Origin of the sequence: Microcoleus sp. PH2017_12_PCY_D_A (assembly GCF_020738565.1) — a bacterium.
In the GTDB taxonomy this organism is placed as follows: domain Bacteria; phylum Cyanobacteriota; class Cyanobacteriia; order Cyanobacteriales; family Microcoleaceae; genus Microcoleus.
On the sequence record NZ_JAEQCI010000054.1, the window covers coordinates 2,666 to 60,336 of the forward strand.

Sequence of the window (57,671 nt, forward strand, 5' to 3'; positions counted from 1 at the left end):
GTTATTGTTTAGAACCTACCCATTCCCAATTCCTCATTCCCAATTTCCCATTCCCCATTCCCCATTCCCCATTCCCAATTAACAATGAGAATTTTAATTGTTGAAGACGATCCGATGATGCAACTGGGATTAGAGCAAGTTTTAGCCGACTCCCCAGAAATAGAAATAGTAGGACAAGCTGAAGACGGATATTTAGGTGTAGCAGCCGCACTGAAACTGAAACCTGATATTATTGTGATGGATATCGGTTTGCCGCGGCTGGACGGCATAGCAGCGACGCAGCAAATTAAAGCACAACTGCCGGAAGTTCGAGTGGTAATGTTAACTTCTCATACGGCTGAAACTGAAATTATTGCTGCGCTTTCTAGCGGTGCTGATGCTTATTGTATTAAAGGTGCTTCCGTAGACAGGCTGTTAGCGGCGATTGCAGCCGCAGCAGAGGGGGCTACCTACCTCGACCCTCAAATTGCTCGCACTGTCATCGAGCACCTCAAACCGCCTATACCAGCCTCTACAACTACTTATGGCCAGTTGTCACAGCGGGAATTGGAGGTGTTAAAGTTAATGGTGGAAGGTAACAGCAATCCTGAAATTGCAGCGGCGCTTTATTTGAGTCCAAATACTATTAAAACTCACGTTCGCGGTATTATGAATAAGTTGGCTGTGGACGATCGCGTGCAAGCAGCAGTTGTAGCGCTCAGAAGTGGGTTGGTGTAAAGAAGAAGGAAGAAGGAAGAAGGAAGAAGGAAGAAGGAAGAAGGAAGAGGGAAGAGGGAAGAAGGGGAGAAGGGAGAATTGCTCCATTACCAATCACCCTTGACTAATGACTAATGACTAATGACTAATGACTAATGACTAATGACTAATGACTAATTATTAGCAATTTGAGTAAGAGAATTTATGTCTGAGTGGATAGAAATCGGTACAATTGTAGCAGCTCAAGGTTTATACGGGGAAGTGCGAGTCTATCCCGATTCGGATTTCCCGGAAAGGTTTATTGAACCGGGGAGGCGGTGGCTTTTACGCCCTAAGAAAACTGAGCCGGAACCGATCGAGTTTTTGGGCGGTCGCTACATTCCGGGCAAAGGGTTGTATGCTGTAGAGGTGGAGGGTGTGGAAGACCGCGATGGCGCTGAAGCGCTGCGGGGCTGCAAGTTGTTAATCGAAAAGGGCGATCGACCTTACCTCGAACCTGATGAGTTTTACGTGCAAGATTTGATCGGTATGGAAGTGTTCAACCAGTTAACCGGCGAAATCTTAGGTAAGGTAAGCGATATTATTCCCGCAGGTAACGACCTTTTAGAAGTAGAAACAAACCTAAATCCGCCGGAACCTGTCGCCCTAGAACTAGCTAAGCCAAAACGCCCGGAAACTCCCACAGCAAACGCTGACCCCAGAAATACCCGCAAGCCACGGAAAATCCGCGTTAAAGAACCTAAATCAACTAAAATTTTGATTCCTTTTGTGCAAGAGATTGTGCCAATTGTTGACTTGGAACAAGGCAGAATTGAAATTGTCCCTCCTCCTGGTTTGTTGGAATAAATCTATAGCCTTTCTCAGGTAAATTAGGGCATCGGGCAAAGAGGGCATCGGGCATAGGATAATAGGTAATGGATAATAGGTAATAGGTAATAGGTAATAGGTAATAGGTAATAGGTAATAGTTAGTGGTTACTTGTTAGTCATTTTTATAATAACCAATGCCCTATGCCCCATGCCCCATGCCCCATGCCCTATGCCCTATGCCCTATGCCCCATTACCAATTCCCGATATTAATCTTTTCCTTTATTTGCAAACCGCACTATCAAGTAACTGATGGAAAGCGCGAAAATTGCTGCCGATAAACCAATTAAGTCGGCTGCGGTTTTTTTTTCTAGGTCAAGAATGATAATTTTTCGAGATACTGCTATCAAAGAAGTTACAATAACTAGCTCTACTTGAATTACGTGCTTTTTCAGATAAGCTGTAATATTTTCCAAGATTTCCAGGGCAATTAAAACATTTAAAAATAACCCAAATATGACAAACAAGGTCTCTTTTAACAAACTCTCGTGGTCGGTGAGCAATTCTTTTGCTAAATAAATCAGCAAATCGCAAACGCTGACGATAATTACCAAAATCATCGCCAGCGATAAAATTTTGGATATTATGACTTCTACATTTTCTGTAAAATGCAAAAATTGTTCATCGCTGCCAAACTTACAAATTTGCCTAAATAGTTTTTTCAGCATACCCGTGATATCGTGTGCGTTGAATTACCCGCAATCAACTTCTGTCCCTTGGTTGGGGCGGGTTTATGTAGATTGTTTGTCTGAATTATAGATCGTTGGTGGAACGCGCTCCTACAAATATTGCGGTTAATTTACCGGACATACTAGGATTTAGTCAACATTCAAGACAATTTTCCTATAAAAAAACCTCAAACTATTGTCTAGCAATAGTTTGAGGACTTTAAGACGCGGTACGATCGCACAAACAACTATCTATTCTCAACAGAAAATGATTGTTGACTGCTTGTTCGCACCCTCCTACATACGGTCAAGCTAAAAATTTAGCTTGGGTGGGTTTAGTAGCGGCGAGAAGAGCGGTCGTTGTTGCCCCAGTTACCGCTGTTGGAAGAACCGCGCTCTTCGCGGGGTTTTGCCTTGTTGACCTTGAGGTCGCGACCCATCCACTCAGCACCGTCAAGAGCCTCAATGGCTGCGGCTTCTTCTGCTTCTGTAGACATTTCTACGAAAGCAAAGCCCCGCATCCGACCTGTTTCGCGGTCAGCAGGCAATTGAACGCGCTTTACTGTGCCGTACTCTCCAAAAGTTTGGTTGAGGTGCTCCTGCGTTACTTCGTAGGATAAATTGCCGACATAGATAGACATTGAACATTCTCCAGAATCGAGGTTGTAGAGATTTAAATCCGGAGGAACGCCGATCGAACGAACTGTACTGCCGAAAATAAAGCCTTATAAAAATATTATAGCACCTATAGGTGCAAACTGCAATTTTTCAATCTGGGCGATCGACTAAAAATAAGGAGGAAGGAAGAAGGAAGAAGGAAGAAGGAAGAAGGAAGAAGGAAAAAGCCCCAATAAAGCAGGAAAAACTAGAAAAAATAAATTTAATTTTATTGATTCGCGAACTCTGCCGGAGAACGCAGCTTGTCGGATGCGTAATAGCTCAAAATTATTCGATAATCCTGCCCAAAAATTAGGTACAAGCCCCAAACTTATGTCGTGGATATCGGCAAATTTTAGACTCCTGTTCAAACTCCCAGATTGCATCTGTGGAGTAAATCTCAAAGCTCAAATCGACTGACAAAGGTCTTGATTCCTGTAGAGCGCCCTGCGATTGTGCCTCAGCCATAGTTAAGCAACTGGGTTTCTTGACAAAAAAACTGGAATTTTATTTGAGTATGTGGCAAGAAACCAAGGTAGATTTGGACGGCAGCTTAAGAATTGACGGTGACGGTGGATTTTTCCCAATTAAACTCCCCAACTTCTGCGACAACTTCGGCCGGAGTTTCTGCGCCCACGAGTACCAACTGCACCGCACAAGCTTTTAACTCGGGCTGTTTGGAATCTGGACAACTTGCAGGATGAGTCATGGCATTGGCTTCAGCACTTTCTGCCCACAGAGAACCCCAGTGCATCGGTACAAATAGCGTACCAGGGGCGATCGCCTTGGTGACTTTTGCGGGAAACTGAGCCTTACCGCGGCGCGATCGAACTTCTAGCAAATCTCCCTCCTTAATCTGCAATTTAGCAGCATCGCGGGGGTGAATTTCCAAAAACGGATTGGGGTGCAATTGATTAATTTTCTCGGTTCTCCCCGTGCGCGTCATCGTGTGCCAGTGTCCGTAAACTCTCCCCGTTGTCAACACAAACGGATAGTCGGGATCGGGAGGTTCTGCGAGTCCCCGCGAGTGATAGGCCGAAAATCTCGCCCGCGCGTCGGGAGTGTGAAAACGCCTGTCAGTATACAGCCGTTTCGCTTCATTCGCTGGATGCACAGGCTTATTTTCGGGACACGGCCACTGCTGCGGGCCGTGTACGCGCAAATACTCGTGGCTGAGGCCTGTCACGTCGCAAGGCCTTCCCCCTGTCAACTGCACGTACTCTTTGTATACGTCAGCGCTGCTGTCGAAAGCAAAGTGTTGGGTAAAACCCAACCGGCGGCCGACTTCTGCGAAAATCTTCCAGTCGTCGCGCGCTTCCCCGGATGGCGGATCGAAACCGGGACAAAAGGTCACCCGGCGTTCGGAATTCGTCATCACTCCGGTTTTTTCGCTCCACTGGGTTGCAGGCAGGAGGATGTGAGCGTAGGCTGAGGTTTCCGTGGGATAGTAGGCTTCTTGATACACCGTAAAGGGCGATCGCAGCAAAGCAGCTTTTGTCCGTTCCAAATCCGGCATACTCACCACCGGATTGGTGGCTGCAATCCACAGCAACTCCACATCGCCAGTTTCCAAACCCGTAATCATCTCCCAAGCATTGCGCCCAGGATTCGGGGAAATGCTTCCCGGTGCGATTCCCCAAAACTCCTCGACTTGGGTTCTGTGTTCGGCATTTTTCACAAAGCGGTAGCCTGGAAGCAAGTGAGAAAGTCCGCCCGCTTCGCGCCCTCCCATCGCGTTGGGCTGGCCGGTGAGGGAAAACGGGCCGCATCCCGGTTTGCCGATTTGACCGGTCATCAAGTGCAAATTAATCAGCGATCGCACCTTTGCCGTACCTTCGGAGGACTGGTTAATTCCCATTGACCACAGAGACAAAACCCGCTGCGACTGTTCCCAATAGTTAGCGGCCGTTTCTAATTCGCTAACAGTAATGCCGCACCGCGAGGCTACAAAATCCGGCGCGTAGTTGCTGATAACTTCAGTAAAAGCTGAAAAATTCGCCGTGCATTCTTGAATAAACTCAGGATCGATTGCCCGCCTGCGTAACAGCAAATATGCGATTCCGTTCAGCAAATCTATATCCGTCCCCGGTTTAATTGCTAAGTGCAAATCGGCTACTTCAGCAGTCGGAGTCCGCCTCGGATCTACCACAACCATCTTGACATTGGGATGCTTTTTGTGGTACTTTGCTAATCGGTTGAATACAATTGGATGGCACTCCGCTGTATTGCTGCCGATAATAAAAGCGCAATCTGTTAATTCTAAATCGTCGTAACAGCAAGGCGGCCCGTCCGAACCAAAACTTTGAACGTATCCCGAAACCGCTGAAGACATACACAAGCGAGAATTTGCATCAAAATTATTAGTGCCCAGACAACCTTTCATCAGTTTCTGGGCAACATAATAATCTTCTGTAGCGAATTGACCCGAGCCGTAAACGCACATAGCGTCAGGGCCGCTCGTGCTGCGAATTGTCTGGATGCGGTTAACAATGGCATCGAGAGCTTCGTCCCAGCTAGCGCGGCGGAAGGGTTGGTCGAGAGTCTCTCGCATCATCGGATAAAGTAGCCGATCGCTCCGAATAGACTCTGTTACCGTTGCTCCCTTAATACAAACCATGCCCTGGCTCGATGGGTGATTGCGATCGCCCCGGACTTTCCAAGTTTGTTTTTTGTCGGGAACAACTTCTAGACCGCAACCTACACCGCAGTAAGGGCAAAGAGTTTTTATAGTTTCCATCTGGTGATTTTAGATGCTAATTTTTGAAAGCTAATGGATAATTCGTAATTCGTCATTATAGTCGGAACTGAGGGCTCCTGCAAATAATGTATCTAAAATTACTAAATTACCGCAAAAATGCTTTACATAAGCGGAAAATACCCTGATTTAAAATTAACCGCTAATAAGGACTAAAGTCCTCACTACAAACCTGCCATTAGATTGGTTTGTAGTGAGGACTTTAGTCCTCAGAAATAAGGACTAAAGTCCTCACTACAAACCTGCCATCATATTGGTTTGTAGTGAGGACTTTAGTCCTCAGAAATAAGGACTAAAGTCCTCACTACAAACCTGCGAAAATGGTATAAGTCACCTACTTCGCTGTTTTAACTTCTAAGACGCCGCCGCCGCCGCTGGTCGGGCTAAAAGTTACTTGGAAATCAGCAGTTTTTTGAGCGCCTGCGGCGGCACCTGCGGGAGTTTGCAAAACCGGCAGGGGAGTTTCTTTGACGAAATCTTTAGCTGCTTTATTTGTGGGCTCGAACTGTAGGATATCTCCGTTTTGTTTCACTTTGACTCGATAGGTCAAACTTTGGGTAAATGTCGGAGTTGTCTTCCAATTTTCGTCAATTCGTGCATACAACTGATTGCCGATCGCCTCAAGTTCGGCTTTGTCGGAAATCCCTGAAGCTGCACTGGTTGCTGCTGTGGGTGCGGCGGCAGGAGTTGCAGCAGCAATTGGTGCAGGGCTGGCTGCGATCGGTGCAGGACTTGCAGCAGCACTCGGTGCAGGACTTGCAGCAGCACTCGGTGCAGGGCTGGCTGCAATTGGTGCAGGACTTACAGCAGCACTCGGTGCAGGGCTGGCTGCGATCGGTGCAGGACTGGGGGGAGAACTGACAACCGCCGTCGCAGTGGGTGCCGGTGCAGTTGCTGCCAGCTTGGCTTGCTTGAGTTGGCTGGAAACACCAGATGTATTGACAGCAGCTAAAGTCGCCATTGCTACCAACCACGAAACTGCCAGGACAGCACCTTTGATTGGCGAGGCTTCTAGGGGTTGTGCAGCGTGAGGTACAAAAGATACCGGTGGCATCGGCTTGTCAGCAGTAGGCCCAGGCTTTTTGCTAGCTGGTAATGGCAGGACGACGGGTGCTAGATCCGACTCTGTTGTATCCTCTTCGTGGTGCGCGTAGCGAGAGAACAAGAACTCTAAAGCAAAGTTGCGGAGTTCGTAATATTTCGGATCTTCCATGATCCGCGTGCGGTTGCGGGGACGGCTGAAGGGAATCTGCATATCTTCGCCGATCGATGCAGCAGGGCCGTTGGTCATCATTACGATGCGATCGGATAAAAACAAAGCTTCATCGATATCGTGAGTAATCATGACGATCGTAATTTTGTACTCGCTCCAAATTTTCAGCAATTCTTCCTGCAACTCTTCCCTGGTAATCGGATCTAGAGCTCCGAAGGGTTCGTCCAAAATCAACAGTTTGGGGCGAGTTGCCAGGGCTCGGGCGATCGCCACCCGCTGTTTCATACCGCCGGACAACTGTCCCGGTCTTTTTTGGCAAGCTTCGGTGAGACCCACTAATTCCAAGTTATCCTTGACGATCTTGTCGTGTTCCTCTGCGGACTTGTCAGCGTAAACAGTTTCAACGCCGAGGTGGATGTTTTCAGTCGCCGTCAGCCACGGTAGCAGCGAGTAGTTTTGGAATACCACCATGCGATCGGGGCCCGGTTCAGTAATCCGCGCACCTTCGAGAGCAACTTCTCCGCTTGTCGGCCCGTTGAATCCCGCAATCATGTTTAGCAAGGTTGATTTGCCACAGCCCGAGTGACCGATCAAACAAATAAATTCGCCTTCATTAATCGTCAGGTTCACACCGTCGAGAATGACAAAAGGTTTTTCTGGTTCTTTAAGATTTGGGTAGACTTTCGATACATCTTTAATAGTCAAAAAGCCTGGTTTCTTACTTTGAATCTTCGTTGCCTGGGGCGTTTTGAGAGTTTGCATATTTTCAGGATTTGGTTGGGGGTTTGCGGAATTAGACATGAGAATTTAGGATTAAGGGTTGGTAAGAGAGGTAATTAGGAAGCGGGAAATGTGGAGTCTTGTTTCCTGATTCCTTACTCTTCACTCCCTCTTCCTATTTTCCGGTTATGCTGGCAGTCTGATGGAACACTGACTGCCTATTTGTTCAATTAAGATTTCTTCAATGCGGAAGTCGCGCTTGATTTTGACCTTTTCAAGATAGTCGATCGGGTCGTCGAGATTAAAGACAGTACCGTCAAACAAGTTGATGCTGCGGCGAACTTTGGCAATATCCGGCAAACCCAACTCGCGCACTGCTTGACCGAAAACATCGGGTCGCAAAACTCGATCGACCACTTCCACCCAGTTTTTCGGGAACGGAATCAGTCCCCAGCGGGCCATCTGCGCCATCACCCACACCATTTCTAGGCGGTCTGGACAATTGGTTTGGTCAACATAGAACTGGTTGAAATTGTAGAGCATTTCGGGTTGTGCCTCTGTACCGGAGTTGTACGGGTCGAGGAACCCCGGGCGGATATCTTTTGGATCGGCACCGATATATTCTTCTTGGCAAATCAATTCTAGGATTTCTTCGCGGTTGCGGCGATCGTCGCAATATTCGCAGGCTTCCAAAAGTGCTTTGACGAGGGCGACGTGGGTTTGAGGATACTTCTGAGCCCAATCTTCGCTAACGCCGAGAACTTTTTCGATGTGTCCGGGCAGAATATCGAGGGAACGGGCCATGGCAAAACCTGTACCGTCGTTGACCGCTTTGGAGTTCCAGGGGTCGCCCGCGCAGTAGCCGTCAATGTTGCCTGCTTTTAAATTCGATACCATCTGCGCGGGCGGAATGACGGTCAAGGCCACATCCCGATCGGGGTCAATACCGCCGGCAGCCAGCCAGTAGCGAAACAGCAGATTGTGCATGGAGGCGGAGTGTACCATGCCCAAGGTATGACCTCGATCCGGAGTTTTGGCGATCGCAGCTTTGAAATCCTTTAAGGTGCGAATGCCTTGGTCGTAGAGGTGTTTCCCGAAGATAATCGAGTTGCCGTTGCGGGACAGAGTGAGGGCGCTGTTGACGGGAACCGGGGCTGCGCCGTCCAAGCCCAACAGCATGGCGATCGGCATTCCTGCAACCATTTGCGCCGCGTCCAGCCGTCCTTGGCCGATACCTTTAGCAATTTCTTTCCAGCTAGGTTCTCGGCTGAGGGTGACTTCTTCTAAGCCGTGGGCTTGGAAGAATCCTTTTTCTTTGGCTACGACTAAGGGCGCGCAGTCGGTGAGGGGAATAAAGCCGATGTCGAGGTTAATTTTTTCCAAGCCGTTGCCGGCAGTAACCACGGCTGGGGCTTGTTGTTTGGCCCGGCGCTGTTTGACCCGTTTTTGCTGGTTGAGGAAGTAAACCATTTCGTTACGCAGCGCGTAGTAACTCGGATGGTTGACCACTTCCATGCGCTTGCGGGGCCGGGGAATGTCCACTTCAAGGATTTGTCCGATTTGCGCTTCCGGGCCGTTGGTGAGCATGACAATGCGATCGCTCAGCAGCAAAGCCTCATCCACGTCGTGAGTTACCATAACGCTGGTGACTTTGCTTTCTTCGCAAATGTTCATCAATTGGTCTTGCAAACCACCGCGAGTTAAAGCATCGAGGGCGCCGAAGGGTTCGTCTAGCAGGAGCAATTTCGGGCGAATTGCCAGGGCGCGGGCGATCGCAACTCTTTGTTTCATCCCCCCAGAAATTTCGCCGGGGCGTTTGTTCGCTGCTGCCCCCAGTCCCACCAATTTAATGTGGTATTCAATTACCAACTCGCGGTCTTCTTGAGAGTTACCGCTGTAAATTTCATCTACTGCTAGGGCAATATTTTCGCGCACCGTCAGCCAAGGTAGCAGCGAGTAATTTTGAAACACCACCATTCTGTCCGGGCCTGGATCGCGGACTTCGCGCCCTTCTAAAGTAATCCCGCCCTGACTTGCTGTGTCCAGTCCGGCGATGATATTTAACAGTGTAGATTTGCCGCAACCGGAGTGTCCGATTAAGGTGATGAATTCTCCCTTTTTAATTTTAAGTTCGATATTTTTGAGAGCGATGTATTGCTCGCCATTGGGCAAGTTAAATACGCGATCTACGTGGTCTACTTCAATAAGGATTGACATGATTATTTTTTGTTAGTTTGTACTTTAGTAGATGCTGATTTTCAACTGATATCATCTGTAGGGTGCGCACTGCGCACCGAGCCCAAGTAAGATGCTGATTTTTAACTGATATCGTCTGTAGCGCCCTGCGCACCTTACTTTGTAAGATGCTAATTTTTAACTGATATCATCTGTAGGGTGCGCACTGCGCACCTTACTTTGTACTTTCAAATCTCAACCAAATCCTATTTTTGTTCTTCAGGAACAACTTTGGAAGCGATGAAACCAACGAGTCTGTCTAAAACTAAACCGACAATTCCTACATAAAGCACTGCCAGAATCACGGCGCTGAGTCGAGAACTGTTGTAAGCATCCCAGATGAAGAAGCCGATACCGACACCGCCGACTAACATTTCCGCAGCCACGATCGCCAGCCAAGACAAACCGATACCAATTCTCAAGCCTGTGAAAATGTAAGGAACAGAAGACGGTAGCAAGATTTTCCAGAAGTATTTTTGGTTGGGGAGGCGCAAAACCCGGGCGACGTTTCTGTAATCTTGGGGTATTTGTTGAACGCCTACTGTCGTGTTAATCAGAATCGGCCAGATTGCTGTAATTAAGATTACAAAAAGCGCTGAAATTTCGTTAGCTTTCATCCCCAATCCTTCAAAGGGATTGAACTGTTGAAATACGGCCAAAGAAATGGGCAGCCAAGCTAGAGGAGGGATAGTTCTGAATACTTGAAACAGCGGGTCTAAAGCATCGTACATTAAAGAGTTTGTGCCGACCAATATTCCCAAACCAATGCCGAGAATTGCTGCTAGAGTAAAGCCGATCGCCACCCGCTGCAAGCTAGCCGCCAATTGCCAAAATAAACCTTTGTCGGTGCCGCCGTTGTCGAAGAACGGATTGATAATCAGATTCCAGCTTTCTTGAACAGCTTTGATCGGGCCTGGTAAGGCGGATGCGGAGTCGTGGCAGAGGATTTGCCAAATTACTAGCAAAACTGTGATCGCAACTAACGGTCGAATAATTTTTCTGCGATTTTTTTGAACCTGCTCCAGAAAGGAATTTAACGGATTTTTGCTCTTAGAAACAGAGAGGTTGGTTGCCATTTGTCTATTTTCAGTGAGGAATTAGCAGTGAATGGATAATTACTTATAGATGCCGTGACCTGATTAAAAGTTTGAAACTTGCAATTTTGGCAAACAAAATTATGGTTTCAAGGCTTGTCGTCAATTCGAGATGCTAAATGTAAATCTTTAATCGATTTACGAGCTAATGGTTAATCTCAAGCTGTTAACCATTAGCATTTTTGGGTTCCGGATTAGGCTTTCTTGATAGCCAGACCCTTCAGATATTCTTCTGGTTTGTCTGGGTCAAATTTCACGCCGTCAAAGAAGGTTTCGACGCCGCGAGAAGTGGTAGCCGGAATTTGGGCGGCGGGAACGCCAAGTGCTGTCGCTGCTGCTTTCCAAATATCTTCGCGGTTAACTTTATCAACCGTGGCTTTGATGTCGGTAGTTGCCGGCATATAACCCCAGCGAATATTTTCAGTGATGAACCAAGCATCGTGGCTCTTGTAGGGATAGGAAGCATTGTCAGCCCAGAATTTCATTGCGACTAAACTAGCTGCTTCCTTGCGATCGGTTCCGTAGTCAATTTCACCTTTAGCGCGACCGATAATATCTGCAACTGGTACTTTCAACCACTTATCAGCAGAGATGATTGTACACATCTCTTCTTTGTTTTCTGGCTTGTCGCACCACTGTTGGGCTTCCAGTACAGCCATGGTAATTGCTTTGGTAGCTTTCGGATTTTTCTCAACCCAATCGGCTCTCAAAGTTAAGGCTTTTTCTGGGTGATCTTTCCAAAGTTCTCCCGTTACTAAGGCGGTGTATCCGACCTTTTGAGCAACTAGCTGGGCATTCCAAGGTTCGCCGACGCAAAAGGCTTCCATGCTGCCGGATTTCATGTTAGCTACCATTTGAGGCGGCGGTACGGGAATAACAGAAACTTCTGTATTTGGATCGATGCCACCGGCTGCTAACCAATAGCGCATCCACAAATCGTGGGTGCCGCCGGGAAAGGTAATCGCCACTTTCTGATTGGCGAGGGCTGCTTTGAGAGCTTTGCTGTCTGTACCTACTTTTAAATCTAGGTATTTTTTGCTGAGGGAAATTGCCTGACCGTTGGTATTTAACCGGGCGACAATGTTCATCGGCACTGGTTGATTGCCTTTGGTAATTGTGCCTAGGGTCATTTGGTAAGGCATGGGGGAGAGGATGTGGGCTCCGTCAATGCCACCTTTTTCAGAACCGAGTTCTAGGTTGTCGCGAGTAACTGGCCAAGATGCTTGTTTGAGGATTTGTACGTCTTTCATGCCGTACTTGGCAAATAACCCTTTTTCTTGGGCGATGATTATGGGTGCGGAGTCGGTGAGGGCGATGAATCCGAGTTTGGCGGTGGTAACTTCGGGGGCGTCGGCGGGGTTGACGTTGACTGCTGGGGCGGCGGTGGGTGAGGCACCACCGGCTGCGGGGGTGGGGCTGCCGCTAGTAGTGCTGGAACCGGAACTGCAACCGTGGGCGAGGAGGGTGCCGGCTGCTGTTGCTCCGGCGGTGATGATGAATTTTCTTCTGGAAAGGTTGCTCATTTGTCTTGAATTGTTGTTGTACTTTGAAATGCGAGAAAGGTGAGATGCCTGATGTGAGATTGGTTGATGACCTTGGCAATGACAGAATTTCGATCGCAATGAGAGAATATCATTCCCGATGACATAATTCTGTTCGCAATGAGATAATTCTTTGGGTCTCTCGAATCTCACACTGTGATACTAGGCGTCGATCGACACTTTGCCGATCGCCCGCGCGCTGCAAGCTAAGATGAACCCTGGTTCTAAATCTGCCGCCGCATCGGGTTGGCTGTCGTAGACGGTTTTGCCTTCTAGGAGTTGCTGCTTGCAAGTGCCGCAGGTTCCCGATCGACAACTGCTGTCGAGTTCGACTCCGGCGCGATCGGCAACGTCGAGAATGAACTCATCTTCGCTGCAAGCAACTGTTTTGCCCGATCGAGCGAAAATGACAGTAGATGTCTGAGGTTTCGCCACCAGAGCCGTTTCGTCCCTATCTACCGTCAGTTGCAGTTGCCTGTTGAGGGCAGCGACATCCCCGGAAGCTTGATTGGGAACGGCCCCAAACTGCTCGACTAACAGTTGGTGCAGCACCGGTTTGAGGTCTTCGCAAGGAATGCTTTTTTGGACGCAAGTACCCAAATGAGCGTCTTTGCCCACTGTGCCTCCCATGTAGATGTCCACACCTTCGAGGGTTTTGCCGTTCTTGCGAACTTTTGTGCCCATCAAACCGATGTCGGCAACCTGGGGTTGACCGCAGGAATTCGGGCAACCAGTCCAGTGAATTCTGACCGGTTTGGGAACCGAGAGTTCGGCTTCCAGTTCCCGAATCATTGCCACGGATCGGGCTTTGGTTTCGATGAGGGCGAAGTTGCAAAACTTTGAGCCGGTGCAGGAAACCAAGGCGCGCATCAATGGTGCGGGGTCGATCGAGAAACGTTGCAATAACGGTTCTTTTACGAGGGATTCGAGGCGCGAGTCCGGAACGTTGGGAACAATTACATTTTCTTCGACGGTGAGCCTGAGCTCGCCGCTGCCGTAAACCTCAGCGATTCTGGCCAAATCGTACAAATCCGCTGCTTGCAAGCGTCCGACGGGAACGTGCAACCCTACATAGTTGAGCCCTGATTGTTTTTGCGCGTAGATGCCGATGTGATCGCGTTTGTCCCAGATGATTTCATCTTTGGGCGAGGCGGGGGGCAAAGTGCGACCTACTTCTTGTTCGACTGCGGCGCGGAATTGTTCGATGCCGAGTTCGTCAATCAGCCACATCAAGCGGGATTTTTGGCGGTTTGCTCTCGGGCCTCGATCGCGATACACAGTTAAGATTGCTCTGCACAAATCTACAACATCGCTAGGACTTGCCCAGACGTTGAGGGGAATTGCAGCTTCGCAGCGTTTGGCGGAGAAGAAGCCGCCGACTAAAACGTTGAAGCCGATGTTGCCGTCAGAGTAAGCGGGTACGAAGGCGATGTCATTGATTTCGGCGTGGACTGAGTTATCGCGGCAACCTGCGATCGCAATATTAAACTTTCTCGGCAGATTGGAAAACTCTGGATTGCCTTCACCGCTGTTGGTAATCATGTCTTGGACTTGGTTCGCCAATTCCCACGTATCTATCAGTTCGTCGGCGTCCAAGCCTGCGACTGGGGAACCCGTAATGTTACGTACATTGTCCATGCCAGACTGAATGCTGGTCATCCCCGCTTCCTTGAGGCGGCGGAAGATGTCGGGCACGTCTTCGATCCGAACTCCGCGCAGTTGCAGGTTTTGTCTGGTGGTGATGTCAGCGCTGCCATCGGAGCCGTAGCGCTGTAATATGTCTGCTAGCGTTCTAGTTTGATTGCTGGTAATGACGCCGTTGGGCAAGCGCAGGCGCATCATGAATTTGCCCGGAGTTACTGGCCGAAAGAAGATGCCGAGCCATTTGAGGCGGTGCTCGCGATCGATTTCGTCCATTGCTTCCCAGCCGATTTGGGCGAAGTGGTCTAGTTCGGCTTTGACTGCTAAGCCATCTTTTTCGGCTTTGAGTTTTTCAAACTTGTTCAAGCTGGCTTTGGGTTCTACTGTTTGGGTCATCGATTTACCCTCGCTGCTGGTTTATTCCCTGAGGTATTGACTTGGAGCATAAAGTGTGTTTCCTGCTAACCTTAATGAGCCTATGGATTTAAAACTGTATATTTAGTTACTAGATCGAATTTCTTTTAAGCATGGTTGGTGTTCTGTATACTTGAGCTTTCCTGCTGCCTCGAATGCCGCCAAACTATGTATGGTTATAGTTCCTACCGATGGTTCGATCGATCGCTGCGTTTCGATGCACCTTTGTTATTAACTAATGTAAAGCGCATCACCCTAAATATTCGTAGCTATTTTTACAAAATATTAAGTTTTATGATATTTTTGCATAGACCTGATGCGTTTAATACATGAGTAATGGGTAAAGACACACACAGAGCCGAAAAAGCTCTATAAATCTTTAGATTTTGGAGCCGAGAGAGGGAAATTGGCAGATTTAAAATAAGATTGTGACGGCGATCGCAGACTTCAAACGCCGCTCGTCACAAAATAAGCTCCGTGGTTATCACACAGTTAGCCTCAAAACATCACGTTCTCTGCTATGCCACCGTCACTCTTAATTTTTGGAGAACGAGAGATGATACTTCTATCCAATGAGAGGGAACGTTTCATGTTTTTGGTTCAACTTATCCCCGGTGCTATTTCCGAAATACTTGCCTCTGTTACCGATACGGGCAGTTTGACTGTAGCCGATCGCTACGGTTTGATGGCGGCTGTATTGGATGACTCTCTCCCCGAGGAAGACAGACATTCGCTCAACCGCCTGCTGCGCTCGGCGATCAAGGGAAAAGTCAAAATTGTCAGCGAACTCTCGGCGATATGTTAAGAGTCGGGAAAAATTCGATCGATTTATGCAGCACTTCAATTACAGAAACTACCGCCCGAGTTAGAAGCAACCCGCGATGCCTGCTGTGATATTATTGCAGGAAGATTTTTGACTGTTCTTAAAACACGCGATCGCCCCAACCCCGGAGCGTCGATTTGAGATTTTCTATTTTTCGATTTGAGATTTACTCTCTAGCGATCGGCCCCTCAGTCCTAGGGTGTAGTGAAGAGCGATCGATGGCTAACTGCCCTATCGACAATCAAACTATCGGCACACCTGTAACTCAAGGCTTGAGGAAACAACCCTGCTTTTGAGTCGTTCCCAACACTTCATTTGTAGCAATGGTTGAGAGAAGTGATAGAATTTTGGGCGATCGGCATTTGAAGACTTGGAGGACTGAAGTCCTCACTACAAACGTAATTATAATTATTCAACCGGGCGGGAGATGAAAGGCAAGTTATGAAAATCCTCAATCAAACAATCGAAATCCTCACAGAATCAGGCATCAACATTTACAACATCACGCCGCAAATTGTCCAGCTTCTGGACGCAAGTGCAGTAAAAAATGGACAAGTCCTAGTATTTTCCAGACACACGACGACAGCTTTAGCAATCAATGAAAACGAAGAAAGATTGCTAGCAGATATTAAAGTATACCTGCAAAAATTAGCGCCCCCAGGCGACAAATACCTGCACAACGACCTGCATTTAAGAATAGTTCCACCAGACGAACCGATCAACGCGCACTCTCACCTGATGGCCATGACACTCAGTACCAGCGAAGTCATTCCAGTTGCTGAAGGTAAATTAGCACTCGGGACTTGGCAATCAGTTTTGTTTTTTGACTTAGACGGGCCGCGAAATAGAACTGTAAGTATTCAAATTATGGGCGAATAAGTTGTTGTGTATTTAAATTGCTGCATATTTCGATCGCCGATCGCAAATCTTCAAACCCTCAGACAATTTAGATTCAGTACAACTTACCGAAAAATAAGGTTTAAAGTCCCTGGACTCTGCTGTGCTGGTTGTGGCGGGAGTTGATTCTTGAGTTACGGGTATTGGTTGTTTTTTTTGACAAATCTCAGTGATATTACGTAATTACCGACAAAATCTTTACCAAAACTTTAATAAAGTCTACCGGAATGTGTGATTTACTGAAAATCAAAATAGTCGATCGACAGAATAAATACTTTAACACACATTCATCAGAGAGTTTTTTATGAATTCCATTACAAAAAACAGCATTCGCTGGACTTACTCGGTGGCTGTCTTCCTTGCAATTATTGGATTACAGCCACAAAAGGCTACAGCAGCAACCCTATCTAACGGCTGGAATTATGCGATCGACTCCTTCAACGACGGCGTAACAGGGCCCCAAATCGGCGGCGGCGAATTTGAATTTTATGGCATCGCCGTCAAAGAAACATCAGATACAGCTTTCATCGCCATCAACTCCAATCTCAGTTTAGCCGGATATGCAGACAGCGCCGCTCAGTCCGGCAACATCAACTACGGCGATTTGTTCTTCAATTTTTCCGGCCAAAACTTCGATACAGCTAACGCAAATCGCAGCTTATTTGCCGTTCGCTTTGCCGAGGGAAATGACTCAGGCGTGGCGACAACAGGCGTTTACAGCAATGTTACCGCTAAAAACGTCACCAAAACTAACTCCGGCTTTATCAATTTAAATCAATACAATACCACAGTTGCATCTGGAGGCGGCACCCCATCAATGGGTGATTTAGCCGCCACCGACCCCTATTTTCAACAAACAGGAAACTGGACAGTTCTCAACTCAATTGCTTCTGGTACAAAAGTTGCAGAAATCTCTTCTTTAACGCCAGCAACTTTGAGCGCCATGGGTCTAGATTTCTCGCAGTTTAATGCAGTAGGTTCTCAAACAATCGGATTCAGTTTCAATAAATCTGCAATACCTTCTGGCAGTTATGTTGCTAATTTGTTTGCTGAGTGCGCTAATGATGCGATCGCCATTAAAGGAGAATTTGAGGCTGTACCCGAACCTTCTACATGGTTCGGTACTTTAGCCGGATTGAGCTTTTTAGGTATGGGTGCGGCGAAAGGCAAAATGAAGCGCAAGATTGCTTCAGGCGATCGCAGAATTCTGAAGAACCGGCAAGATGTCGGTTCCACAAAAACTACATTTTCTGGTGGAGCTGGCATCTTGCGTATCCTGAGGAACCGGCAAGATGCCGGTTCCACAAAAACTCAATATTCTGGTGGAATGGGCATCTTGCCCGTTCCTAAAAACCTTATCGCGAGATAAAATGCGCCCAAACATTCCCATCTGGCCCCGCAACTTGATTGATGTAGCCGTAGGGATAAATCAACTTTCTCCCCTCAGTATCGCTGTAACCGGTGAGTGCATCTCCCCAAGGATCTTGCACGATATAACCGTCAGAATTGTAGCCAATTAAAGTGATAATGTGACCCGCAGCAGTAAAATCTCCCGCTAAAACTACGGGCCGCCGATTCAGCAATTGCGATCGCACATCAGCCCACTGGCGAGTCGTACTAAAACTCGTCTTAAACCCGTAAGCTTGAATCAGCGCCGAAAGCACGTTGTGATCGGTTTGAGAACCCTGGCCGGCATAGTCGAAACACCACTGCAACAACTCATCCTCCAACTGTCCGCCGAACTTAGAACGAAGGCCGTAATAATACATCACCATCGCGATCGCAGTTACATTGCAAGTAGACCAATCAAAACGCGGATTGTCCCGCTGCGAAAAATACGGCACGTTCAACTCCACATTGTTCGGAACCGGATCGAAAATTTTATCTCCCCGCTTGAACTGAACAAAACTCGGAAAAACATAACCTGTATTGCCAAAATTCGGCAGTTCTTCAGTCAGGGAAACTTTCAGGTGATCCGCTTCCAAACCGTAGCTTTCCACGCCGTAAACTCTACCTAAAGGCAGCGTAGTTCTTTCTGTAGCGGTCAGCTTGGCAGCATCTACGGGGCGTTTTTTAAACACAGTTGGTTGCAGCATTGTCATCGTCAAAGCAGCGGGATCAAAGGGAACTTCTTTGCCATTTTTCTTGATTTGAACAGACTGCCAATAGATAAATCCCACATTGCCAAAACCGGGAATAGCTTCGGCGAAAGTTACTCGAAAATGCCCCAAAATGCAGGCATAACCAGTAATGGCGTAGGTGCTGCCTAAAATTAGTTGAGAAATTTGGTTTGCAGGCAGTTTTGATGAATCTTGTGGTTTACCTTTAATCAGAGTTGTTTGAGTTACTAACAGTTGAGCGTTCCCGTTGCTATTTGGTACGTCTGCTAGGTCAAATTTCAGGACTTTTGTACCTTTGGCAAGCTGAACGTCGGGTTCGTACAAATAGCCAAAAGTGCCGATCGGCGAAATTGCTGAATCCAGAACTACCTTGAGATGCCCGTCAATAAATCCGTACTTGCTAAGCGCCAAAGTCTGGCCTGCTTTGACAAGAACTTTTTGCTGGTTGTTGAGGCGGGAACCATCAACTGGGGCTACCTTAAACCAAGTGTCGGAAACTATCTTTAAAGTCAAATCTTTTCCGACAGTCAGCGGATCTGAACTTACGGTAATATAAATTATTTGGCTGCCGGTAATGTTGCCTTTGCTGTCAGTTGCCCGCAATCTCAGCCAGCGAGCTCCGGGTATGCTAAATCCTTTGGGCAAATTCACTTGCCAAGTGCCTGCTTTTTGGTTTAGTGTTACGGTTAGCGGCAGTTTGTCCTCAGCTATTACTTCAACTTTTGCTGCTTCTTGCTTGTCAAAAGTACCTGAAAGTGCGATCGCCTGATTGACCAAAACCTCCGTCGGGCCTTGATAAGTTAAATTGGGCGCTGGATTGAAAGATTTGCCTCCTCTGGCAAATTGCACGAAATCGGGAAAAACAAAACCCGTATTGCCAAAGGGCGGCAAATTTTCAGTCAGCGAAACTTTAATATGACCTTGTTCGATCGAGAATCCAGAAATTCCGTAAATCATTCCCGCCGGCAAAGTGATTTTTTCTGGCAGTTGCAGCTTGACAGCATCCACCAGCAGCTTTTTAAACGCAGTAGTTTTGACAACAGTCATGGTAACTGCATTTCTGTCAAAGGCAATCCCCTTGCCGTCTTGCAAAATCTGGACGTGTTGCGAGTACATAAATCCCGAATTGCCGAAGTTGGGAATCGGGCGATCGAGAGTGACTCGAAAATGATTTTCCACGCAAGCGTAGCCGAAGATATTGAAAGTTTCCCCCTGGTTAAATCGGACTTTCTGAGTCGGGCTTAAAATAGTCGAATCTGCGGGGTTGCGCTTTAACCAGGTTTTTTTGTTCACCCACAGCAACTGCATTCCAGGGGGCGGGGTAGGTAGATCCGCGCGATCGAATATCAGGATTTTTGCGCCTTTGGTTACGAGTACGTGTTTTTCGTAAAAAAAGCCGGATTTTCCCACCGGAGAAATTGGATTATTTAGTTGAACATTCAGGTGTCCGTCTTCTAACTCATAGTCGCTAATTTGATAACTTTTACCTGCTGGTATTTCCGCTTTTTGCTGAGAGTTGAGACTGGCTGCCGGCACTGTTCCGGCTTTTAATAGAGTATCTTGGAGCGTAATTAACGTGAAGAGTTGTTGCGAGGAGTTAGACGCGGGATTAACTTTGATGTTAATTGTTTGTTCGCCGATAACTTGGCCTGTTTTATCAGTGGCCTTCACCTGCACCGTGCGAGTACCGGCGCTATCGAATCCTTTCTCTAAACTAATGTTCCAAATGCCTGTCGATAAATTTATCCCCGCCTTCAGGGCATTTGAGCCTTCGGCTGCCGAGATTGCCGCCACTTGATTTTTGTCAAAAGTGCCAACTAAGACAGAGGCTCGATTGGCCTCAATTTCTTGTGGGCCTAAGTAACTCAAAATAGTCTTGGTGCTTGTCATTATCTATCCGCCTACCTACTTAATTATTCAGCTACAGCAAGGATAACTTCTCATTTTATCAAACACAACGATCCGATCCCGGACACCATCGCCCCTAGACTGAATTTAGGGGCGGTTGATGCGTTTTCCAGCATGAATTTTTAATTGTGGGCGGGATATTTGCCGCAAATCTAACTGTAGGGTGCAACCTAAGCACCTTACCCAAATATACGGGCGATCGAGCGGATTTGTGGTGCAATTTTTGGGGGAATAAATTTAGTGGGAGGAGGCTATTACCCCCTGTACCTTTGACCCCTCACTTTAGATGGTTTTAGATTTTAGATTTTAGATTTTAGATTTTAGATTTTAGATGGTGGGCGATCGATTAACTGCAATCAAATTCCTTCGTAGTGCGGACTTCAGTCCGCTCTCATCGTTCGTAGTGCGGACTTTAGTCCGCTCTCATGCTGCGGACTGAAGTCCGCGCTACAAACTGGCGAGCATAAGAGCGGACTGAAGTCCGCACTACAAACCGTTTTTGTTATAGTAATTGACCGGAGATGATATTATATGGGGGATGATTTACTGGATAAGTTTTAAGCTTGCCGGTAGTTGGATTATTTTGCAAAAATGGTATTAATCCGGAATTACAAAAAAACCCGGTTTCTACGAGAATATTGCCTGTAGCAACGAGATATCTCGAAAGAAACCGGGTTTTTAGTCACTTGCTTAGCGCGACTAAACTATGGTGACAAGAATATCTTGAGCGTGAGTGTCAACTTTCATCGTTTCCCCTTCATAAACTTGAATGATTTTGCCGGTACCGTCGATGACAAAAGTCACGCGCTTGGCATAATCGCCTTTCTCAACATCGTAAGCTTTGGTAATTGCGCCATCAACATCTGCTAATAGCTGGAAAGGCAAACCGTACTTTTCTGTAAACTTTTGGTGCGATTCTTCGTTGTCGCGGCTGACGCCGAGAACAACTATATCTTTGCCCTTGTATTCTTCATGGGCTGCTTTGAAGCTTTGAGCTTGTCTGGTGCAGCCCGGGGTGTCATCTTTGGGGTAGAAATACAAGATTACGGTTTTACCCGTGAAGTCAGAGAGGGAGACGGTTTTGCCGTTTGTGTCTTTGGCGGTGAATTGAGGAGCCGCGCACCCAACTGGTAATGTCATAGTTTTGTTGACCTTGCGATTGATAAACATATTTTAGTTGATTTTGGGCTTCGGCGATTGAAATCGCTTCTACACATACGAAGTCCGCCTACGCGGACTGAAGAAAAGACTACGGTGTCTCACAATTGAGTAGACACCTGCAAATTATTTAAACTTCAGCCGGGTGTTTTTGGGATTCTAGCCAACGATCGTAAGCTGTTCGATCGCCTCCGAATGAGTCAAGGGTGACAGGCGATCGCTCGTATTGCTTCAGTGGAGGATTTTCTATGGGTTTGTAGGCGCAATAGCAAATACAAATTGAGTCAAATTCTGCGCCATAGGGAGCGGGAATTTCAGGGGTGTATTCGTGAACTTTCACAACCTCCCAGCCGCTGTCTCTGAAATGAGTTGATGCACTTGGAAACATTGGATCGATCGCACTGGGGACAATAACGCTTTCGGTTAAACGATCGCCCGGTGCTGGGGATGGCTTGCCACTAGAGTCATAATGCTCGGCTAATGTCCAAATCAATGACTTAACCGAGCCTGCATTGGCTACTCGGTAAAAGCTTTCTCCTACTTTTGTTTCGGTGAGCGATCGGTATTTTTCCAGTTCACCTTTTTCTGCTCTGAAAATAATGTATTTACGCATCTTCTTTTCTCTCATTGAAGTAATCACCTTGACTCAAGTCCATTGGCGACGGAGGAAACTCGCAATTTCCATCAAAAATGCAATCAACGCTCAAGATAGAATTACCAGTTTCTTCTACATTTTTAAGCTGCCAGCCGTATTTTTCTTCCATATTAATGCAAGCCTCTTCGGTTGTAGCTGCATGGCGCGTCTCATTTTTTTCATCATCATACCGAGGTTGTGACATAATTAATATGCTCCCTTGTTGGCTGTTTCAACATTTGGAGTAGTCGTCTTGTCCGGGTGTTGCCGCAATCGGACAGGACGCTTATCCTTAGTTTATAGTATACAGCAGGCGCTCTGTATAATGTCTATCTTTAATTTGTTAAATAAAATATGATTAATTTCTCAACTGCGATCGTCAGAAAAAGTTCTGATTATTGGGTTTACAGAGCCAGAGATTGAGGGGATGATTAGTTAAGTCCGCATTAATATGCTCCTGGTTGGCTGTTTCAACATTTGGAGTAGTCGTCTTTGCAACTCAGAAATGCGATCGCACAAAATCACTTTTACAGCCAAACTCCTCTCACCCGTTCTAAAATAGAAGAGACAACCTATATTAATTCGCTACCATGTCGATCGCAGTAATTCAAGAACATATCGAAATCACCCCTGGAGTGTGCGGGGGAAAACCCCGTATCGCCGGACATCGCATCCGAGTTCAGGATATAGTTGTTTGGCACGAACAAATGGGAATGTCACCAGACGAAATTCTGTATCACTATCCCAGCATTACTTTATCTGATATCTATGCAGAAGAGAGCCTATTATCACGATCGCCCAGATGAAATTCGCTCTGCGATCGAAGCAGATGCAGAATTTGCCCGCCAATTGAAAGCTCAAACCCCATCGCTATTGCAACAAAAATTAAAAAATCGCCAGCATGGGTAAGATAAAATTTCATCTCGACGAAAATATAACTCTTGCTATAGCGAATGGATTGCGAAGACGCGGAATTGATATCACTTCGAGTATTTGTAAAATTGAGTGCCGGCAGCAGAAACTTGGTACTGGGGAATAGTTCTATCGGCTTGTTTTCTGCCTTGACTTGCGGGCGCTCGTGTGTTAATTTATTAATGTGCAATCATAATTGTTTTGCACAATAATTTATTTAACGCTCCAAATATGATTGATTTCTACAGTGTTATCATCCGCAAAAGTGCCGATTATTGGGTAGCTTTGTGTTTGGAAAATGGATTAGTAGGACAAGGAAACACTCCCGAACAATCCATCGATAAACTCAAACAGGCGATCGAATCTTTTTATGAAGTCTATGAATCTGAATCGAATATTTATCTCAGTCCTCTTGCCATTAATGAATTGCACGAGTTTCTGACCTTAGAAGATGCCGAAGCCTCAGATACTTATGAACTAAGAAAAGTTTATGCCTAAAAATCTCCCATCTTTAAAACCTAAAGCATTAATTAAAATTTTAGAGAAAAATGGCTGTCAATTTTACCGAGAGGGCAAAGGGGATCATCGTTTGTATGTGCGTGAAATTGAAGGTCAAAAAAGAGTGGTTCCGATTGATATAGGTGCTGGGGAAATGTCACCAGCTTATGTGTTGCGGATTTTTAGGCAATTTGGGTTTACAGATTCAGAGATTGAGGGGATGATTAATTAAGTAAGTTGAACTAATATTAATCTTGACAACAAGTTCTAACATATTCTCGAACAACAATAGATAAATCAAACAATACTTGATTTCCTTCTATTCTTGTGAGTAAATAACGTTGACCCAACGATCGCAACCCATTCATTAAGTCCATTGATGACATAGATAAACTTTGCCTTAAATCTTCTCTTGACACAGGTACATCCAATTTACTTAATTGTGAAAGAATCTCTTGCTCTGTGGGTGATAGCCGTTTGAATAATTCAGTCAACCGAGATTTCATATCTTTAGTGACAATTAAACTGTCTTCTTTTAAGAAATCAGCAACTTTGCCACCAAAAATACTTTTAATTAAACTGGCAATATCTTTTAAATCAAGGAAATTTCCTCCGTACATATCGCTAAACTCCGCCCAGGCTTCATCATCTTTTAAACCCCATTTTTTCAAGATTTCTGTATGGTCTAATCCTTGTAAATCTAAGCACTTAATAGGATATAAATCCTCATCCAGGCTAATCATTTCTTGACATTGTTCCTGACTTATTAAAATGAAGCTGCTTTGATGTTCTAGATTTGTCATCATTTTCAATAAATTTTGGAAATTTTTAAATTCCGTTTTGAACTCTCCTGCCAATTCTCCCTTAATAAATAATTCTTGGAAATCATCAAGGATGATTAAACATCTTTGTTGACGCAAAAGATTGAAAAACTGAGTTAACTTATTATCAGTTTGAGTAGAATCGCGATCGACACCTGTGATGATTTCATTAATAATGTTATCTAAAGATTGAGATAGTTGGATATTTTTCCATATTACTACATCAAAATGTTGTAAATTGAGGTCAACAAACTGTTTGACTAGGGTGGTTTTGCCAATTCCACTTAATCCTAAAACAGAAACTAGATGAAGATTTTGGTCGATCAACCAGTGGGAGAGGGTTTGAAGTTCGGTTGTGCGATCGTAAAAGCTGGTGATTATCGGTGCTAGAGTTAAATCGCGATACAGAGATTTAGATTGATTCTCAGTTATATTCTGTTGAGTGTCTTTGTTTGTATTATATAAAATTTCTCGATTAAAATTAAAATTATAATTGCTACCGTTTACATGACAAATATTTTGATTTTGAGATGATTGTATATGTAGTCTTTGGAAGGTAGAGCGAAAATTGCTTTTGTTAATATCTTCGCCTAACTGTTTAGATAAAATTTGCCATAACTGACGCCCTACATTTCTAACACGACTTTCACTACGCTTGCAATCATCAGCAATTTCATCATAGGTCTTTCCCTGGTAAACCCCTGTAATTACAGCCTTTTGAACATCATCTAAGTGTTTGCCAGTCTTAGTGAATACCAACTGATCGGCACATTGTAAAACCTCTGTAACATTCATAAAATGTATCCACAGTAAATTTCTGACAAAATTATAGTATATTTTAAGACATTATATTAAAATTTGTTAAAACAGTTTTAATTTTTGGAAAAAACACGAGATAAAATAAGACATTTCAAGCTTGTGTTCGCTTACATAACTATGTATAGTGATTTTTATGATTTTGTTTCAAAGAAGGCACTTCAGTATGTCAATGCCCCAAAGAATGACTGATGCTAATCTTAGAGATATTCCATCCGGTCTATCTGGCATTTATGCAATATACCATGATTTTGATGGAGAAATTGATACTGCTTATGTAGGAAGAGCTAAAGGGACACCCGGAAGTTGTATTAAGACAAGACTGCAAAAACATTTTAGTGGTAAAGATAAGCAGCGCATTGGAACTGTGATATCCAGCCACCAAGATGACTTTTTCTTTTCTTATGAAGTGATTGAAAGTTATGAAAAATTGAAAAGAATTGAAAAATCCGAAATTTTCAATATCCTACCAGCGGGGAACGTCCAACGTAATTTCAAGATTGAAGATTTAGGTATAGAGTGAGTGAATTATAAAATTTTAAAAAATTCATCTTGCTCAGACCAAGTTCAACATAAGTGAGTGACAAGAGAGGTAAAAGTTTATGAGTGATGGTCAAAGTGTTAAGTATGCAGTGGATTTGGTAATGTGTATTGACGGCACAGGTTCTATGGGTCATTTGATTGAAGAAGTGAAGTCACTCGCTCTCAAATTTTACGATGAGTTAGAAGCTGAGATGAAAGTACAAAGTAAAAAAGTAGAGCAATTGAGAGCTAGGGTAATTGTCTTTCGGGATTATTGGGCAGATTCAGCCGATAAAGTGATGCAATGTTCTGAGTTTTTTGACTTGCGATCGCAGTCCTCCGATTTTGCTAATTTTGTCTCTCCAATTGAAGCTGATGGTGGTGGGGATGAACCGGAAAATGGGTTAGAAGCGGTTGGTTTAGCACTTAAATCTAACTGGGAAAAAGGAGACTTTAGTAAGCAACGATATGTCGTAGTTCTTTTTACTGATGCTAGCGCTCATAGCTTAGATAAAGGCCCTAAACCCAGTCACTATCCCAATGATATACCAAAAACTTTTAATGATTTGACAGATTACTGGCATGAAATGCCAACACCAGTCAAGCGTTTATTATTGTTTGCACCTGATGCTGAACCTTGGACAATGATGGGTAGTTGGGAAAATACGATTCATTATGTTTCGGAAGCAGGTAGGGGATTAGAAAAAACAGAGATGAAAGAAATTTTAAATGCCATCGCCAAGAGTATATAAGTAGTAATTAGTAGGGTGCGTCAGTTCTAGGGTGCGTCAGATTTTTAAGTTACTGTTTAAACAAATAGCTTGGCTTTTCGGACGCACCCTACACCTCATTTTTTTTGACAAACATATAACCTTATCACAAATTAATTTATGACTATGACTAAGTTTAATTTAGTAGTCAACATAGAAGTTATCGAAGACAAAGGTGAAGATGCTAATCTATTTGATGCAGATTTTAGAGAAAATCTTTTGATAGGCGTGTTTGACGGTTTAGGAGGTCGATCTGCTGGTTATGATCGCAAAACAGGGGGGCGTATTGCCTCAGAAGTCGCATCTCAAATCAGCAAAAAGTTCTTTAAACAATGGAATGGTAAAATAACGCCTGAAAATGTCATTTTACTGCAACAAGAAATTTGCAGCTCACTGAAAATTCTAGCCGATACTAATATGCCGAAAACTTCATCTCGGCTAAAAGGTTCTTTAATGGAACATAGACTCTGTACGACGATCGCGCTGGCTAGCATTCCCAAGCAACAAGGACAAGAAAAAATAAAAATTTTTGAAGCTGACTTAGCTTGGATGGGAGATTCAAGAATTTATTTTCTCAGTCCAACTAAAGGTTTACAACAACTGACCAAAGATGACTTAAAAAGTCCCAAAGATGCCTTAGAAATGTTGAGACAAGATCCACCCATGTCTCAATTTTTAACTGCCGATCTAAATCCGAGATGGCAAATTCATTATCAGCGTCATAGAATAGAAGAACCGGGCTGTTTTTTAGCTTGTACTGACGGCTGTTTTCAGTATTTTTCTGCTCCTTGGGAATTTGAAAAGTTGTTGCTAGAGATGCTCTATAAGTCAGAAGGGGATACAATGGAGAAAAATACTTGGCAACAATTAATTAAACAAAGATACACAGAGATTAAGCAAGATGATGTTTCTTTAATTCTCTATCCAGGAGGATTTAATGGGATAAAGCACTTAAAGAGTTCTTATCAAGAACGTTTGCAGTATCTCCAAGAAAACTTTATGCCTCCTACGGCTAATGCTCGCTATGAGGATGTACAAACTCTGTGGGAAAAGTATAGAATTGATTATGAATATTATTTCCAATTTATTCAATATACTGAGCCACCAGCTAATTTTAAACCGTCATTTTCAGAAGATAAATCCTCCCTAGTCATTTCAACCACCTCAAATTTGAGTAGAACTGACCAATTCAAAGAAATTAGTGACTCATCCAGACAGAAAGCAGCATCTAAGGCTGAAGAAATTCAAAGTTTGTTGGATCGGGCTAACTCTTGTTATGAAAATAATCAGTTAAAAGAAGCTGAAAATTTCTGCCATCACATTTTAAAGATTGATGCTCATCACAGTGAATGTAAATATCTTTTAGGATTGATTTACACTCAATCAGCTTTTATGGAAATAGATTGTTATCGAAAACAACAATTATTCCAAAATGCCGCTTTATATTGGAAGAATGAAGTTCTAAAAAATCCTGGGGAAAAACTCATACACTCATACCGACACTTAGGTTTTATTTACTATAAATTGAGTCAATGGCAGAAGGCCGTTGACTCTTATCAATCATCTTTTAAACCTGAAGCTGCCGAACAACTCAACGATTGGGAAGAACACTTAGAAGCATTCGTTATCTCTCTGAACTTAATAAGTAATAAATACGAGACAGCCAATTTAGCGATTCAGTTATGTCAGAAAATAGCTAACAGTTTTTCCTCCGAAAATAAAGCATATGCTTATTACTTTATGGCGGTTTTACAAGAAATAAAAGGAGAATTATACCCCGCATTAATAAGTATTCAAGAAGCCGTGAAAATATATAATTCATCTTACTCTTCTGGAGTTAAGTATGAAAAGTTGCAAAAAGCACGACAAAAACATCAAGAGATTCAAAATAAATACTACTACCACAGGTCATATTAATAACCTATGTCTTACAAAAAAGGTGATGTTATTGCTGGAAAATATCTAGTAACCCGTGAATTTGATAGCGCCAACGGTGGTCAATGTCAATGGGGTTTTGCGGTGTGCGATGGAAACGAATACTTTGTCAAAAAATTCCTCAGTCCAGTCTATCCAGGCGAAAATGCACCAGGGAGCGAAAAAGGAAAACAAAAACGGCGCGATCAGTGTGAGAAATTTGCTATAAAACAACTAGCAATTCAAAATGCACTATCGGCTTGTGGTGCGGGGGGTTCAGTCGTAGTCATGGTGGACTTTTTTAAATATGGCGATGACTATGGCGAACATTTCTTCAAAGTCTGTCAAAAAGTCGATACTAGCTCTTTATCAAATGAAATACATACACTAGAGACAAAAAAGCGTTTATTTGTGATGCTAACCGCAGCAGGGGCGCTGAAAATTTTGCACTCAAATGGTATTGTCCATCTTGATTTGAAACCTGACAATGTGTTGATTAAAGAATGGGAAGGAAGACAAGTAGCCAAAATTATTGATTTTGATAGCAGTATTCTTGAAGGAGAATCAATTGCGGCAGAATTTTTAGTAGGCGATCCGGTATATTATTCCCCTGAATTTGCTAAACATATTGCCACAGGTGGAGAAACGCCAGCGCCTACTAAAAAATCCGATATTTTTTCTCTAGGTTTGATTTTCTGTCAATACTGGACAGGTAGTCGTCCGATTTTATCAGGAAGCTATACTTATGCTCACGAAGCTGTTTTGGATGGAAAAAAACTTGAATTGCCGTCTATTACAACTAAAACTAAATTGCGCGGAACTATGATTAATAACGAAAATCCCCTCAATGCAGAAGTGGGTAAGCTAATAAAGAGATGTTAGGTTTAAGCCCTAAAGAAAGACCTGATATCAATCAAGTCCATCAACAAATCAAAAAGCTTTATAATAATGGTGTTCCACCGAAGGATGGGAAAAATAAGCTAAGCATCAATATGAAACCTAAATTATAGATTTTTTGAACCAATGAAAAAAACCTACCGTTGTAAAAGTTGTGGGCATCAAGTTGTTTCACTGATGAAGCCTTCTGAGTGCGAGGTTTGTACAGGTCGAGAATGGACAATATTAGCTACGAGTAAACCGATTAATTCAGGAGATGAACCTATGGCTATTGATAAAGATATATTCTCTTCGTTTAAATTCCGCTCAACGATCGAGGGTTACTGCCAAACTATTGGTTGGAATATTTCTAGTATTGACAATAGAATAGCGACAATTAAGTTTAATATGGACTCTGGCAGCACGCAAACTTTATTTATTGTCAAGTACGATTCAACCCTAGAGTTTTCTTGCCCGAGTGGTTTAAAATTCGACGATGAAGATGATATACCCCATCGTTTATCTACGTTACTTCTCACGCAAAATGCTACTTATAAACTGGGATTTTGGGGGATAGAAACTATCGGTGGAAAACAAACTTTTTCAATTATTCATAACGCGGAGATTAGTTTAATAGATGTCACTTATTTTGCCAGGGTCGTCACTAAGTTAGTAGAAGAATGTGATAAATTTGAACAGACCATAGAAGAATTAATCAACAGCTAATAGTTAGAAGACCTAGGAATTGCTTTTTGGGATTTGGGAGTTTTGGGGATGGGCGATCGCCCATTTCCAACACCCATAACTTCAACCGCTCAGTTGTGGGTATATTTTTCAGAACTCTGCTTGGCTGACTCTAAATAGGTAACAATCAAAAATATAGTACCTATTCAGAGCCAAATCAATGACTTTTATTCCATCCGAAGCGTTTAAATCAATTAACTATCCCAGCCGCACTGTCAAAAGAGCCGATCGCGCGATCCGGTGCGCCCCTTTTCAATTACACTTCTTCCAGACCATCCGCAACAACAGCGTTTTCCTAAGCGCGATCGCCTCAAATGCGGGTGTCGAAAGCGGCTACACGCGATCGCCCGTATCCGAACTCGCAGCCGAAAACTCGCTGCTGTGGCTGATTCAAGTCGGCGTTTTGCGGCGCGAAGTAGACGGACAAGGAATTACCGACAGTTTTCGCCTCACCCCGCTGGGCCGCCAACTCGTGGAAAAATGGGAACAGCAAGGAAATAGCTTACCGACTGCTTCATTGTGCGATCGCATTGGAAATGCCCTTAGCCGAGGGTTCGGACTATTTTCATAACGCAATACAGTTCAGATAAGAGCGTTAAGGCGGTAAGGTGTGCGCTGCACACCTGCATAATTGGATTTTAATGAGGACTGAAGTCCTCACTACTAACGCCCATTTCTCACCCCGAATTTTCCGGCAATTAGCGCTGATTTAAAAAGCGGCTAGCCATCGACATGGCGTCAGTAATATCTACGTCGCCGTCTCCATCTCCATCTAAAAACGCATTCAAAACGGGATTTCCGCCCTGGGCTGGATTTTGGGCGTTGCCGCCGGTTTGCAGCAAATTGAGTACCAAGGGCACTAAAACAGGGATCATCGCTTGCACTGTCTCGTTATTCAACCCGGTTCTTTGGGCGATATCGGTCACTATTTGCGTCAGTTGACCACCCCCGAACAAACTCTGTACCGCTTGTGCATTGGGATTTGTGCCGCTAAATTGGTTGACAACTTCTTGAGCTTGTGCGTCTCCAGATTGCGATCGCACGTCTTGCAAAGCCGATCGCACGTATCCGCCCAAAACCGACATTGCTAGCTGAGTCGTGCCCGCATCGACGCCCTGGTTGCCGCTCAACTGTTCTACCGCACCCAGAATGTTGCCCAACTGATTGGGGCTTGCTTGTTGGTTGGGATTGTCGATCGCGCTCAAAATTTGGTCAAAGAGTCCCATAATTTTCGCTCCTAGCTGTAATTGCTCCACTCTAGATTAACCGATCGCCCATTACCAATTGCCAATTACCTTTTTCCCCATTACCAATTACCTTTTTCCCCATTACCAACTCCCATAATATATTCTAATGTTCGATCGGCAGGGCGATCGCAAATTCCGTCCCCATTCCCACCTCAGACCAACAATTAATCGTCCCCCCGTGTTTCTTGACGATAATATCGCGGCCGATTGCCAATCCCAAACCAGTACCTACACCTCTCGGTTTAGTCGTAAAGAACGTTTCAAACATTTTTTCTAGACTTGCCGCAGGTATTCCCGTACCGTTATCAGAAATTCGCACCACCACTGAGTCGTCGTCCAAGTATTCTGTAGCGATCGCAATCCTCGGCGAAAAACTCGGTGCTTCCTGTTTAATTAACTCCGAACCCGATTGTTTTCTCGCCTCCTCATAGCTCGCTTTCTCAATTTTTGCTTTCTCTTCCACAGCATCGAGTGCATTGTTCAGAAGGTTGACAAACACCTGGTAAAGCAAACCCATGTAGCCTTCCACGGTCGGAATATCCCCGTAATTTCGCACCACTTCAACGCCCTGTTTGAAGCGGCTGTTGAGAATCAGCAAACTGCTATCTATGCAGGCGTGCAAATCGACCGCATGAGGTGCCGCATCGTCCAGGCGAGAAAAGTCTTTCAAACTTAAGATAATAGCTTTGGCTCTTTCTGCACCCACTTGCATTGAGTCAAATATTTTCATCAAATCTTCTTTGAGAAAGTCAAGGTCTATTGCTTCAGCTTTTTCGTAGACTGCGATCGGTGGATTGGGGATTTGTGTTTCGTAAGTTTTGAGCAAATCCAAAACATCTTCAACGTAATTTCTCGCCGGATCGATATTGGCATAGATAAAATTGATTGGGTTGTTAACTTCGTGAGCAACACCTGCCAACATCCGCCCCAAAGTTGCCATTTTCTCATTTTGAAGTATCTGACTTTCTTGTTCTGATTTCAATTCTTGTAGCAAGTGATTTACTTTCTGAATCAGTTGGTTCAGCGAAGCTGCTAATGCTCCCACTTCATCGCTGCTGGTAACTGGTACTTGCAACTGAAAATTAGATTCTTGGGTGACTCTCTGAGCGATTTTAGTGACAGCGGCGAGGGGTTTGGCGATCGCCCGACTGGTGTAGCTCGCTAGCAGTGCTGCAACTACGATCGACAGTACCATGCTACCAAAAATTATTTGTACCCGCAGCGTCTGGGCTCGCAGCAGGGCTGAGCGCGCTGCATCTTCTTGCAATGCGGCGCGATCGATAATTTCTGCTAAATCATTGACCGCGTTATCTAGTTGCAAGCCTATTTTATCTCTGTTTAAATTCGACAGCAACTTAAGTCTGACATTTTTTTGATCGCGATTTGCTGGCAAATTACTAATTGTTTTATTAACTTTTTCTAACTGGGTAATGTAATTCGACAGCAGCGAATCGTAACTCTTTATAAAATCTTGTAAGCCTTCTACCTGCTCTTGGTCAGTCTGACTTTTAACTTCAGATAGCAACTCTTTCAAACTGTAAATATTGTTTTGTATTTGTTGGTATTTTTGATTAAATATTTCTGGCTGTTCGAGCCAGTAAATCAGCCGCAGTTGGCTGTTTTGCGTCCGCAGTAAAGCCACCTGCAACTTATTTAAAAGCTGACTTTCTCGATCGATGTGTACTTGATTGTTAGTTCTGCGATAGTAATGATTCCCCGCCAGCATCCCGACAGTCGTTCCCCCAATCGCAACACAAAGAGCCAGTGCGTAGCCGCCGCAGATTTTGTCGCTAATACTGAGGTTGCCGAAGTAACGGGCTATTTGACTCAAATAATTTGGCTTTGGTGGCTGACTCTCTTCGACGTTATCCTCGCAAGAGGTAGGGAGTTCTTGTGAAGGCTGATTTAGATGTTTGAGCTGCATAGATGCGAACCTGTGAATAATTCACGCACTGACAATTCAGTTTAACTTAACTCGCGGATGATTAGAGAGTACCGCATCGATCGTTAATCTAATAATTTTTGTTAATCGGGACGCTCTTAAGCTGCCGTATCAACTGGGTTTCTCCTTTCCGCGCTCGCGAGCTTCCCGGATGTATTTATACCATTTTTGATTTGAGATTTTAGATGAAAATGACTTATTCCGTAAGGGTTTGAAGCACGGCGACCGACCGTTGCATTCTTTTGGCAAACTGGTATTGTGTTAAGAAACCGGGTTTCTACTTACTTAATAAAATATTTAGTTTTATGAATAAAAATTGTCGGCGCGCGATCGCATAAATCACCGAATAAATAATTAGGTGTAAATAGACCGGCAAAGGCTTTCGGGCGGGTGAGTGCAGCTATAAACTGTCTGAAGTAGCTACAATTGCAGCCGGAGGGCCGATCCTCTTCGAGGGCTTCGCTAACGCACTTGTCCGTCCAGATCGCACCCTACCGACAAGCAGAATCGGGATTTGCAGGCGTTTGAGTGCGATCGGGCGCTTCAACAGTTCCGACTTCTCGTGAAAATGTAAAAATCAAAGCATAACCCTTTTATTTGCCCCAGCCCTCATGCCTTTGCCGCGCCTGTTAACATTAATTGCCGCTTTCTGCCTCACCCTGGGGTTGATTATTGGGCTGCTGAGTTCCTTAACGGGGCTTTACAGCCAAGTTGCGTGGTATGCTTCACCGCTGCTGGCTAATTTGCTAATTTTGCTGATAATTGTACTTTTAGCAACGCTAATTTTTGCGCTGTTTTATTATTTTAGACTTCTACAACGCCCTCAGAAAGTTAAGGGAAAACGGGCGATTAATCCCAAGGTTCCTGTTGTCAAAAGTGAAGCAGCTTCCGAAAATCTCAAAGCAATCAGGCAGCAAGTCGATCGCATTCAAGACGAAGTAGCACGGCAAGCTTTGCTGTTGAGAGCCCGGGAAATAGAAGCTAGCATGGCCCGCGGCAATGTTCGGATCGTTGTTTTCGGTACCGGTTCTGCGGGCAAAACTTCGGCTGTGAATGCCCTGGTGGGGCGGATGGCGGGACAGGTAGGGGCGCCGATGGGAACTACCGAAGTTGGAGAAACTTACACTCTTTCATTGAAAGGGATCGATCGAGAATTAGCAATTACTGATACCCCAGGCATCTTGGAAGCGGGAGTAGCGGGGACTTATAGAGAGGAATTGGCGCGGCAGTTGGCGGCCCGGGCTGATTTGATCTTATTTGTGTTGGACGGCGATTTGCGCAAATCTGAGTACGAACCGCTGCGGACTTTGGCCGAAATTGGCAAAAGGTCGATCGTGGTTTTTAATAAAGTAGACCTTTATCCCGACAGCGACAGAGACGAAATTCTCGATCGGCTGCGACAGCGAGTTAAAGGTTTAGTATCAGCAATGGATGTAGTCGCCATTAGCGCCAACCCGCAAAAAGTTGTACTAGAAAGCGGGACAATATTTCAGCCAGACCCCGATATGATGCCATTAATTCGGCGAATCGCAGCAATTTTGCGAGCCGAAGGCGAAGACTTAATTGCCGACAACATTTTGCTACAATCTCAGCATTTAGGAGACCAAGCACGCAAGTTAATTGACGCTCAAAGACGGCGCGCCGCTGATAAAGTAGTAGAGCGCTTTCAGTGGATCGGAGCCGGAGTAATTGCCGTAACGCCTTTACCAGTTGTAGATTTGTTAGCGACAGCAGCAGTTAACGCTCAAATGGTAGTAGAAATTGCCAAGATTTACGGCTGCGAATTAAATATCGATCGCGCGAAAGAATTGGCATTGTCTCTCGCCAAAACCCTAGCCAGCTTGGGAATAGTTGAAGGAGTAATTCAAGTAGTGTCGAGGGCGCTGCAATTAAGTGTAGCCGGATTTGTACTTGGCAAAGCAATTCAAGCAGTCAGCGCCGCTTATTTAACCAGAATTGCCGGGAAAAGTTTTATTGAATATTTTCGCCACGATCAAGATTGGGGCGACGGCGGCATCGCCGAAGTCGTGCAGAGGCAGTTTCAGTTAAATCGGAAAGACGAGTTTGTCAAAGCATTTGTCAAAGATGCGATCGCCCGCGTTGTCGAGCCTCTGAACATTTATCAGCAAGAAGAATCGGAACCCGAATTAGAAATGGCAGCAGAAGTGGAACCAGAACCATTGTATCAGCACCCGGGCGACGATTGGGAAACCCACAGCAACAAGCGCAACGATGAATGGTAATATTATGTCCCCTCAATGACAGTAATAAAAAACGGTTCGGTTCGTAGTGAGGACTTTAGTCCGCATCCGGTTCGTAGTGAGGACTTTAGTCCGCATCCGGTTCGTAGTAAGGACTTTAGTCCGCATCCGGTTCGTACGTAGTGAGGACTTTAGTCCGCATCCGGTTCGTAGTAAGGACTTTAGTCCGCATCCGGTTCGTAGTGAGGACTTTAGTCCGCATCCGGTTCCTAGTGAGGACTTTAGTCCGCATCCGGTTCCTAGTAAGGACTTTAGTCCGCATCCGGTTCGTAGTGAGGACTTTAGTCCGCATCAACTACGCTTGACTTGCATTCCGAACGCTCAAACCCATCTTATTGTGGTCATTCTCTTCGGATATGTGAAGTCAGACAGGAGTTTTAGCCCCTGTCTGACTACTAATTTGAGAGCTGGAAACAGCCTTATTTGAAATTATATCATGTCCGGTCGATTGACCGCGCTCCGATTCGTTTGTAGTGAGGACTTTAGTCCTTGCAATTGAAGGACTAAAGTCCTCACTACGAACCTTTTTTATTATGGTAATCGACCGGAAATGAAATTAGTCCATCGCATCTGCGGCTCTTTCTGCTGCTCGTTGAGTTCTGTCAATATCTCGATTCACTTTTTAGCGAACATTGTCCGAAGCATCTTCAGCGTTTATTTTGCATTTCGCGCTGCATCATTGATATTTTCTTGGCCGCCGCTGGTATTATATCTCAGCGACTCAGTACCCTCAGCAGCTCTTTCTTTTGCTCCCTCGGTGGCTTCTTTAACAATCCCTTTTGCTCGCTTCAAGCCTTCGCGAGTGTTTTCCTTAAGATTAGCAAAGCCTTGTTTGGTTTTGTCGCCAAACTCATCAGCTTTCTGCTGAGCGGTGCGAACATTGTCATTCACCTTTGCGCCAATTTGATCGAGTTTGTTCGGCGCGTCGTCTGCTACCCGCCGCACATTTTCGCGCACATTGCTACTAGATTTGGTTTCGATTCGGCGCTGGGCTTCCTCTTTGAGAAGCTTAGCTTTTGCTTCAACTCCTGTAGCGGTTGGGTTTCTGGGATCGTCATCGCTGTATTGATTCTGCCCGCCTTTGTATACCGAAGTTACAGCCCCGGTCGGCACTTCTTCTCTAATTTGGTCGGCAGTTTTGCCGACTATCACATCAGAACCCTTGCAGGCCGTGCTCACAAATACTAAAATGCCGACAAGAAAGACTGTTAAAATTTGTACAGCTCGAATTTTTTTCAGAAAAGCAGTTAGTCTGTTCATAAAAATGCTCCTTTCTATTGTGACTTTGTTTTCTTTGGTGATATGCTTAAATGCCTGGTGGTTCTGTAGATGGCGACCATTTCAAACATTAAGCACTCAAACACTTTTTTAAATATACGAAGACAAACAGAAGTTTTTCATCTATCTGAAGTTACATTCCTTAAGTCATACTAGAAGCAATAACAAAAGCTTTAGTTCTAGTCGCGAGAGCAAGAATGAGAGCGGCTAATTGATAGTAAAAAGCCTTTTTTATGAGTGCTGTCCTTGCTCGCGATTCATGTATACATATAGCGAGGTTCGGACAAAACTACTGTAATTAAACTGTTTTGCGCCTTGGAAGCTAAAAAAAACCTTCCGGTCAGGAACCAGAAGGAAGTCGGTGTACGATCTCAAGTACAACAAGGTCTTTAATGGCAATTGTCGCCACACGGGGCGATCGCCCACATCTGTCTAACGGCTGAAAGTATCTGTACAGTTGCTAATCATTTTGAATAGCTGTTTTTAGACTCTTGCAGAATTCGCCGAGCTCCTCTAAACCCTGTTCTGGAGTTCCATTTGCCAAGCGTTTCACACAAGCACTGCCAACAATCGCAGCATCTGCACCCCATTCTTTCACTTGGCGAGCGTGTTCTGGTTTCGAGATACCAAAGCCGACGCCGATGGGTTTGTCGGTGATGCTGCGGATTTCTTGCAACAACTCTTTTGCTCGCGTTTCTAAGCCTTCGCGCACTCCCGTCACCCCCGTCACGCTGACTAAGTAAATAAATCCTTGAGACTGGCGGGCGATCGCTTCTATGCGACTTTTGGGACTTGTGGGAGCAACTAATAAGGTGAGTTCAATGCCTAATTTGTTGGCAGGTTGGATGAGGCTGTCAGCTTCTTCTAAGGGCAAATCCGGTACAACCAATCCCTGAACTCCAGCACTTTTGATTTGCTGCAAAAAGGTTTCGATACCTCGGTACAAAATTGGGTTGTAGTAGGTGAAGAGAATTATGGGCGATCGCAAATTCGGACTCACTTTCGCCACCATTTCCAGTACCGCATCCAGCCGCGTTCCCCGCTGTAGCGCCCTCGTAGCGGCAGCTTGAATCACCGGCCCGTCGGCTAGCGGATCGGAATAAGGTACGCCAAGCTCGATCGCATCTGCACCGCTATCATCCAAAACTTGTAGCGCTTTAGCCGTTGTCTCCAAATCTGGGTCGCCAGCAGTAATAAAAGGGATTAATGCACACTGGTTGCTTTTTCGCAACGTTTCAAAACAATTAGAAATAGTCATTAGTTATTAGTCATCAGTCATTGGTCATCAGTCATTGTTCATCAGTCATTGGTCATTATATAATGTCCGAGCGATCGCAATAAAATAGGATCGAGCGTGAGGACTTCAGTCCTCATAAAAGTCTGAGGACTGAAGTCCGAACGATCGAACCGATCGCGCTTATTTTCTGGGACGCCATATCAGCCATCACTCATCAGTCCCCAGCCATTAGAAAGAGAGTTTATTGCTAATGACTATTGACTGTTGACTAATGACTGTTGACTAATGACTATTGACTAACTATCTTTTTCCTGCTCAATTTCGGCTTGAAGTTTTGCTAACTCTTCAGGAGTGAGTTCATCGAGCTGCTTCTGCAAGACAGCATCTTTGTACTCTTTCAGTTGCTGACTGTAGGTCATACCTTGAGTCAGGGCTCGAAACAAATAAGTCACCAGCCAGCCAACCAAGCCGACAACCAAAAACAACTGACTCCAAATCCCAGCATTCATGCTGTCGAGTCCGGCGAATTGCAGCACCAAGTAGGCCAACCCACCCGCTACAAAAAAGCCGAGACTGATTCCAATTACGTCAATACGTCGCATTTAGGCTTCTATCTGCCGCCGTTTGGGGCGAAAATTCAAAAAAGGAGCTAGGAGAAACATACCGGGGAAAAAGAAGAACATCAAGAAGTACATGAAGCCGCGCTCAAAAGAGGTAGCCACGTACCAGCGACTGTTCAGGTAAGCGTAGGTGGCCACCGGTACTACCAGGAGGTAGGCTCCGGCCAACACGGCGTAAAGCAGCAAGGTAATATACATAGATTTGCTTTAATGGAATAATAACAGGGTAAGTCGGTTGACACGCTCAGCTAGCTGGTTAACTATTGTACCGCTTGGGGAGATCCAGCGCGACTTTTGAGAATTTTTCAATTAGGGGTTGCGTAAATTAGGGTTTTGCGTGTAGAATAAAAGGCTGTTGTTGTCAGTGGCTCAAACCCACAGCAGCAGCTTCACGAAAGGGGGTGTGGCGGAATGGTAGACGCTACGGACTTAAAATCCGTTGACCCGAAACGGTCGTGTGGGTTCAAGTCCCTCCACCCCCATCAAATTTAAGTTGAGAAAGCGCGATCGACCTCTCATTTGGGGTAAAAAGACCGCGATGTCTGTAGGGGCGGGTTAACCGATATCTATGACATAAGTTATGGATCCTGTAAACCCGCCCCGATCGAGACTTCGTGCGCTACGGACAAACAAAAACGAAGCCGCCCCGCGCGATATTACGCAGCAACTGGTAAAGTAATCACAAATTCCGTCCCCTGTCCAATTTGAGAATTCATCTCAATTTTGCCTTGATGCTTGGCAACGATTTGATAGGAAATAGCCAATCCCAATCCAGTGCCTTTGCCGATCGACTTTGTAGTAAAAAACGGGTCAAATATCTGTTGGGCACTGGCTGCGGCAATTCCCGGCCCGTTATCCCGAATCTTGACAGTGACAGCTTTGTCTGCCGCAACTTCCGTGCATATCCAAATCGTTGGTGAAAACGCTTTATCTGCCTTTTTTACCTCCTCCAGCGCATCAATTGCATTGCCGAGTACGTTCATAAATACTTGATTCAGTTGCGCTCCATAGCACTCAACCAGAGGCAAATTAGCGTATTCTTTAATAACTTCGATACCTTGTTTGAGTCGGTGATTGAGAATTACCAGGGTGCTGTCTATTCCTTCGTGAATGTCCGCAGGTTTCATGTAACCGTCGTCTAAACGAGAAAAGTTCCGCATGGATATGACAATTTCGCGAATGCGATCTGCTCCCATTTTCATCGAAGCAAGTGTTTTTGGCAAATCTTCTCTGAGAAATTCGAGTTCAATGTCTTCGATACAGTCTATAATTTCATCTGGTGGGTTTGGATAGTATTTCTGATAGAGAGTTACCAAGTCTGCCAAATCTTGGATGTATTGGTTAGCATGGTCAATGTTGCCGCCGATGAAGTTGACGGGATTGTTGATTTCGTGGGCGATCCCTGCCACCATTTGACCGAGAGACGACATTTTTTCGGTTTGAATTAATTGAGATTGAGTTTGTTTTAGTTCTTGTGTATAGTCGCTAACTCGCTGAATCAATTGATTGAAAGAAGCTGCTAAAACTCCGATTTCGTCTTCGGTTGTGACTGGTACTTGCAGGTTAAAATTCGATTCGCGGGCGACTTGCTGGGCGACGCTAGTGACGCTTTCGAGGGGTTGGGCGATCGCGCGGCTGGTTTTGTCCGCCAGTAACACGGCGATGAGTGCTGAAATTATCATACTCCCCAGAATAATTCGGTTTCGCAAGCCTTCAGCTTCTTCTAATGCTTCTGCCCCTTGCAGTTTTTGAAGTTCTATTTCTGCAATTTGCTCAGTCAAATTTGCAGCAAGTTGATCTAATACGATCGCCTCTTCCCCACTGCTACTCCTCAACATTTGTAACTGTGCGGACTCGATGCGGTTAGCCGGTAAATCCCAAACTTCCGCTTCTTTTAATTGCAGTTTAGTTAGCTGAGCGTAGTAATCAATGACGATGGCATACCTTTGCAATCTAGATTGCAAATTTTTTTCTTGTATTGCTAGCCTGTCGGGATTTTTGATGGCAAAAAGTTGTATTTCGGAAATCAGGCTTTTTGCTTGATTGATTTGCTGGACAAACCGATCGCGTTCGTATTGCAGCCACACCCTGTTTCCCAAAACAGCCGGCAATCTCGCTGCGTGCGATCGGGCTTCAAATACGGTATTTTGCAAATTTTGCAGCAGTTGCTGCTGTTGCCCAGCAACATTTACCTGAATTAAAGCTTGCTTGCGAAAGTAGTCTCCGACTTTCAGTCCCGCACCCGTTCCCAAAATCGCTATACCGATCGCTAAAGCATAGCCGTAGCTAATTTTTTGACCGATCCGCAAATGGTTGAATCGTTCCCTTAGCCAATTTAAATTAATAGATGTAGGCTGTGACAATTTTTTGTTAGCAGAGTGATCTTGCTCTACTTTGCTATCTTGGGGCTGAGTGTCGGTAAATAATAACATTGAAAGTTCCTCCCAAACAAATCAGGAGTAGTTGACATCCTGCACAATTTATTGCAATATCGAGAAACAGCATAAACCTGCATTTCTCAGTTAATCATTTAACTTAGTTAAAAACCGTGAATTTTAGGAGATTACTCCTAAAAAAACGCGATCGGGAGATACGATAGTTTTTCTGGTTTTTAACTTTTGAGTTTTTTGGGCTGACAATCTGTTGCGTACAAAATGTCAAACTAATCTTTCTATTGAATTTGCCAGATCAATTGCTATTTGAGCTGCCAGCCGAGGCGATTTAGCCCATAACGCCTTAATTATCTCTGTTCTCAGACAAAAGTGTTTGTGATCTGTATCAACAATTTATGTGATTGTACGCAACTTTACAAAACTTATACAAAATCAACCAGTATTTTCACTTACTTAGTTAGTTAAGGACACAGAGTTTAACTAGGGTTCTCCCAATTTTTTTGCCAGTTATACGTTTGATTTCAGCGGTTTTGCTAAAATATCGTCGCTGTCAGTAAATCCATAAGCTTGCATTACTTTGCGATCGAGCGCTTCGTGCAGTTTATAAAGTTGGCTGGTTGTTTCTTCAAAAAACTTATTATAAAATTGAGTAATTCCCCACTGTTTTGCTGACATCTGTTGAGTGCGGCACAGTAAAATAGTAAGATCGAAACCCCATCGCATTTCTCATTTCTAAACATTTTCCGTTTTAATACTGTAGCAGGTGCAATTATGGTAAAGTCTCAGTATGAGGGATATTCCGCCGGGAAACAACACACTTTCGCAGTCCGGGAAAACTTCGGAAGTGCCAAAGTGTATGCACAAAATGCACAGTCAGTGCTTAACAAAGCTACTGGATTTATCAGTGCTTACGATTTCACGCTCAATCCTTATCGCGGCTGTCAGTACGGATGCAGCTATTGTTATGCTGCTGCTTTTAGCCCTAATTCACAGATGCGGGAGGATTGGGGAAATTGGGTAATCATCAAGCAAAATGCAGCAGAAATTCTCAAGAAAGAGTTGGAACGCTGGCACAAGAAAAACCCCGAGCGCCCACCGACAATTTATATGAGTAGTGTCACAGATCCGTATCAGCCAATTGAATCTAAAGAACAACTAACTAGGCACTTGCTAGAAGTGATGGTTCCCTATCAGCCGACGCTGGTTATCCAAACTCGCAGTCCTATGATAACTAGAGATGTCGATATTTTACAGCAATTTCAGCGATTGCGAATTAACATGAGCATTCCCACTGGTAGCGAAAAAGTGAGGAAAGATTTTGAACCAAAATCCCCGAGTATTCCTGCGAGACTCAAAGCTATTGCCAAACTGAAATACAGCTTTCCTTACCAAATAAATTGCGAAGTAAAATTTTCTATAACTGTGACACCACTACTCCCTACCTTACCGGAAGATGAAGCTAATTTTATTAGGAAGCTGGAAGTTGTAGATCGGGTGGTGATTCAGGATTTTCATGCCAGCAACGATCGATCGCTAATTGCGTCAACGCGCTCAGAAGCATTAGCTCTTAAACACAAGTACGCTTGGTGGTACAATAGCGAACAGCAGAGTTATCGCAAGTTTAAAAATAAACTCAAGGCGATGCTCCCGGATGTAGAAATTATGGAAGGTAAAGAAGGATTTGGCTATGAATAATCCGCTAGCTAACTGGTGGCGTTCTCAAAAGTTTAACCAAGCCGTCAAGAGTCAAAATAATCGACTTGCCCAAAAACAGTTAAAAGAAATACAAAATTCAGGGGCAAAACTATCGTGGCAGGAGAAACTATTTAAAGAGCGGCTACAGCTTGAAAAATTATTGCAACAAAAAAATGACCGCATCCAAGAAGGCGATCGGCGTTTAGCAGAATTAGAACTGCAAGTGGGCTTCGGAAAAATTGATGCTTTTCCCGGAGATATTGATGAGTTAAACTTCTTGATTCCCGAGCCCAAATTTATTGAAGTTATTTCACAAAGTTTTAAACTTAAAGAATGCGATGCCAGCATGATTCAATGCACAGGAATTTATGAAAAAGTATTTGATAAGTTTGAACAACATTTGGCTGGTTTTATCAAGAATGAGTTTAATAACTTGATCCGCCAAAAAACAAATTTTGATTTTTTACTTCAACAAGCTATTGACGACATACAAAAACTCAAAGAAGGACAAGATCCTCAATACAGTTTTGAGCTAAGTCCTCACATCTATTTAATGAGGTATTTCCTAGATAACGTCTATTGTACATATCTAGCTTGGTTTCTCATTTACAAGGCTGGGTTATTACCAACTAAAGTCAATATCCTTGATATTGCGGCGGGGCCGGGGACAGTTGCCTGCGGACTAGGTTTGTTGCTGCAAAGTATTAACGACTTTTGTTCAGTGCCGCCAATGCACATATCCTATTACTCTTTGGAACAGCAAAAAGCTTTTCAATATCGCGGACTCCAGTTTTGGCGGCAATATATGGAACCCCAGGCGATCAATGCTTACTTTCGGTTTGACACTTCTAGTATCTTTGATGGTGAAAATCAATCTCGAAAAATTCCTCAAAACTTTTTTGATTTTATTGTAATTTCTCACTGTTTTTTTAACGATGAGGATAGCAGAGAAAAATCCCAGCGCATTTATAAGGATATATTTACCAACAGCCTGACCGATTCTGGTTATGTTTTGCTAATTATTCAAGAAAAAAAGTTGCTTATACCCTACAATATTCGTCAAATTGAAAGTTGCGAACAGGAGCTAAGTGTAGTCAAACAATTTGTTGACGATCTGGGGTTAAACTTGGTTTGGTATAAATATTTAAGTGCAACTGGTAGCAGGAAATCCCATCCTAACTTTGCAAAGTTTGCTAGAGAAAATCTGTCGGTTCAGAAATTCATCAGTCCACTTTTCCGCCAGCACTTTAAGTTACATTATGACTTAAATTATAAACTTGATGACTATGTGATATTAGCCAGAAAAGGAAGATTTAAAATGAGTAAGTAAAATAAATCAGCTAGGAATTGCTAAATATTAAATTTAAATGCAAAAAGTGACCCAAAAATTGACTTACAAACCTACAAATAACGTTCAAAATAATTGGCACGGCAGGCTGAATTTAGCCTACGCGAACCGTGACGGCGCAACTCAAATTATTCACAATCAAATGCAAGCGCCCCTGAAGGTGCAGCGTCCGTTTTATCCTGAAGGAAAAGAGGTTTGTCACAGCGTAGTTTTGCACACGGCTGGGGGAGTTGTTGGGGGCGATCGCCTTTCGCTCAATTTCCACCTCCAACCAAACGCCAAAGCCTTAATCACCACCGCCGCCGCTGGTAAAATTTATCGCAGCAGCGGACAGTTAGCACAACAAAATATTGACATTCAAGTAGATGCTGGCGCTAATTTGGAATGGCTGCCGCAGGAAACAATCGTTTTCGACGGCGCAATTTACCGACAAGATTTGCGGGTAGAATTAGCGCCGCAAGCCCGTATTCTGCTGTGGGAGATTACGCGGTTCGGACGCAGTGCTAGGGGCGAAAAGTTCTTGTCGGGAGAATGGCGATCGCACACCGAAATCTGGCAGGAAAACAGCCCTCTGTGGATTGACAGACAATGGCTTAAAGGTGGGAGCCAAATGCTCGAAAGTCCTCACGGATTAGCAGGAAAACCCGTAGTCGCTACCCTCGCTTGGATCGGCGAACCAGTCACAGCGGAGATGGTGGAAAAAGTGCGAGGTTTGCGCTGCGAAGAAACAATTTATCCAGGATCTGTGGCAGTTAATTCTACTGTCGGGGTTACTCGCATTCCCAACGGTTTGCTGTGCCGGTATCGCGGTTCGTCCACCGCTGCCGCCAGAGACTGGTTTGTCGCCATTTGGCAATTGCTGCGCTTGTCTTTTTCAGAACGCCCTTGCTGTTTGCCCAGAGTTTGGATAAAATAGCATTCTCTTTTAGTTTCACCTAGTTTCTGTTTCCGCTGCAACACATCAAATGCAATACCCGCCCCCAGTACCAGACATACAACTTCCGATTGACATTGCTCGTGACAAATATAGCCGGGTTTTGTCAGAAATATGCGATCGGCAAACAGTCGTTTCCGGTTCTTTGCTAAAGTCCAAAAACAAAAGGATAAACCACCTTGACACGAACCGGATATTAACACTATCTTGAATCATGGGAGGTAATTACCGATGATTTGCTGCCGCTCATAGTTGAACTTGAATAAATAATGCGATCGCCCTCACCATAATAAAAATGCAACTCACCCCCCAAGAAAAAGACAAGCTGCTGATTTTCACCGCCGCCCTGCTAGCAGAGCGCCGCAAACAAAGAGGCTTAAAGTTAAACTATCCAGAAGCACTAGCCTACATTTCCGCCGCCATTTTAGAAGGAGCAAGAGATGGCCTCACCGTCGCAGATTTAATGAGTTACGGGACAACTCTTCTGACGCGGGAAGATGTGATGGAAGGCATACCCGAAATGGTGCATGAAGTGCAAGTTGAGGCGACTTTTCCCGACGGAACTAAGTTGGTGACAGTGCACGATCCGATTCGTTAAATATTTAAACGCAGAGACTCGCAGGAGACAGATATGATTCCGGGAGAAATGATTGTTTCAGACGGTGAAATTGAGCTCAATGCCGATCGCCCAACAGTGCGGTTGCTGGTAGCAAATACGGGCGATCGACCCATTCAAGTCGGTTCCCACTATCACTTTTATGAAGCGAACGAAGCCTTAGAATTTGAACGAGAACAAGCAAAAGGAATGCGGTTGGATATCCCCGCAGGTACAGCAGTTAGATTTGAGCCGGGAGATCGAAGGGAAATTCAATTAGTGCCGTTTGTTGGTAGCCGTCAAGTCTACGGCTTTAATGGAAAAGTGAACGGTCATTTGGAAGGTTAAGTATGAAAGCAGAAAATAGTTTGCAAGTGTTGATTGTTGAATTGGAAAATTTTTAACTTAAAACTTATCCAAGTTAAAATAATGCAACTGTAACCTCGCAATCCCAACCAGGATCGCGATCGTCATCCCATGGAAAATCGAAAAGAGAAAATCGTATCACTTCCAGCGCTACCCCTGGAGAGTGACAAAGCAATGTCAAGAAAAATTCTCTGCATAAGTGTATAAGTGCCTTTCTTTTGTTAGTGAAACCTCAGACTTTTGAGTGAGTTAAAATCGGCAGTTTGCGATCGATATTGGTTATCAAAACCGCAAACATATACAGCAAAAGCGCATGATGAATCCAAAATTAGTTGACCAGATCAAACAGATGTTGAAGCAGAGTTTGCTGGAAACATCGAGGCGTGTCTGGAGAACCCCGTTAGATCGGCGCACCAGCATCAAATTATTAGATAACAGCATCGTTTACAAACAGCAGCACGAACCTGTCAACATACCTGCGTTAGCCTCAGTAAATGGAGTACCTTCTCGGTTTTTTACCACAGAAACAACCGTGTCTTTTGACCCGGATTATGTTTGGAAAGTTTCCGTGAATAAACAAATAGAGGCTCTAACTATTTGTACGTCTGGAAACACGCTGCTAAATCACAAGTTGCTGTTAGACCTAGATTTTCGGATTAGCGGTGCGGGCATTCTGGAATGGCCTTATAAACCCCAGCAAATTACCTATCCGTTAATAGTTGCTCCTTGGTCGCATTTGTGGTGCAGTTATTACGATTATGTGATTTTTGTACTGGCTAAACTTTGTCGGATTGAGGAGGCTTTAGGTAAGGAAATTTGGCAAGAAGCCAAAATTTGTTATCCTTTGCGCCATACAGCTTTTGAGTTGGATTTTCTGACAAAACTCGGTATTCCTGAAAGTTCGCTAATCGACACTCGCGCTAGAGATACGGGATATCATGCAGAAAGTGTCGTGTTAGGAAACAATCAAGATTGGTATTTTCCCAGTCCTTACGATATAGAGCTTTTGCGGAACAAATTCTGTCTTAAGGAAAATGTCAAGCCTTACAGAAAATTATATCTTTCTAGAAGCGGGCGGCGCCAGGTTAAAAATGAGGTAGAAGTACGAGAGGTGTTGAAAGAGTTTGATTTTGAAATTTTGGAAGATGTCTCGCGCAGTGTGGATGAACAAATTCGGCTGTTTGCAGAAGCGCAGGTGGTTGTGGGCCCTCACGGCGCTGGTTTTACAAATTTGTTGTGGTGTCAGCCGGGAACGAAAGTATTGGAATGCTTTTATGGAGGGTACACTCCGCCGTTTTTCTATTACATTTCCCAGATATTGGGATTAGAATATTCTCGTATGGTTGATGACAGCGATGATTTGGAAGATTGGAGTTTAATTGGCATGGATATGACGGTGGATGTGGAGGTTTTGAGAAGGGAAATTAAGAAAATGCTGGAATGAATTTACAAATCGACAAATGGGCGATCGCAGAAATATTGTAAATATTTGCTAAGGAATGAGAATTAAATAACTTACAATTTATTGTTCTTGTGGGATGGGCGTCCCGCCCGTCCAGAAAGAACGGGCGGGACGCCCATCCCACAAATATGTGTAAATTATTTACAGGAGCGATCCTAACTCAGATTGAGTAACTCGGCACATAGTACAATTAAAGTTGACCTCAACTGCCAACTAAAAAATTTATTAATATTAGGAGAAAACATGAGTTACAGAATGGATCGCCGCGCTTACGCGGAAACCTTCGGGCCCACAACGGGCGATCGCGTGCGGCTAGCCGATACAGAGTTATTCATTGAAGTTGAGCAAGATTTCACAACCTACGGGGATGAAGTTAAGTTTGGCGGCGGTAAGGTCATTCGCGATGGCATGGGACAGTCGCCTATTTCTAATGCTGACGGTGCTGTTGATACGGTAATTACTAATGCTTTAATATTGGATTGGTGGGGAATTGTTAAAGCCGATGTTGGCATTAAAGATGGCAAGATTTTCAAAATTGGTAAAGCAGGAAATCCTTACATTCAAGATAGGGTAGATATTATTATCGGGCCGGGTACGGAAGTAATTGCTGGTGAGGGAATGATTCTGACGGCGGGGGGAGTTGATACTCACATTCATTTTATTTGCCCGCAACAAATCGAAGTGGCGATCGCCTCTGGAGTCACTACCATGATCGGCGGCGGCACTGGCCCAGCAACGGGTACAAACGCTACAACTTGCACTCCGGGGCCTTGGCATATGTACAGAATGCTGCAAGCAGCCGATGCTTTCCCGGTGAATCTGGGTTTTTTAGGTAAGGGAAATAGCAGTCAACCTCAAGGATTAGTCGAGCAAGTTTTGGCCGGTGCAATGGGTTTGAAACTCCATGAAGATTGGGGAACTACGCCAGCGGCGATCGACAATTGTTTGAGTGTAGCTGACGAGTACGACGTGCAAGTGGCAATTCACACCGACACTCTCAACGAAGCGGGATTTGTGGAAGCTACAATTGCTGCCTTTAAAAATCGCGCTATTCACACTTACCACACAGAAGGTGCTGGCGGCGGACACGCACCGGATATTATTAAAGTCTGCGGGCAAGCTAATGTTTTGCCTTCGTCTACTAACCCGACTCGCCCTTACACTGTCAACACATTGGAAGAACATTTAGATATGTTGATGGTTTGTCACCATTTGGATCGGGGGATTCCTGAGGATGTGGCTTTTGCTGAGTCGAGAATTAGAAGGGAAACTATTGCTGCTGAGGATATTTTGCACGATTTGGGTGCGTTTAGTATGATTTCTTCGGACTCGCAGGCGATGGGAAGGGTTGGAGAGGTGATTATTCGGACTTGGCAAACGGCACATAAAATGAAGGTACAAAGGGGGATTTTGGACGGGCAAGATGCCCGTTCCACAAGTGGTTTGGACGGGCAAGATGCCCGTTCCACAAGAGGGGAAAATGATAATTTTCGGGCGAAGCGGTACATTGCGAAATATACGATTAATCCGGCGATTACTCACGGAATTAGTCGGTATGTGGGTTCGGTGGAGGAGGGTAAGTTGGCGGATTTGTGTTTGTGGCGGCCGGCGTTTTTTGGGGTGAAACCGGAGTTGGTAATTAAGGGTGGGGCGATCGCCTACGGGCAGATGGGAGATGCTAATGCTAGCATTCCGACGCCGCAGCCGGTGCATATGCGGCCGATGTTTGGCAGTTTTGGCGGTGCAATTGGGGCGACTTGTTTGACGTTTGTAAGTCAGGCGGCGCGCGATCGAGATATTGCAGCACAGCTCGGTTTACAAAAGCCAACTGTAGCAGTTTCCGGCACGCGGCAGATTAGTAAAAGAGATATGAAACTGAACGATTATTTGCCGCACATGGAAGTCGATCCAGAAACCTATGAAGTGAGGGCGGATGGGCAATTGTTGACTTGCGAACCGGCAACTGTTTTGCCAATGGCGCAGCGATATTTTCTGTTTTGATATAAGTTCGTAGTGAGGACTTCAGTCCTTTTTCCGCAGGTTTTGAGGCAAGCAGGACTAAAGTCCTTACTACAAACTTATGGTTTTATTGTATGCTGGTTTTGATAGAATATCCTTTAGTTACCTGGAAGTTGGTTGCGATTGCGATCGCAAGTTGTCTTTAAGCAACCCGGTATTGGGCAACGTTACCCAAGGCATCGACGGCACTTTCTCTGACTTGCGCGTTTGAGTCTTCTAGCAAGCGAATTAAGACTGGAATCAAGGCTTCGTTACCGAGTTTTCCCAGGGCGATCGCGCTTACTTGACGAATTTCGGGTTCTGGATGTTCAAGAAGTTTGAGTAAAGCGGGAATTGCCAGATCGGAACCAATTTTGCCTAACGCATATGCTGCACTTTTACGCACATCACAGTTTACATCTTCAATGAGTTTGAGTAAAGCGGGAATTGCCACCTCGGAACCGATTTCGCCTAATGCTTCAGCCACACTTTGACGTACAAAGTTATCTGCATCTTTGCCTGCTACTAGCAGGTGAGGAATAGATGCTTCATTTTTCAGTTTTCCGATGGCTTGAATGGCGCTGCGACGGACTTCTGGGGCGGTGTCTTTGAGGCTTTTTATTATTAATAGGGGTTCCATCGCCATATCTCCCATTTTTCCCAATGCTTCTGCTGCTTTTGCCCTGATAACGGGGCTGGCATCCTCTAACGCAGTGCAAAAGGTGTCTAATATCATCTGATAGTTGGCGGGATCTTGAATCATCCTGTTAGCCTTTGGTTGGGATAGCGCTTAGTTTTCTATCAAATTTTCGTCACGACTTACGCACTCCGCCAAAGAAACCGGGTTTTTACCGAATCTTTAGATAACAACCCGTATCTTCGTAAAAAACCCGGTTTCTGAACCCCCGTGCGTAATTCCTATGGCTAATTCACGTCTTCGGATACGCCTTCAATGAAGGCAACAAGTCCTTTGCCCCAGGGGTTTGATTCGGTGAAGTGTTCGCCAACTTTTAGCGCTGCTTTTTTGCCACCGTTGTAAAGCCGTTTGAGGCTAATTAGGTTTTGCCACTCGATGGGTTTTTGCTCTTTGATTTCCTTAAATTTTACATTAATAATATTGCGTGCTTCTTGTTCGTCTTGCACATCGGTATGCTTTTTTTCTAATGCCTGAATGATTTGCACTACTGCATTGAGTGCGGCTTCAGGGGAGGATTGCTGGGCGGTGACGGTGATATTTTGGGCTTGATTGCCGTGGTTATCTCCGAAGTTGAAAGGGGCGTTGAAGGTTGAATTGGAGAAGTCTTGGGTGGGTTTGTCAGCCATTTGTTTTGTTCTGTTGTGGATTTGCTGGGTGGTTTCGTCAATTTTAGCAAGGAGCTCGTTTGGTTGGGGTGGTTTGGCTGGGTGCGGTGTTAGGGACAACTGACGTATCGGGTAGTTGTAGTATTTGCAGGCGGCTTGGATGGCGAGGATGAGGTGGTGAACTTCTTTGCCGGATTTGGAGGGAATTAAGGTGAGGAGGTGGGAGAGATGGGGGACGACTGCTTTTGTGTGCTGCTTAGCAATTTTCCCTAAGGCATCTGCCACCCTCGATCTCACATATGAGTCTGAATTTTTAAGGAGTTTAAGCAATCCCTCAATTGCTGAATTATCACCGATTTCTCCTAAAGCACCTACCGCATTTCTACGCACAGAATCGTCTGAATGTTCAAGGAGTTTAAGCAATCCCTCAATTGCTGACTTGTCACCGATTTCTCCTAAAGCATCTGCCGCATTTCTACGCACAGAATCGTCTGAATGTTGAAGGAGTTTAAGCAATCCCTCAATTGCCGACTTGTCACCGATTTCTCCTAAAGCACCTACCGCATTTCTACGCACATAAGAGTCTGAATGTTCAAGAAGTTTAAGCAATCCTTCAATTGCTGACTTGTCACCGACTTTTCCTAAAACATATGCCGCGTTCCTACGCATATCAGAGTCTGAATGTTCAAGGAGTTTAAGCAATCCTTCAATTGCTAAATTGTCACCGATTTCTCCTAAGGCATCTGTCGCATTCCTACGCACAGAATCGTCTGAATGTTGAAGGAGTTTAAGCAATCCCTCAATTGCTGCCTTGTCACCGATTTCTCCTAAAACATATGCCGCATTTCTACGCACATCAGAGTCTGAATGCTCAAGGAGTTTAAGCAATCCCTCAATTGCTGACTTGTTACCGACTTTTCCTAAAACATATGCCGCATTCCTACGTACATCAGAGTCTGAATGCTCAAGGAGTTTAAGCAATCCCTCAATTGCTGCCTTGTCACCGATTTCTCCTAAAGCATATGCCGCATTCTTACGAACATAAGAGTCTGAATGTTCAAGAAGTTTAAGCAATCTCTCAATTGCTGAATTGTCACCGATTTTCCCTAAAACATATGCCGCATACAAACGCACATCAGAGTCTGAATCTTCAAAGAGTTTAAGCAATGCCTCGATTGCTGCCTTATCACCGACTTTTGCGACTTTTCCTAAAACATATGCTGCATACCAACGCACATCAGAGTCTGAATGTTCAAGGAATTTAAGCAATTCTTCAATTGCTGAATTGTCACCAAGTTCTCCTAAAGCATATGCCGCATTCTTACGCACATAAGAGTCTGAATATTCAAGGAGTTTAAGCAATCCCTCAATTGCTGACTTGTCACCAATTTTTCCTAAAATATATGCTGCATACCAACGCACATCAGAGTCTGAATGTTCAAAGAGTTTAAGAAATCCCTCAATTGCTGCCGTGTCACCAATTTTTCCTAAAGCATCTGTCGCAGTCTTACGCACATAAGAGTCTGAATGTTCAAGGAGTTTAAGAAATCCCTCAATTGCTGCCGTGTCACCAATTTTTCCTAAAGCACCTACCGAAGTCCTACGCACATCACAGTCTGAATGTTCAAGGAGTTTAAGAAATCCCTCAATTACTGACTTGTCACCGATCGCACCTAACGCATCTGCCGCACTTCTACGCACATTAGAGTTTGAATCTTCAATGAGTTCAAGTAAGTCAGAAATCGCAGCCTCCGAACCGATCGCGCCTAACGCATCTGCCACTCTCCTACGCACATCAGAGTCTGAATGTTCAACGAATTTAAGTAATCCCGGAATCGCCACATCCGATCGCACTTCCCCCAAAAGCTCAACCTTCAACCACCCCGGCACATCCAAGCCATCCACCAACCCAACCGTGCGCTTCTGAAACTGCCGCTGCACCTCCCCCGCCAGCCGCGCCCCCAACATCAAATCCACATCCAAAGCCAGCCGCACCACCCGCACCGCCTGCACCGCGTGCACCTCATCCTCCAACAGCGACAGCATGAACGCCAGAGGCTCCGTCCATTTAAAATAATTCAAATAGAAATGCTGTAACCTTTGATCATCCGTCACATCAGAATGCTTATCATCAAAAAGTTTCTGCAACGCCAGCCCCGCATAATACTCCTGAAATAATTGGTGATGAAACTCAATTTCCTCCGGCTTTGCCGCCACCTGCAACAGATGATGTTTTAGCAGATCTTTTAGCCATTTTCTTGCCTTTATTGGCGCATCCATTACCCCCCGATCGCGCAACCAGCCCTCCAAAATTATCCCAGCCCGATCGCGACGAATCACCAAGCTTTTCGTAGGCTGCTGCAACATCACAAAAGCCAACTGCTGCAACAGATCCGACTTGAAGCGCCGAAAATCCTCCGAAACCGACTGAGCGCCCTTAAACTCGTCATACTGGCGATCGAACTTCTGAAACAATTCGCCCTTACTTTGGGGAATTTCCCCGGTATTTTCAAACACCTCACATATCATCTTCAACAATAACGGCGTTTCTGCAATTTCTCGCAGGCGATCGCGCAATTGTCGCAGCAGCAAATCCCCATGTTGTGGCAAATGTTTGCTCACAAACTCCCGCATTTGTGGTTCCGTTAGCGTGCACATTTCCAGTTGTTTCTCAATCCCCAAAGATCCGCCCAGCGCCAAATCCCGCGTCGTGAAAATCATCGGCGTATCGCGATTGTCGTCGCGAAATAGCTGCAAATCCTGCCGCCGTTGTGACGATGGCATCTCATTCACGCCATCCAGCAACAGCAGCAACTTGCCATCCAGCAGCAAATCATCCACCTCTTCCGGGCTAATTCTGAGTTTTGCTTGGCGAAATTCGGCGCAGATTGCTTGTACGATCGAGCGATCGCTCCTCAACTGCACTAATATCGGAATCGGGCGATCGGCCTCTTTGAGCGCTTCCAGTGCCAATTCCCACCGAAAACGCTGCAAAACCGTCGATTTTCCCGAACCGGGCTTTCCCAGCAGCAGCACATTTCCCTGCTGCACGTATTTGCGGATTCCCGCTAGCACTTGCAGGCGATCGATTTTCGTTTCTGGTTTCTTTTCTGCTGGAAAAGGCGATTTTTCCTGCGGTGAAATTTCCACCCGCACCTCCACCTGTAAATCCGTCAGCGTGTAAAGATGCTGTTTTTCTTGATAAGACTCAACCAGGAATTGCAGATATTTAGGAAAATCAACTGGTGTCGCCATTTGATTATAGATTTTAGAATATCGATTGATTATAGAATTTTTTCTAGATACGAGAGAAACGGTGAAAAATCCGGGGAAAAATCTGATCTTCAACCTGCGGAGGCAGGTTTTGCTCGTGTAGACGCGGTTTCAACCGCCGTCTTATCTTCAACCTGGGGAGGCAGGTTTTGTTCGTGTAGACGCGGTTTCAACCACCGTCTTATATACAATGCCCCATTCCCCATTCCCCATTCCCCATTCCCCATTCCCCATTCCCAATTCCCCATTCCCCATTCCTAACCGTGCAATTCCCCATTAGGCATAATCGTGCCGCGGAATTGAGCGCCCGCTAAATTAGCCGTACTCAAATCAGCCCTAATCAAACTTGTGCGGTGCAAAATAGCATCCCGCACATCAGTTCGAGCCAGATAAGCATCAGTCAAATCTGCCTCACTCAAATTCGCCTGATTAAAATTAGCACGACTCAAATCAGCCCGCACCAAATTAGCACGACTCAAATCAGCCATCACCAAATTAGCATTACTCAACTTAGCATCAGGAAGAAACGCACCGCGCAAATTAGCACCCGCCAAATCAGCATCAATTAACACAGCTCTTTCCAACTTAGCATTTGTCATCACAGCCCAAGAAAAATTTGTTTCTACCAAAGTTGCTTCAGTAAAAAATGTGCCATCTAAAATAGCTTGGTTCAAATTTGCCTGAGTCAAATTTGCTTCCCGCAGAGATGCTTCAGTCAAATTCGCTTGACTGAGATTAGCTTTAGTCAAATCTGCACCCAGCAAATTGACACCGCGCAAATCGGCACCTTGCAAATTGGCACCCCGCAAATTTGCACCCTCAAAAATTCGCTGCTCCTTGCGGAAATTCGCGCCGCGCAAGCAAGCGCCACGAAAATCTGCACCTTGCAAATTGACGCCTCGCATATCTGCATCAGTCAAATTTGCATCGATAAAAACTGCCAAAGAAATGTTAGCTTTGCGAAAATCTACACTTTGCAAACTAGCTCCATGGAAGTCGGCATCAGACAAATTTGCTCCGCTTAAGTTTGCCTGATTTAAGTTAGCACCCGAAAACTTGGCATTAGTTAAATTTGCACGCTGAAGGTTAATTCTGTTCAGGTATGACATCGTTAAGTTGGCACCCCAAAGGTCAGCACTGCTTAAATTGACGCCAATTAAATCTGCACCGCTCAGGTGAACCCCTCTCAGATTCATGCCTTGAAAATCAAGTTCTCCTGATGTATATCGCCTTAATATTTCGCTAGCATTCATGTTGTTTTGTTGTTGATTATTTGTAAACTCTATTTTCTATTGAGAGAGAGAGATGAAAGTTTTTGCGAACCAAATTTTAATCTTGGCATTTAATTAGTTTTATTCACAAATTCTTGAGTCCAAGCGACTGTTTTGTTACCTAACTGCCGCCCGTGAATTTTCACATGAGTCAGAGACTGTGATTTTAAGGTACCCAGTTTTTTGTGAATGTATGTAGCTGTATCCTGTTGGCTTGGGACTTCGGCAGACTCCAGAATGACGTGGAGCCAACCCTCTTTAAATCCCGCTGTGGCAGTAATTCCCTTGGGCTGTAGCAATTGATTGATCAAAATGGCGATCGCCTTTGGTTTGCCTTGTTTTGCCATTTCCACAAGCTGATACTGATTTGGTTTATGGCTAGAGTTTTGCGGCTCTGTTACTGAACTATTTTCAGCAATATTCTCCTCGATTTCAGCAGGAGGACGCCCGCTTTCTTTTGACTCAAATTCGCTCAGCATTTCCCTTAATTTGTCAGTAAATCCCTGAACTTTTGCTACATAATTTCTAAGACTTTTATATTTCCAATACAAACGCTCCTCGGCACTTTCTGTAGAAAATTTTCCGTTCATAGCAGCTTCTAACTCGCTGAATATTTGTTCTATTTGCGCCGTTGCGGAGTTAGCACTTTGACTGACTAAGGCTTTCATTTCCTCTTCCAATCCCAACTTGCGTTTGATGGAATCGGTAATATTGATAGTAACAGGAGCGACTGGTTCTACACTTTCGACAATTGTCGGCATTTCTGAAACTTCGACTGTTTCTACCAATTCCTGTCTCAAATCCGCAGTGGAATTATTGCTGCTGGTTTTTGGTTCTTTGAACTGTATATTTTCTACCGGAGCCGGCACTAAGTAACTCTTCTGGGGATCGTAATGATAGTGAGCCGGAGTAGCTTGAATAATTTGAGTAATATCTCCAGGTTCAAAATATTCGTTGCGCCTGTCAACCGGGACAATATCTTCATAAAAACTGTTGTTTAAATGCGTCTGATCGTAATCTTCGGTAGATGAATCTTCGCTAACCGAATCTTCAGCTATATCGCGTTCTTCCTGTTGCAATTTTGCGTAACAAGGATTCATCGCTTTGATAATCACGCTAGCTGCTTGGTCGCATTCGTCCGTGTTATCGAGTTTGCCCGAAGTTCCGTACAAATTAGATTCGAGTTCGGCCAGGCTACCACAGACATTAAATAGTTGTCGCAGCAGCTTGTCAAGTTCTTGGGTTTTCAGCAGCAGCCAATCGCGCTCGCTAAAAGTGAAATCGTGATAAAGAGTAGAAAAAATCAGGATTTTTGCCCTCAGCGGATTGGTTTGCTGTAAAATTTTTTGTCGGACATCAAACAGATTTCCGGCGTCTCTTTCTAGCGAATCTCCTGCGGGCAGTTGCGAATTGAAGTGGTCATCAAATGCAGGTGCTTCGTGACCGCCAAAATTAGATATGTTTGTTTCTAATTTGGTGAAATCTTGGTACTCGTAAAGCCTGCTCAGTTGGCAGACGATTTGATCTGCCACTAAGGCGTACTCGGTTTTTTTGTTAACCTTGGCAACGATGTTGTTTAAAACTGTTTCAATATCTTCTAACCTGCTGTATTTAGCACAGAGTTCTTCGATCAACTTTCCTACATCTGCGCTGGCGAGTTTTGCCGGATCGTTTTCCCAACTCTCTTTACAAGCAAAAAATATAATTTTTTTAATGCGCGAAAGATTTAGATCTTGTTCAAATTCGCGAACAACTTCATCTAAAATAGATAAAGATTGCATAGTTTTATTCCCCCAAAAATACCCTATTAGTCGATTTGAGATTTGAGATTTGAGATTTGAGATTTGAGATTTGAGATTTACTCTCACATTAAATCCAAGGAACTCGAACAGGAGTGTAAAATCTTAGTATCTCCACGACTTAAGTCGGGGACTTGTACCCGTTTTTGGGCGAGTCAAGAGTCAGCGATAAATAATAAAATCATACCACATTTGAGAAATGCAAGACTTTGATGCGATCGTAATTGGCAGCGGTATTGGCGGCTTAGTGGCGGGTGCGATGCTGGCTCGCTACGGCAAGCGGGTACTCGTCTGCGAGAGCCACACCATAGCGGGCGGGGCTGCTCACAGTTTTTCGCGCCGGGGATTTCACTTTGATTCGGGGCCTTCTTTTTATTGCGGCTTGAGCGATCCGCAGTCGCTGAATCCTTTGCGGCAAGTTTTGAATATTTTGGAGGAATCGATCGCAGCTATTGCCTACGATCCCCTGGGGCATTACCATTTTCCTGAGGGAAGTTTGCCAGTTTATGCTGATGCGAGAAATTACTTAGATGCTGTAGCTAAATTCGCACCGCAAGGCGCCATAGAATTGCAGAGATTTCAACAAAATTTATTGGTTTTGTATGAAGGTTTGCGGGGAATTCCGGCGTTAGCACTGAGATCCGACTGGCAGTTGATACCTGTGTTGCTGTCTCGCTACTCGCCTGCTTTGCTGAAGCTGTTACCGTCATTAGGTGCGATCGCCAGTTCGGCTGGT

49 protein-coding genes, 1 tRNA gene and 1 pseudogene (1 of these 51 cut by a window edge) are annotated in these 57,671 nt (G+C 44.7%); 25 read left to right on the forward strand and 26 right to left on the reverse strand.

Annotated features, from left to right (window positions below):
- Positions 1–84: 84 nt before the first annotated feature.
- Together JGK39_RS16875 and rimM are read left to right on the forward strand one after the other, a co-directional pair.
- Positions 85–717, forward strand: a complete 633-nt coding sequence (locus JGK39_RS16875; protein WP_293258841.1) for a response regulator transcription factor — start codon at positions 85–87, stop codon at positions 715–717.
- A 183-nt stretch (positions 718–900) separates the two neighbouring features.
- The gene (rimM, locus tag JGK39_RS16880; RefSeq protein WP_293258843.1) at positions 901–1,542 is read left to right on the forward strand and encodes a ribosome maturation factor RimM; all 642 of its coding nucleotides are present in this window, start codon (positions 901–903) and stop codon (positions 1,540–1,542) included.
- A 230-nt stretch (positions 1,543–1,772) separates the two neighbouring features.
- On the opposite strand, the gene JGK39_RS16885 is transcribed toward rimM, so the two are convergent.
- The 9 genes and pseudogenes from JGK39_RS16885 to JGK39_RS16920 all read right to left on the reverse strand — a co-directional run.
- Positions 1,773–2,231, reverse strand: coding sequence for a phosphate-starvation-inducible PsiE family protein (locus tag JGK39_RS16885; protein WP_293258845.1), 459 nt, complete (start codon positions 2,229–2,231; stop codon positions 1,773–1,775).
- A 335-nt stretch (positions 2,232–2,566) separates the two neighbouring features.
- Positions 2,567–2,872, reverse strand: a complete 306-nt coding sequence (locus JGK39_RS16890) for an RNA-binding protein (RefSeq protein WP_293148182.1) — start codon at positions 2,870–2,872, stop codon at positions 2,567–2,569.
- Positions 2,873–3,441: 569 nt separating this feature from the next.
- Positions 3,442–5,625, reverse strand: coding sequence for a nitrate reductase (locus JGK39_RS16895; protein ID WP_293258849.1), 2,184 nt, complete (start codon positions 5,623–5,625; stop codon positions 3,442–3,444).
- A gap of 352 nt (positions 5,626–5,977) precedes the next feature.
- Positions 5,978–7,657, reverse strand: a complete 1,680-nt coding sequence (locus tag JGK39_RS16900) for a nitrate ABC transporter ATP-binding protein (protein WP_293258851.1) — start codon at positions 7,655–7,657, stop codon at positions 5,978–5,980.
- A gap of 105 nt (positions 7,658–7,762) precedes the next feature.
- Positions 7,763–9,793, reverse strand: coding sequence for a nitrate ABC transporter ATP-binding protein (locus tag JGK39_RS16905; RefSeq protein WP_293258853.1), 2,031 nt, complete (start codon positions 9,791–9,793; stop codon positions 7,763–7,765).
- A gap of 224 nt (positions 9,794–10,017) precedes the next feature.
- On the reverse strand, positions 10,018–10,887 hold the full coding sequence (gene ntrB / locus JGK39_RS16910; RefSeq protein WP_293258855.1) for a nitrate ABC transporter permease: 870 nt from the start codon (positions 10,885–10,887) through the stop codon (positions 10,018–10,020).
- A 212-nt stretch (positions 10,888–11,099) separates the two neighbouring features.
- Positions 11,100–12,428: a CmpA/NrtA family ABC transporter substrate-binding protein gene (locus JGK39_RS16915; RefSeq protein WP_293258857.1), complete on the reverse strand. Its 1,329-nt coding sequence runs from the start codon at positions 12,426–12,428 to the stop codon at positions 11,100–11,102.
- A gap of 180 nt (positions 12,429–12,608) precedes the next feature.
- Positions 12,609–12,881 carry a 2Fe-2S iron-sulfur cluster binding domain-containing protein gene (locus JGK39_RS33610; protein WP_366048910.1) on the reverse strand — a complete coding sequence of 91 codons (273 nt, stop codon included), beginning with the start codon at positions 12,879–12,881 and terminating at the stop codon, positions 12,609–12,611.
- Positions 12,882–12,956: 75 nt separating this feature from the next.
- Positions 12,957–14,483: pseudogene (locus JGK39_RS16920) on the reverse strand (ferredoxin--nitrite reductase); the annotation flags it as partial.
- A 607-nt stretch (positions 14,484–15,090) separates the two neighbouring features.
- Between JGK39_RS16920 and JGK39_RS16925 the strand changes: the two are divergent.
- From JGK39_RS16925 to JGK39_RS16935, 3 genes are all read left to right on the forward strand, one after another.
- Positions 15,091–15,306 carry a hypothetical protein gene (locus JGK39_RS16925; protein WP_293258877.1) on the forward strand — a complete coding sequence of 72 codons (216 nt, stop codon included), beginning with the start codon at positions 15,091–15,093 and terminating at the stop codon, positions 15,304–15,306.
- Positions 15,307–15,765: 459 nt separating this feature from the next.
- On the forward strand, positions 15,766–16,203 hold the full coding sequence (locus JGK39_RS16930) for a secondary thiamine-phosphate synthase enzyme YjbQ (RefSeq protein WP_293258861.1): 438 nt from the start codon (positions 15,766–15,768) through the stop codon (positions 16,201–16,203).
- A gap of 322 nt (positions 16,204–16,525) precedes the next feature.
- On the forward strand, positions 16,526–17,590 hold the full coding sequence (locus JGK39_RS16935; RefSeq protein ID WP_293296942.1) for an XDD3 family exosortase-dependent surface protein: 1,065 nt from the start codon (positions 16,526–16,528) through the stop codon (positions 17,588–17,590).
- Here the strand turns inward: JGK39_RS16935 and JGK39_RS16940 are convergent.
- From JGK39_RS16940 to JGK39_RS16955, 4 genes are all read right to left on the reverse strand, one after another.
- Positions 17,577–20,231, reverse strand: a complete 2,655-nt coding sequence (locus JGK39_RS16940; RefSeq protein ID WP_293296940.1) for a C39 family peptidase — start codon at positions 20,229–20,231, stop codon at positions 17,577–17,579. The genes JGK39_RS16935 and JGK39_RS16940 overlap by 14 nt on opposite strands.
- A 717-nt stretch (positions 20,232–20,948) precedes the next feature.
- Positions 20,949–21,389 carry a peroxiredoxin gene (locus tag JGK39_RS16945; protein ID WP_293258867.1) on the reverse strand — a complete coding sequence of 147 codons (441 nt, stop codon included), beginning with the start codon at positions 21,387–21,389 and terminating at the stop codon, positions 20,949–20,951.
- Between the two features lie 148 nt (positions 21,390–21,537).
- Positions 21,538–22,020: a hypothetical protein gene (locus JGK39_RS16950; protein WP_293296939.1), complete on the reverse strand. Its 483-nt coding sequence runs from the start codon at positions 22,018–22,020 to the stop codon at positions 21,538–21,540.
- Positions 22,013–22,246, reverse strand: coding sequence for a hypothetical protein (locus tag JGK39_RS16955; protein ID WP_293296938.1), 234 nt, complete (start codon positions 22,244–22,246; stop codon positions 22,013–22,015). Before JGK39_RS16955 ends, JGK39_RS16950 begins: the two co-directional genes overlap by 8 nt.
- Positions 22,247–22,631: 385 nt before the next feature.
- Here JGK39_RS16955 and JGK39_RS16960 point away from each other — a divergent pair, with 385 nt between their 5' ends.
- From JGK39_RS16960 to JGK39_RS16970, 4 genes are all read left to right on the forward strand, one after another.
- On the forward strand, positions 22,632–22,847 hold the full coding sequence (locus JGK39_RS16960; protein WP_366048909.1) for a DUF433 domain-containing protein: 216 nt from the start codon (positions 22,632–22,634) through the stop codon (positions 22,845–22,847).
- The gene (locus JGK39_RS33615) at positions 22,810–22,950 is read left to right on the forward strand and encodes a hypothetical protein (RefSeq protein ID WP_366048908.1); all 141 of its coding nucleotides are present in this window, start codon (positions 22,810–22,812) and stop codon (positions 22,948–22,950) included. The genes JGK39_RS16960 and JGK39_RS33615 overlap by 38 nt, the downstream gene beginning before the upstream one ends.
- A gap of 234 nt (positions 22,951–23,184) precedes the next feature.
- Positions 23,185–23,451, forward strand: coding sequence for a hypothetical protein (locus JGK39_RS16965; protein ID WP_293296937.1), 267 nt, complete (start codon positions 23,185–23,187; stop codon positions 23,449–23,451).
- Positions 23,444–23,683, forward strand: a complete 240-nt coding sequence (locus JGK39_RS16970; RefSeq protein ID WP_293296935.1) for a type II toxin-antitoxin system HicA family toxin — start codon at positions 23,444–23,446, stop codon at positions 23,681–23,683. Before JGK39_RS16965 ends, JGK39_RS16970 begins: the two co-directional genes overlap by 8 nt.
- Positions 23,684–23,699: 16 nt before the next feature.
- On the opposite strand, the gene JGK39_RS16975 is transcribed toward JGK39_RS16970, so the two are convergent.
- On the reverse strand, positions 23,700–25,067 hold the full coding sequence (locus tag JGK39_RS16975; RefSeq protein ID WP_293296933.1) for an NB-ARC domain-containing protein: 1,368 nt from the start codon (positions 25,065–25,067) through the stop codon (positions 23,700–23,702).
- Between the two features lie 205 nt (positions 25,068–25,272).
- On the opposite strand from JGK39_RS16975, the gene JGK39_RS16980 reads away from it, so the two are divergent.
- The 6 genes from JGK39_RS16980 (at position 25,273) to JGK39_RS17005 (ending at position 30,485) form a co-directional block, all read left to right on the forward strand.
- Positions 25,273–25,611, forward strand: coding sequence for a hypothetical protein (locus JGK39_RS16980; protein WP_293296931.1), 339 nt, complete (start codon positions 25,273–25,275; stop codon positions 25,609–25,611).
- A 79-nt stretch (positions 25,612–25,690) separates the two neighbouring features.
- The gene (locus JGK39_RS16985) at positions 25,691–26,362 is read left to right on the forward strand and encodes a VWA domain-containing protein (protein ID WP_293296929.1); all 672 of its coding nucleotides are present in this window, start codon (positions 25,691–25,693) and stop codon (positions 26,360–26,362) included.
- A gap of 144 nt (positions 26,363–26,506) precedes the next feature.
- The gene (locus JGK39_RS16990) at positions 26,507–28,297 is read left to right on the forward strand and encodes a protein phosphatase 2C domain-containing protein (RefSeq protein WP_293296927.1); all 1,791 of its coding nucleotides are present in this window, start codon (positions 26,507–26,509) and stop codon (positions 28,295–28,297) included.
- 6 nt (positions 28,298–28,303) lie between these two features.
- Complete coding sequence (locus tag JGK39_RS16995; protein WP_293296925.1) at positions 28,304–29,176, forward strand: protein kinase; 873 nt, start codon at positions 28,304–28,306, stop codon at positions 29,174–29,176.
- Between the two features lie 141 nt (positions 29,177–29,317).
- On the forward strand, positions 29,318–29,896 hold the full coding sequence (locus tag JGK39_RS17000) for a hypothetical protein (protein WP_293296923.1): 579 nt from the start codon (positions 29,318–29,320) through the stop codon (positions 29,894–29,896).
- A 178-nt stretch (positions 29,897–30,074) separates the two neighbouring features.
- A complete protein-coding gene (locus JGK39_RS17005) occupies positions 30,075–30,485 on the forward strand; it encodes an Npun_F0494 family protein (protein WP_293296921.1) in 411 nt (136 codons plus the stop codon).
- A 127-nt stretch (positions 30,486–30,612) separates the two neighbouring features.
- Here the strand turns inward: JGK39_RS17005 and JGK39_RS17010 are convergent, their stop codons facing one another.
- Both JGK39_RS17010 and JGK39_RS17015 read right to left on the reverse strand, forming a co-directional pair.
- Complete coding sequence (locus JGK39_RS17010; protein ID WP_293296919.1) at positions 30,613–31,140, reverse strand: hypothetical protein; 528 nt, start codon at positions 31,138–31,140, stop codon at positions 30,613–30,615.
- 124 nt (positions 31,141–31,264) lie between these two features.
- Complete coding sequence (locus tag JGK39_RS17015) at positions 31,265–33,085, reverse strand: HAMP domain-containing sensor histidine kinase (protein ID WP_293258873.1); 1,821 nt, start codon at positions 33,083–33,085, stop codon at positions 31,265–31,267.
- Between the two features lie 629 nt (positions 33,086–33,714).
- Between JGK39_RS17015 and JGK39_RS17020 the strand changes: the two genes are divergently transcribed.
- On the forward strand, positions 33,715–35,346 hold the full coding sequence (locus tag JGK39_RS17020; RefSeq protein WP_293296918.1) for a GTP-binding protein: 1,632 nt from the start codon (positions 33,715–33,717) through the stop codon (positions 35,344–35,346).
- Between the two features lie 672 nt (positions 35,347–36,018).
- On the opposite strand, the gene JGK39_RS17025 is transcribed toward JGK39_RS17020, so the two are convergent.
- The 4 genes from JGK39_RS17025 to ndhL form a co-directional block, all read right to left on the reverse strand.
- Complete coding sequence (locus tag JGK39_RS17025; RefSeq protein ID WP_293254990.1) at positions 36,019–36,624, reverse strand: DUF6658 family protein; 606 nt, start codon at positions 36,622–36,624, stop codon at positions 36,019–36,021.
- 478 nt (positions 36,625–37,102) lie between these two features.
- Complete coding sequence (trpA, locus tag JGK39_RS17030) at positions 37,103–37,900, reverse strand: tryptophan synthase subunit alpha (RefSeq protein WP_293254993.1); 798 nt, start codon at positions 37,898–37,900, stop codon at positions 37,103–37,105.
- A gap of 275 nt (positions 37,901–38,175) precedes the next feature.
- On the reverse strand, positions 38,176–38,481 hold the full coding sequence (locus JGK39_RS17035; protein ID WP_293254996.1) for a DUF3007 family protein: 306 nt from the start codon (positions 38,479–38,481) through the stop codon (positions 38,176–38,178).
- Positions 38,482–38,697, reverse strand: coding sequence for an NAD(P)H-quinone oxidoreductase subunit L (ndhL, locus tag JGK39_RS17040; protein WP_293254999.1), 216 nt, complete (start codon positions 38,695–38,697; stop codon positions 38,482–38,484).
- A gap of 199 nt (positions 38,698–38,896) precedes the next feature.
- Between ndhL and JGK39_RS17045 the strand changes: the two genes are divergently transcribed.
- A tRNA-Leu gene (locus tag JGK39_RS17045) sits at positions 38,897–38,981 on the forward strand.
- A 174-nt stretch (positions 38,982–39,155) separates the two neighbouring features.
- Here JGK39_RS17045 and JGK39_RS17050 read toward each other — a convergent pair.
- Together JGK39_RS17050 and JGK39_RS17055 are read right to left on the reverse strand one after the other, a co-directional pair.
- Entirely contained in the window at positions 39,156–40,931 is a 1,776-nt protein-coding gene (locus JGK39_RS17050) for an ATP-binding protein (protein WP_293255002.1), read from the reverse strand.
- Positions 40,932–41,399: 468 nt separating this feature from the next.
- Positions 41,400–41,615 (reverse strand): hypothetical protein, encoded by a 216-nt coding sequence (locus tag JGK39_RS17055; protein WP_293255006.1) that lies wholly within the window; start codon positions 41,613–41,615, stop codon positions 41,400–41,402.
- 48 nt (positions 41,616–41,663) lie between these two features.
- On the opposite strand from JGK39_RS17055, the gene JGK39_RS17060 reads away from it, so the two are divergent.
- From JGK39_RS17060 to ureC, 7 genes are all read left to right on the forward strand, one after another.
- On the forward strand, positions 41,664–42,587 hold the full coding sequence (locus tag JGK39_RS17060) for a radical SAM protein (RefSeq protein ID WP_293255009.1): 924 nt from the start codon (positions 41,664–41,666) through the stop codon (positions 42,585–42,587).
- Positions 42,580–43,917 carry a photosystem II assembly protein gene (locus JGK39_RS17065; RefSeq protein ID WP_293255012.1) on the forward strand — a complete coding sequence of 446 codons (1,338 nt, stop codon included), beginning with the start codon at positions 42,580–42,582 and terminating at the stop codon, positions 43,915–43,917. The genes JGK39_RS17060 and JGK39_RS17065 overlap by 8 nt, the downstream gene beginning before the upstream one ends.
- 37 nt (positions 43,918–43,954) lie before the next feature.
- The gene (locus JGK39_RS17070) at positions 43,955–44,851 is read left to right on the forward strand and encodes an urease accessory protein UreD (RefSeq protein ID WP_293255015.1); all 897 of its coding nucleotides are present in this window, start codon (positions 43,955–43,957) and stop codon (positions 44,849–44,851) included.
- A 313-nt stretch (positions 44,852–45,164) separates the two neighbouring features.
- On the forward strand, positions 45,165–45,467 hold the full coding sequence (ureA, locus tag JGK39_RS17075; protein WP_293255018.1) for an urease subunit gamma: 303 nt from the start codon (positions 45,165–45,167) through the stop codon (positions 45,465–45,467).
- Between the two features lie 33 nt (positions 45,468–45,500).
- The gene (locus JGK39_RS17080; protein WP_293255021.1) at positions 45,501–45,812 is read left to right on the forward strand and encodes an urease subunit beta; all 312 of its coding nucleotides are present in this window, start codon (positions 45,501–45,503) and stop codon (positions 45,810–45,812) included.
- A 331-nt stretch (positions 45,813–46,143) separates the two neighbouring features.
- Positions 46,144–47,274 carry a glycosyltransferase family 61 protein gene (locus tag JGK39_RS17085; protein WP_293255024.1) on the forward strand — a complete coding sequence of 377 codons (1,131 nt, stop codon included), beginning with the start codon at positions 46,144–46,146 and terminating at the stop codon, positions 47,272–47,274.
- A 261-nt stretch (positions 47,275–47,535) separates the two neighbouring features.
- A complete protein-coding gene (ureC, locus tag JGK39_RS17090) occupies positions 47,536–49,293 on the forward strand; it encodes an urease subunit alpha (protein ID WP_293255027.1) in 1,758 nt (585 codons plus the stop codon).
- A 160-nt stretch (positions 49,294–49,453) separates the two neighbouring features.
- Here the strand turns inward: ureC and JGK39_RS17095 are convergent, their stop codons facing one another.
- The 4 genes from JGK39_RS17095 to JGK39_RS17110 form a co-directional block, all read right to left on the reverse strand.
- Positions 49,454–50,053, reverse strand: a complete 600-nt coding sequence (locus JGK39_RS17095) for a HEAT repeat domain-containing protein (RefSeq protein WP_293255030.1) — start codon at positions 50,051–50,053, stop codon at positions 49,454–49,456.
- 161 nt (positions 50,054–50,214) lie between these two features.
- Positions 50,215–53,847: a HEAT repeat domain-containing protein gene (locus JGK39_RS17100; RefSeq protein WP_293255033.1), complete on the reverse strand. Its 3,633-nt coding sequence runs from the start codon at positions 53,845–53,847 to the stop codon at positions 50,215–50,217.
- 275 nt (positions 53,848–54,122) lie between these two features.
- Positions 54,123–55,118: a pentapeptide repeat-containing protein gene (locus tag JGK39_RS17105; protein ID WP_293255036.1), complete on the reverse strand. Its 996-nt coding sequence runs from the start codon at positions 55,116–55,118 to the stop codon at positions 54,123–54,125.
- A gap of 89 nt (positions 55,119–55,207) precedes the next feature.
- On the reverse strand, positions 55,208–56,917 hold the full coding sequence (locus tag JGK39_RS17110) for a hypothetical protein (protein WP_293255039.1): 1,710 nt from the start codon (positions 56,915–56,917) through the stop codon (positions 55,208–55,210).
- A gap of 217 nt (positions 56,918–57,134) precedes the next feature.
- On the opposite strand from JGK39_RS17110, the gene JGK39_RS17115 reads away from it, so the two are divergent.
- A protein-coding gene (locus tag JGK39_RS17115; protein ID WP_293255042.1) for an NAD(P)/FAD-dependent oxidoreductase crosses the window boundary here: on the forward strand, positions 57,135–57,671 show its start. 963 nt of this gene lie beyond the right edge of the window; only the first 537 of its 1,500 coding nucleotides appear in the window; it begins with the start codon at positions 57,135–57,137; its stop codon lies off the right edge, out of view.

Bases quoted from the DNA above. Each gene is read 5' to 3' on its own strand.
- JGK39_RS16875 (WP_293258841.1), top strand. From the start codon at position 85: ATGAGAATTTTAATTGTTGAAGACGATCCGATGATGCAACTGGGATTA.
- rimM (WP_293258843.1), top strand. From the start codon at position 901: ATGTCTGAGTGGATAGAAATCGGTACAATTGTAGCAGCTCAAGGTTTA.
- JGK39_RS16885 (WP_293258845.1), bottom strand. From the start codon at position 2,231: ATGCTGAAAAAACTATTTAGGCAAATTTGTAAGTTTGGCAGCGATGAA.
- JGK39_RS16890 (WP_293148182.1), bottom strand. From the start codon at position 2,872: ATGTCTATCTATGTCGGCAATTTATCCTACGAAGTAACGCAGGAGCAC.
- JGK39_RS16895 (WP_293258849.1), bottom strand. From the start codon at position 5,625: ATGGAAACTATAAAAACTCTTTGCCCTTACTGCGGTGTAGGTTGCGGT.
- JGK39_RS16900 (WP_293258851.1), bottom strand. From the start codon at position 7,657: ATGTCTAATTCCGCAAACCCCCAACCAAATCCTGAAAATATGCAAACT.
- JGK39_RS16905 (WP_293258853.1), bottom strand. From the start codon at position 9,793: ATGTCAATCCTTATTGAAGTAGACCACGTAGATCGCGTATTTAACTTG.
- ntrB (WP_293258855.1), bottom strand. From the start codon at position 10,887: ATGGCAACCAACCTCTCTGTTTCTAAGAGCAAAAATCCGTTAAATTCC.
- JGK39_RS16915 (WP_293258857.1), bottom strand. From the start codon at position 12,428: ATGAGCAACCTTTCCAGAAGAAAATTCATCATCACCGCCGGAGCAACA.
- JGK39_RS16925 (WP_293258877.1), top strand. From the start codon at position 15,091: ATGTTTTTGGTTCAACTTATCCCCGGTGCTATTTCCGAAATACTTGCC.
- JGK39_RS16930 (WP_293258861.1), top strand. From the start codon at position 15,766: ATGAAAATCCTCAATCAAACAATCGAAATCCTCACAGAATCAGGCATC.
- JGK39_RS16935 (WP_293296942.1), top strand. From the start codon at position 16,526: ATGAATTCCATTACAAAAAACAGCATTCGCTGGACTTACTCGGTGGCT.
- JGK39_RS16940 (WP_293296940.1), bottom strand. From the start codon at position 20,231: ATGACAAGCACCAAGACTATTTTGAGTTACTTAGGCCCACAAGAAATT.
- JGK39_RS16945 (WP_293258867.1), bottom strand. From the start codon at position 21,389: ATGACATTACCAGTTGGGTGCGCGGCTCCTCAATTCACCGCCAAAGAC.
- JGK39_RS16950 (WP_293296939.1), bottom strand. From the start codon at position 22,020: ATGCGTAAATACATTATTTTCAGAGCAGAAAAAGGTGAACTGGAAAAA.
- JGK39_RS16955 (WP_293296938.1), bottom strand. From the start codon at position 22,246: ATGTCACAACCTCGGTATGATGATGAAAAAAATGAGACGCGCCATGCA.
- JGK39_RS16960 (WP_366048909.1), top strand. From the start codon at position 22,632: ATGTCGATCGCAGTAATTCAAGAACATATCGAAATCACCCCTGGAGTG.
- JGK39_RS33615 (WP_366048908.1), top strand. From the start codon at position 22,810: ATGCAGAAGAGAGCCTATTATCACGATCGCCCAGATGAAATTCGCTCT.
- JGK39_RS16965 (WP_293296937.1), top strand. From the start codon at position 23,185: ATGATTGATTTCTACAGTGTTATCATCCGCAAAAGTGCCGATTATTGG.
- JGK39_RS16970 (WP_293296935.1), top strand. From the start codon at position 23,444: ATGCCTAAAAATCTCCCATCTTTAAAACCTAAAGCATTAATTAAAATT.
- JGK39_RS16975 (WP_293296933.1), bottom strand. From the start codon at position 25,067: ATGAATGTTACAGAGGTTTTACAATGTGCCGATCAGTTGGTATTCACT.
- JGK39_RS16980 (WP_293296931.1), top strand. From the start codon at position 25,273: ATGACTGATGCTAATCTTAGAGATATTCCATCCGGTCTATCTGGCATT.
- JGK39_RS16985 (WP_293296929.1), top strand. From the start codon at position 25,691: ATGAGTGATGGTCAAAGTGTTAAGTATGCAGTGGATTTGGTAATGTGT.
- JGK39_RS16990 (WP_293296927.1), top strand. From the start codon at position 26,507: ATGACTAAGTTTAATTTAGTAGTCAACATAGAAGTTATCGAAGACAAA.
- JGK39_RS16995 (WP_293296925.1), top strand. From the start codon at position 28,304: ATGTCTTACAAAAAAGGTGATGTTATTGCTGGAAAATATCTAGTAACC.
- JGK39_RS17000 (WP_293296923.1), top strand. From the start codon at position 29,318: ATGAAAAAAACCTACCGTTGTAAAAGTTGTGGGCATCAAGTTGTTTCA.
- JGK39_RS17005 (WP_293296921.1), top strand. From the start codon at position 30,075: ATGACTTTTATTCCATCCGAAGCGTTTAAATCAATTAACTATCCCAGC.
- JGK39_RS17010 (WP_293296919.1), bottom strand. From the start codon at position 31,140: ATGGGACTCTTTGACCAAATTTTGAGCGCGATCGACAATCCCAACCAA.
- JGK39_RS17015 (WP_293258873.1), bottom strand. From the start codon at position 33,085: ATGCAGCTCAAACATCTAAATCAGCCTTCACAAGAACTCCCTACCTCT.
- JGK39_RS17020 (WP_293296918.1), top strand. From the start codon at position 33,715: ATGCCTTTGCCGCGCCTGTTAACATTAATTGCCGCTTTCTGCCTCACC.
- JGK39_RS17025 (WP_293254990.1), bottom strand. From the start codon at position 36,624: ATGAACAGACTAACTGCTTTTCTGAAAAAAATTCGAGCTGTACAAATT.
- trpA (WP_293254993.1), bottom strand. From the start codon at position 37,900: ATGACTATTTCTAATTGTTTTGAAACGTTGCGAAAAAGCAACCAGTGT.
- JGK39_RS17035 (WP_293254996.1), bottom strand. From the start codon at position 38,481: ATGCGACGTATTGACGTAATTGGAATCAGTCTCGGCTTTTTTGTAGCG.
- ndhL (WP_293254999.1), bottom strand. From the start codon at position 38,697: ATGTATATTACCTTGCTGCTTTACGCCGTGTTGGCCGGAGCCTACCTC.
- JGK39_RS17050 (WP_293255002.1), bottom strand. From the start codon at position 40,931: ATGTTATTATTTACCGACACTCAGCCCCAAGATAGCAAAGTAGAGCAA.
- JGK39_RS17055 (WP_293255006.1), bottom strand. From the start codon at position 41,615: ATGCGATGGGGTTTCGATCTTACTATTTTACTGTGCCGCACTCAACAG.
- JGK39_RS17060 (WP_293255009.1), top strand. From the start codon at position 41,664: ATGGTAAAGTCTCAGTATGAGGGATATTCCGCCGGGAAACAACACACT.
- JGK39_RS17065 (WP_293255012.1), top strand. From the start codon at position 42,580: ATGAATAATCCGCTAGCTAACTGGTGGCGTTCTCAAAAGTTTAACCAA.
- JGK39_RS17070 (WP_293255015.1), top strand. From the start codon at position 43,955: ATGCAAAAAGTGACCCAAAAATTGACTTACAAACCTACAAATAACGTT.
- ureA (WP_293255018.1), top strand. From the start codon at position 45,165: ATGCAACTCACCCCCCAAGAAAAAGACAAGCTGCTGATTTTCACCGCC.
- JGK39_RS17080 (WP_293255021.1), top strand. From the start codon at position 45,501: ATGATTCCGGGAGAAATGATTGTTTCAGACGGTGAAATTGAGCTCAAT.
- JGK39_RS17085 (WP_293255024.1), top strand. From the start codon at position 46,144: ATGATGAATCCAAAATTAGTTGACCAGATCAAACAGATGTTGAAGCAG.
- ureC (WP_293255027.1), top strand. From the start codon at position 47,536: ATGAGTTACAGAATGGATCGCCGCGCTTACGCGGAAACCTTCGGGCCC.
- JGK39_RS17095 (WP_293255030.1), bottom strand. From the start codon at position 50,053: ATGATTCAAGATCCCGCCAACTATCAGATGATATTAGACACCTTTTGC.
- JGK39_RS17100 (WP_293255033.1), bottom strand. From the start codon at position 53,847: ATGGCGACACCAGTTGATTTTCCTAAATATCTGCAATTCCTGGTTGAG.
- JGK39_RS17105 (WP_293255036.1), bottom strand. From the start codon at position 55,118: ATGAATGCTAGCGAAATATTAAGGCGATATACATCAGGAGAACTTGAT.
- JGK39_RS17110 (WP_293255039.1), bottom strand. From the start codon at position 56,917: ATGCAATCTTTATCTATTTTAGATGAAGTTGTTCGCGAATTTGAACAA.